Source organism: Burkholderia sp. Ac-20365 (genome assembly GCF_017104715.1).
Classification (GTDB): Bacteria; Pseudomonadota; Gammaproteobacteria; order Burkholderiales; family Burkholderiaceae; genus Paraburkholderia.
Map to the genome: position 1 here is coordinate 57,672 of NZ_JAAGPI010000032.1, position 45,742 is coordinate 103,413.

Consider the following 45,742-nt stretch of genomic DNA (forward strand, 5'->3'; position numbering starts at 1 on the left):
CCATCCGACGCGAGAAAGGCAACCCCGTCCGTATTACCGGTGACGACGGCTGCACATTCCCCGACTGCTTCGCCCGCGGCTCATTGTTCTCCCGTCCACATCGCCGGGAATCCATTGCCCGGCGCGGTCGCGACCTTTGATTATATGTTCTTTTTCAGGATCGCTCCGGTGGCGCAAAAACGGCTGGTCGAGCCCTTCCCGACGGAAATCCTGGCGGGCAACCGGACGCGCTGACTTACAAATGGCTTGGTACGGAAACGCACAATCCGACCCCAACTAATTCGCATATTTTGCAAGCTCATTTTGCGAACTGGAGGTACACTCGGCAACATGCATCGAGCGCGCCGGATTCTCATCCGAACGCGCTCAAATCTGAAGAAAAAGTCGTCGATGCTTCTATGCGTCAGACTTTTCGCACCGTCTCTCAGGTTCTGGACGGCCCTCGGAATGCCAGAACCTATTCACGCCAGCGGAAGCTGGCGTCTTTTTGTGCGAAGAAAGAAGCGACACGTTCTGTCGCGCGACCTGCGCACCTTGCACGCCCTGCACACTTTGCGTTCCCTGCCCCGCGCCTGACGTCGCGACGGCGAGCGTCAGCGGACGGCGCCGGATCGACGCGTAAGTTGCGAGCGCGAGACCGCACCAGATCAGCCCGTATCCCGCCAGATCGACCCCTGTCAGCCGTTCGTGGAACACCGTGAGCGCCAGAATGAACGTGACGGTCGGCGTCACGTACTGCATCACGGCCGATTCCGTCAGCGACACGAGCGGCATCGCGTACGCATAGAGCGCGAGCGGCACCACCGTCAGCGGGCCGGCGAGCATCATCAGCACTGCCGCATCGACACCGAACGACGTGAACGCGAGCGTATGGTTCGACGCCAGAAAGCCAAAATAGCCCAGCGCGAACGGCATCATCACGACCGTTTCGCGCCATGTGCTGACGATCGCGTTTCGCGTCGGCCACACCTTGCGCGCGAGACCGAGCAGCGAGAACGTCACGGTGAGCAGCACGGCGAACACCGGCACGCCACCGTGCGCGTAACACTGCACGAAGGTGCCCGCCAGTCCGAGCGCGAGCGCCGCCGCTTTCAGACCGTTTAGCCGCTCGTTCAGAAAAACGATGCCAAGCGCCGCTGACAGCAGCGGATTCAGGAAGTATCCAAGACTTGCCTGCAGTGCATTCCCCGTCACCGATGCGAGGATATAAACGACCCAGTTCGCCGACAGAAGAATTGCGGGCAACAGCGCGATCGCAAACGAGCGCCAGTCGCCAATCTGTTTGCGCAACCCGGGCTTGAACGCAATGACGGCCGACAACACCGCAAACGACCAGAACACCCGGTGCGCGAGCATTTCCGCCGCACTCACTTCTTTCAGATGCCAGTAATACAACGGCATCAGGCCCCACCAGCACAGCGCCACGAGCAGCGCAGCGTAGCCGGCGCTCTCCTTCGGTTTCTGATTGTCTGAGTTCATGGCTGTAGCGCCTCGTCGAGTCGGTCGATCAGAACTTCTACTTCGTCCACACCGAAAATCAGCGGTGGCGACAGGCGCAGCGAATCCGGCGCAGCGGAATTCGGCATGGCCAGCACGCCGCCGTCGATCAGATCCAGCCAGACATCCGTCATGCTCCTGTCGAAGCGCGGGTCGAGCTTGAGGCTGAGCGCTAGGCCGCGGCCGTGCACGCTCACGCGCTGATCGAAACGCGCGGCGATGCGCGCGGCGATCAACGCACCCATTGCGGCTGCGTTCTCGACGAGCCGTCCGCTTTCGACAAGGTCGAGCACGATCAGCCCGCACTGCATCGCGAGCCGGTTGCCGCCGAACGTCGATCCCTGCACTTTCGCCTTGCCGGGTGCGCCGAACACGGCGTCGAAATCGCCGTCGTTCATCAGTACGGCCGACAGCGGCACCAGCCCGCCCGTCAGTCCTTTCGATACGACGATCATGTCGGGTGCGTCCACAGCACCATTCACGCCGCCCACGCCGCCCATGCCGATCGCGTCGATGCCGAACCAAGTGCCCGTGCGGCCCAGGCCGCAATACACTTCGTCGGCGATCAGCTTCGTGCCCGTCGCGCGGCACAGCGCCGCGAGACGCGCCGCGGTATCGGCGCTCCAGTGTTGCGCCGCCGACGAGCCCGCCACCGGCTCGAACACGACGGCGGCGACCTTGCGGCTCGACAGGATGTCTTCGAGCGCGGCGAAACTGCGCGCGTCGACGTGATGAATGTTGCCCGGCTTCCAGCGCAGCGCTTCCGTCCAGAACGGATTGCCCGTCAGGAACGACGAGAACATCGACAGCCCGTGAAAGGCATCGCGGAATGCAACCACGTCGGTGCGGCCCGTGCTGGACATCGCGAACTTCACCGCGCTTTCGACGCCCTCGGCGCCCGTCGTCGCGAAGAACACTTTCTCGTAGCGCCCGCCGCTGAGCGACAACAGTTTTTGGGCCAGCGCGAGTTGCACGTCCGCGCATTCGAACGGAAACACGTTCACGGTCGTGCGCTGCAACGCATCGGCAAAACGCGTGAGCAGCGCCGCGTGTGCGTGCCCCAGATTCGCCGTGCCGAAGCCCGCGAGACAGTCGAGCAACGCGCGGCCATCTGCCGTTTCCAGATAGCAGCCGTCGCCGCGCGCGCCCGTCATGTCGAGGCCCGCTTCGTCGAGGAATCGCTCCCAATACGGATTGACGGAATCGAAGCGCATCGCGCCCGCGCCCTGACCGCCTTCGCCGGAACCGTCGTCAGACTTCAAGCGGCCTCCCGCCTTCGTGAAGCCCATGAAACTGGAGTTGCGTCTGGTCGCCGTAAAAGAACGCAACCGATTCCAGTTGCCGCATGTTCACTTCGAGCATGAACAGCGCCGCTTCGAGGCTGTAGCGCTGCTGCGCCGCGCTCACGTGCGGGACGTCGGCGAGAAACAGGCGCGACAGGCTCGGATGATTCAGTTCATCGTTGGTTTCGCCATGCTTCGCGACGATGTCGCCCGCGTGCAGCGCGTTTTCGACGAGCGCCGCAATGTGCTCGTGAACGGGACTGTGCTGGTCGCGCAGCCCCTCCGTCACCATGATCGACGTGAAGAAGGCCGTGGGCAGCCGATGCGCGAGCACCGTATACGCGTCGATATAGAGCGCAGTAAGCGGCAGCGGCACCGACGCGCGCACCTGCGCTTCATCCATGCCGAGTGCGACGCAGGTGGCGAGTTCGAACGCTTCGTGGCCGTACTCTTCCTGGAAGTACTGGAACAGCCGCGCGCGCAGATTGCGTTTGAGACGGCGCGACAGCAACGGTCCGAGAATTTCGACGAAGCGGTCGGTGACGTGGTACTGCTCGATATACAGCCCCTTCACGAGCGGCGTGATGGCATCGCTTTCGAGCGCGGCCGCTGCATAGGCGTTGCTGCCCAAGTGATCGAGCGCATTGAGCAGCAGACGTTCGGCGCGCGCAGCGAGCGCGAGACCGCTGCATGGCTCGTTGAAGTGTTCCGTCTCCACCGACGTCATGCGTCTGCCGACGCGCAACGGCGCGATCTCGACGAAATGTGCGAACGACAGCAGATACGTTTGCAGATCGACGGGATCGAGCGATGCGAGTTCGCTGAACTGTTCGGGCGATGCACGTTCAGGCTCGGCCTTCGACGGATGCCAGCGCAGATGCAGGAATACTTCACCCAGCACGCGCCGCCACGCGATCAGAAGTTCCGGCGCGTTCTGGCGCGCATACGCGAACTGGAAATGTAGCGACTGCAACGCGAAGTTATCGGCGAAGTGGCCGCCCTGCTCGCGCGAAAACGGAAACGCGTCTGGCGTCGTGTCACGCGCTTGCGTTTCCTGCGTCAGCATCTGATGAACGACGCGCAGCACGTCCTCGTAGATCGCAAGCCGGCGTCCGATCACATCGGCAAGCCGTTGCGCGACTTCATCGCATAACGCCAATGCGCGCTGTGCATCGGACTTGATACTGTCGATACCGCTATCCGTCTCTTCGATCAGCGACAGCGCATCGAGCTGCACCGTCAGCGTGCGAACCCACGCGGGACACGCGCCTTTGTTCAACCGCAGCCAGATGTCGGACGCAGGCCGCATCAACTGCGTGACTACGTCGGCCACTTCGTCGCGCGCAACGCCTTCGAACGACAGATCGAGCGCATCGTCGCCGAAGCCGATCGTCAAACCGTCGTCGCCCATGGCCGACACCTCGCAAGGCACGAGCGCCGGCCGCCTGTATCGATCGATATCCCAGCGTTCCATGACAGTTCTCAGGCGAAGATGCGCGGTTTGGCAACAGGCTGACGGCCGTAGTAATCGAGAATCTGGTTCTCCTGCAGCACCATCGTTTCGATCGCGAGCATCACGTGCTTCTTCACGGTCATCTGCTCTTCGGGCGAGACGGCCTCGATTTCCGACAGCAGACTGAGCGAAATGTCTTCGTGATCGAACTCGTCGTTGATCGTCGCGTGACGGGCGATCGGACGCCAGAAGCCTTCCGGGATGCCCGTCTCGCGGCAATAGTTCGCCAGTTCGATGTGGAAGCTCACGCTCGGCTGCTCGAACAGGAACAGGAGCGACTTGAAGCTCAACGGATGCTGGCGCGCATACACGCCGAGCGACGCGCACAACGCGAACGTCGCGGGCAGCGGCACAACATGGTCGAGAACATCGGTGCGAATGGAGACAGCCTGCAGCGACTGGCGCAGCATGTCGTCGTGATTGAGTTCCGAGGCGAGAAAGCCTTGCAGCATCTTCTGCACCTTGACGGGCTCGGCATGCGTGAGCGCCGGCGCAATCAGACTGGGTGCTTCGCGCACGATGTAGAAGTATTCGAGCGCATAGCCGATCAGCGCGCTCTTCGGCAACGTGCGGTCGCACAGCCCCTGATAGAGACGCGACTTCGAGTTCGCCTCGATCGTTTCAGCCGCGAATTTTCTCAGGCGGTGATAAAACTCTTCACCCGACAGACACCCGCGCGGCGCGGGAAACGCGCTTTCCGTCAGCAGGCCGAGCCGGTCGAACTCTTCCAGCAAGCTATCGACTTCATCGGCGAGTTCGGGATGACGGCGCTTCAGTTCGGGAATCGACGTGTCGCCACGGCTCAGCGAATCGACGAATGACCTGAGCGGGCCCTGCCTGTCGGCGACGACGGAACACGACTGCTCGCGATAATCGAGCGTGAGTCCGTTGTCTTCTTCGATCAGCTGCACGCCCGGACGAAAACGCGGCGCGGCGAAAAGATCTGCTGCGGTCGTGACCTGCATCATGCCTCCCCGTTGACGTCGAGCTGGCGCAACAGCCTGGGAGACGTCGAATAGTGTTCCCAGATGCCCGTATAAAACTGGTCATACAGTTCGATGAACAGATGCGTTTGCGCGCGCATGCGCCGCACGTCGGCATCCGCGATAGCCGGAATGCGCGAAAAGATCTTGCGCGTGAGGCTGCCATGCCCGCCGTTCAGGTTGATATCCGAATGCGCCTTCACGGGCTTGAGCAACGCGGGATCGACACCGATCCGGTATGCGGCATCGAGGAAGGAATCCTGCTTGATGTCCTTGCCTTCGAGAATGCCGAGCGTCGAGAAGAAGAACAGCGGATCGCTGTGCGCCCAGTACGCGAGCGCGTTGCACAGCGCCATGGTTTGCGGCAGCGGCACCGTGCGCGCGAGATCCTCGCGCGTCACGCCGAGCGTGGTCAGCGCCTTGAGCAGCAGTTCGTCGTGCCCGTACTCTTCTGCGTAGAACTCGTTCATCGCGAGCCGCACACCCGTATTGGCGACATACGACAGCACGGGCGCGTCGAAATAGCTTTCGCGGAACAGGAAATGGTAGTTCTCCACGATCATGCCGTGGATCACGTTGAGGGGAATGTCGTCGCGCCCGCTTGCGGACGCACACTTCTCCCAGAACACGTTCGTATAGAGCGTGCGATACAGGAGCTCGTTAGCGAGATCTTCGAGTTCGAGCAGCACGTCGAGGCCGCTGCGGGCCAGTGCGGGCTTCACCGCGCGCACCAGTTGCAGTTCCTTCAGACGGTCGAACACTTTCTGTTCGTACGGCGAGTAGCGGGACAGCACCTCTTCCGCCTTGACGCCGGAGCGCAGCGCGCTGATCAGGGACGCCGCGTCATCACCTTCGACGGACGCCGGAAATTCGTATTGATGCTCGTCGTCTTCGATGACGAGCGAAGGCGACGTGCTGAGACACTTCCCCGCCAGCACAAACGCTTGTGGTTCAAAGATGTCGTCCATCACGACAGCCTCCGTTCGTGGCCGGCACGCAAAGGTGCCGGCGCGTTCTTTACAGGTGAACCGGGATCAGTACAGGACGGGCCTTGCGAGGCTTGACCACGACCGTGATCTTCTTGTCGTCTTGCCTGTCCGATTGCGACTGCGCCTGCGATTGCTGTTGCGGCTGCACTTGCTGAACCTGCATTTGGGTCGTCATTTCAATCTCCTTGGGGTTGGCGTTAACTCTGTACTGCTTAACAAGCTGCCCACTACAGTGGTCAGTTCTTTCACACCCGGAGCCAGAAACCCAAAGCCGTGTGGCGTGCTGCATCGACTCGCCAATGACGGCGGACCAATGTGCGCGACAGGCTTGACCGTGTAGCCCCGTTTCTTCGTCGTGGATCCTGCTTTCCGTCGCGGCTTCTTTGTCCGTTCCGGTTCCTTTTATGGCGCAGTCAGACGGTGTGTTGTTTATCAGCCCGACGCCGCCGATCGCGGTCATGCGTGCTGTTGGCGAATGCGCACCCGAGTGTCGGACCCACGCAGCAACCAGACATCCCGACGAGCAAAACGGGCGCTCCCACGAAGGGGAGCGCACATAAAGGTCGATCTTGGTCTGGGCGGTCGGGTCGGATTCTCGTCAATAGCCGCCGTTCGTTGTTTCTCTCAGGTTCTGCTCTCTCAGGTTCTGCTGGGCCGTATGTTTTTTGGCACGGCCTCGGAAATTCAGGCAATACAATTCGATTTTTGAGGAATCGGTTAAAGTGTTCGCTCGTTTTCGCCAGTGTTCGAGGTATTCATCGAATTCAACATAAGTCACTGATTTAACGGGTTTTTCACTCTAAATTTCATGCAAACAAACTAACTCGTTGGGGCTATTGTTCCGGTAAACTGCGATAACTGGAATGAACACTTTCCATCAATTTGCGCGAAGTGTTCGGCGAACTTGCCTGAACACTTTCAGAGCAGTCATCTTGCACGGGACCAGCGGCAGGTGCTAGCGCGCCCAGTCTGGTCGACAGGGAGGCGAATGAAGATCACGCTCGACGTCGCAACGGCTACCCCGCTGACCGAACAGATCGTCGGTCAGGTGGAAGCGCTCATCCTGTCGCGCGAACTGCGCGTGGGCACGCGCCTGCCGTCTATCCGAAAGTTCGCGGCCGAACACAACATCAGCCGTTTTCCCGTCATCGAGGCCTACGACCGGCTCGCCACGCGCGGCCTGCTGCAACCCAAGCACGGCTCCGGCTACTACGTCGCCGAACAGTTCGAAAAGGCGCCGCGCGCCACGCGCGGGCTCGACGCGATTCGCGCGACGCCCGAATCCGACCAGATCCTGCGGCAGTTCGAGCGGCCCGACGAGGTGCTGAACCTGTCGATCGGCTTTATCCCCGAGGCGTGGCGCGACGTCGAAGGCATTGCGCAGGCAATCCGTCAGGCGTCGCGCACGGACGCGCGCAGCCTGATCGACTACGCGATTCCGCAAGGCGACCCGGTGCTTCGGTTGCAGATCGAGCAGCGCCTCGCGTTCGTCGGCGTGGCGACGGAGCCGCAGAACATCATGGTGACCAACAGCGCGAGCGAGGCGCTCGACCTGGTGGTGCGGATGCTGCTCAAGCCGGGCGACACCGTGTTCGTCGAAGATCCCGGCTACTTCAACCTGTTCGGGCTGCTCAAGCTGCAGGGTATCGAACTGGTCGGCGTGCCGCGCCTGTCCACAGGGCCGGATATCGAAGCCGTCGAGACGCTGTTGAGGGAACACCGGCCGAAGCTCTTTTTCATCAACACGGTCTTTCACAACCCGACGGGCACCAACGTCGCGCCGCACGTGGGCTTCCGGCTGCTGCAACTCGCGCAGGAGCACGACTTCATGATCGTCGAGGACGATGTCTACGCGGATTTCCAGGCCATTCCCACGCAACGGCTCGCGTCGCTCGACCGGCTGACGCGCGTGGTGTATATCGGCGGGTTTTCGAAGAGCCTGTCGTCGTCGCTACGGCTGGGATATATCGCTGCCGCGGCGGAGCTGATCAAGCATTTTGTCGAAGTAAAGGCGCTCACCAGTCTGGGCGGCACGCGTTTCAGCGAACGCGTCGTGGCCGCACTGCTCGAGCGCGGCACGTATCGCAAGCATCTGGAGCGGCTGCGGCGGCGCGTGAACGGCGCCATTTCGACGGCAGTGGAACTGCTCACCGATATCGGCTGGCAGGTGTTCGACGAGCCGTGCGGCGGCACGCTCGTGTGGGCGCGCGTGCCGGGCGTGCCGAGTTCGGATGTGTTCGTCCCCGAGGCCGCGCGTGCGGGCATCACCGTGCAGCCGGGCAGCTACTACCGGCCGCACGGCGAGCCGACGCCGTGGGTCCGCTTCAATACCGCGTATCTGGACAACGAACGGGCGATGGGATTCCTGCGGCGCGCCGTGGAGATGGGCGACTGAACATCGCCGTCGCTCGGCACTCCGCGCCTAGCTGCCCTGCTCCTTCTGGATCCGCGTGCGCGCTTCGCCGAGACTTTCGAAGCGATCGTCGTCTTCGTTGAACACCGAAATGCGGCCGTGCCCGATGTCGTACACCCAGCCCGACACTTCAAGACGCTTTTGCGCGAGCCGCCCGGCGACAGACGGATGCGTGCGCAAATGCATCAACTGCAGCCGGATATTTTCTTCGACGAGCGCCTGCACGAGATGGTCGTGGCCCACATTGCGCGCCTGCACCACGCTGCGCGCCGTCTCGGCGTTGCGCAGCCACGCGTTGACGGTCGGCATGTCTTCGGCCGTCATCGGCGCCGTACCGGCGAGTCCGCGCATCGCGCCGCAGTCGCTGTGTCCGCACACCACGATTTGCCGCACGTTCAGCGCAAGCACCGCGTACTCGACCACAGCCGACACGCCGCCCAGCATTTCGCCATAAGCCGGGACGATATTACCGATATTGCGGCACACGAACAGTTCGCCCGGATGCGTTTGCGTAATCATTTCCGGCGACACGCGCGAATCGGCGCAGGTGATGAACAGCGTGTGCGGCGCCTGACCTTGCGCGAGACTTTCAAACAGCGCCTGGGTGGCGGGAAACACCTCGTCGCTGAACTGCTCGACGCCGTCCAGCAGGTGCAGCAGGTCTGACTTCGCGGGATCGCGAAGCCGTCTGGTGTTGAGCATATCGTCCGACATGAGGCTGTCTCCCTTCGCAGCGCAGTGGATCATGAGTTGAGGGAGTGTACGACGGGATTGCGTCAGCGGGCAGAATGAGGCGCAGACCGGGGCGTTGGGAAGCCGGCAGCGAAGCCATAAAAGAAGCCCCGGCCGGACGTGATCGGAGCGGCGCGGGGCTTGACAAAAAGCTCGCCTGTTCTCAAGAGGCAAGCCCACATTACGCGCGTCAAAAAAGCAGAGCAATCAAAAAAAACCCCGGGCGCCGGGTGCGGCGACCGGGGGAAGCTCTCTCGCGCGCGTTGGGAACCACCGCGCACATGAGTCACTTTAGCGGCAAGCACCGCGTGGATTAAGCGCTCGCGCGGAAACACTCCTTTCCAGCGCGCACAAATGGACCGCAGAGAAACCACGCGGCCCGCAACGCGTTCACTTCGCGCGCGGCCGCGGAGGATGCGCGCGCGCCGCGCACTCGGCGCACACGCCATGCAACGCCAGCGTCTTGCCGACGATGCGCAACCCGAACTTCTTCCCGATCGCGACACGGCGCCGGTTGATGGTCGGATCGGAGAACTCTTCGACGCGCCCGCACACGATGCACACGAGATGATCGTGCACGTCGCCCCGGTTCAGTTCGTAGAGGCTGTGATGCTTGCCGAGCGGCACGTTGGCGACGAAGCCAGCGTCGACCAGCTGACTGAGCACGCGGTACGTGGTCGACAGATTCATCCGCTCGCCGCCCGCAGCGATACGTCGATGAATCTCTTCCGCGCTGAAATGGCCGTGCTCCGTGCGCTGCAGATAGTCGAGCACGGCGACCTGCGCGGGCGTGCCTAACAGGCCGGCGCGCTTGAGCACTTCGAGCGTATGGATCGGGGACGGTGACGGGGGCGGCATGCGCAGCCGTGATGTATCGAATGGAAGGAACCGCCTTCAGCCTATGACATCGGCACGGATATTTCCGGAACCTAGTTGATTGCGATTCGCATTCGATAAACACTGCACAGCACGCCCGGAACCGCGAGCCTCAACGCGAACGTTGCCGCGTGGACGCATCGGCGCGCGACTCGACAGGACTCAGCGCGGGGTTCTTTGTCCACAACCCGCGGCGGCTTCGCACAATCTCCGCTGCCTGCCACGACAGGAGCGCGATGCAGCCGAACACGACTTCGCGCATCCGCTTGACGAGCGCCAGCGACAGCGCCGTCTGTTCATCGACGCCGAACATCCGCGCGAGCAGCACGACTACGGCCTCCTGCACGCCGAGTCCCGACGGCACGAAGAACGCTGCATGGCGTGCCGCCTGCGTGAGCGCTTCGACGGCGATCGCGCCGCCGATCGAAACGGGATGCCCGAGCAGCCACAGCGCGAGATACACCTCCGACGCACCGAGCAGATAGCCCGCGAACTGCCAGACGAACGCACTTAGCAGCAGGCGCGGGTTGCGTAGCAATACATCGATGGCAGCGTCGAGCTGTGCGCCGCCAATGCGCTCGACGCCCCAATGCGCGCTCATCGGCAGACGTGCGGACCATCGCTCGATGGCATGAAAGAGCCCGCCGCGCCGGAGCAGCACGAACACGGCAACAGGCAGCGGCAAGGACAGCAGCAACGCGACGCCGATCGTCACCAGCACATCGTCGTGCCCGGTCTGCGCAACGATCATCACGAGCCCGAGCGCCGCGAACACGTACTGGACGGCCATCGTCACGATCACTTCGACGATCACCGACGCGGCAACGCCGCCCGCCGCTCCACCCGTATCGCTCACCTTCCAGCGCGCGAGCCGCACGCCGACGATTTCACCGCCAATGCTCGCCACCGGCAACAGCCGGCTCACCGCCTCGCGCACGGTCGCGACCCACCACAGATACGCGAGCGACGCCCGCCGGCCGAGCAGCAGCCGCCACGCGTGCGCATCGAGCAGCAGCGGCAGCGCGTGCAGCGGTACCAGCCACAGCAACGCAAAGCCCGCCGCACCGATCGCCCGCAGCACATCGCCCATCCCGCCATGCAGCGCAAGCGCGATCAGCACCGCGATGCCCGCGGGCAATCCCAGCCAGGTGAGCCACTTCATCATAGGTAAGCGCGTTGCGTGAACACATCGGCAAAGCCGCCCGTGATCGCTCCGCTCGCGGCAATCGCCGCCGCGACGCGTTCGGACAGCAACGCATCGAACTCGTCGCTATGCCGGTAGTCTTGCATGGTCGGCGTAATCGCTCCTTCTCCGGCTACAGCGGGATGACAGTAAATCTCGCCGACACCTTGCGGCAGCCGCGCAAGCGCGGCAAGCAGCGCTGCTTCGTCGAGATGTCCCGTCTGCGACATGCCGATCACGTAGTCATTGTGCGCGATTCCGGCCTGATCGAGTTGTTTGCGCACGCGCGCCATCCACGGCCTGATCCAAGCAGGCGCGCCCGGCTCGTACGGCAGGCGCATCGCCTTCAGCCCGTATTCGCTGCCCACTTCGATAATCAGCGCAAGCACGGTCGGATGCAGATGAAAGTGCTTGTGCGTGTTCACGTGATCGAGCGCGAGCCCCGTGCGCGCGAACGCCTGAAACTGCGCGCGGATTTCCGCCTTCAACTGACGCCGCACTTCGGGCACGAGAAAAAAACGGAAGCCGTCGCGCACCATCCGGTCGCCGAGCCGTCCATGCCGGTTGACGAGCGCGGGCACCAGATGCGTGGCCAGCATCGGCACGCCGTCGGCCAGCACGATATGCAGGCCGACCCGCAAGCCCGGATTGCGATGCGCGCGCTTCACGGCATCGACCGACGCGGGCGCGGATACCATCAGGCTCGCCGACGTCAGCACGCCATGCAGATACGCGCGCTCGACGGCCTCGTTGATGCGCACATGCAGGCCGAAGTCGTCGGCGGTAACGATCAGCGCGCGTCGCGGCGTGGTCGTCGAACGCGGTATCGCCGCTCGCGTCATGCCTCGTGCGCCCGCAGGAAGCGGAAGAACTCGACGCCTTCGCGCAGGCGCCGCTTCATCATGTCCCAGCTCAGCAGCATCTCGCGCACGATTTCCCAGATCTTCGACGGACGGAAATAGAACTGCCGGTAGAACTGTTCCAGATGGTGATAGATATCTTCGCGCGACAGATGCGGATAGCCGATCGCGGCCAGTTGCACGCCTTCCTTGCTCACCAGATTGATCACCTTGTTCTCTTCGAGCCAGCCGTTTTCGACAGCCTGCTTATAGAGCGTGGTGCCCGGATACGGCGCGGCGAGCGACACCTGAATGGTATGCGGGTTGATGTCCTTCGCGTAGGCGATGGTCTTCTGGATCGTCTCCTTCGTTTCACCCGGCAGGCCGAGAATGAAGGTGCCGTGAATCTTGATGCCGAGCTTGCGGCAGTCTTCCGAAAAACGCCGCGCGATATCGGTGCGCAGGCCCTTCTTGATGTTCAGCAGAATCTGGTCGTCGCCCGATTCGTAGCCGACCAGCAGCAGGCGCAAGCCGTTCTCTTTCATGATCTTGAGCGTCGCATACGGCACGTTCGCCTTCGCGTTGCACGACCACGTGACGCCGAGCTTGCCGAGTCCACGCGCAATTTCTTCGACGCGCGGCTTGAAGTCGGTGAACGTGTCGTCGTCGAACATGATCTCCTTCACTTCGGGCATGTTGTCGCGAATCCACTTCACTTCTTCCAGCACGTTCTCGACGGAGCGCGTGCGATAGCGATGTCCGCCCACCGTCTGCGGCCACAGGCAGAACGTGCAGCGCGAACGGCAGCCGCGTCCCGTGTAGATCGACACATACGGATGCTTCAGATAGCCGATGAAGTAGTTGTCGATCTTCAGATCGCGCTTGTAGACAGGCGCGACGAACGGCAACGCGTCCATGTCTTCGAGAATCGGGCGCGCTTCGTTATGTTCGATCGAACCGTCCGCTGCGCGATAGCTGAGTCCCTTGATCTGCGCAAGCGGCAGTCCTTCGGCGATCTCCTTGCACGTGAAGTCGAATTCTTCGCGACAGACGAAGTCGATCGCGTCGCTTGCCGTCAGCGAGTTGTGCGGGTCGACGGCGACCTTTGCGCCAACCATGCCGATCATCACCTGCGGCGCGCGCGCTTTCAGCTGCTCGGCGAACATCGCGTCAGTCGGAAACGACGGCGTGCTCGTGTGGATCACCACCACCTCGTATTCCTGCGCAATCGCCAGCGATGCTTCGACGGAAAGACCATCGGCGGGCGCATCGAGCACACGGCTGCCCGGCACCAACGCAGCCGGTTGCGCGAGCCACGTCGGATACCAGAACGAGCGTATCTCGCGCTTTGCCTGATAGCGCGACCCCGCGCCGCCGTCGAAGCCGTCATACGACGGTGCCTGCAAGAATAGTGTTTTCTTCATGTTCGCTTTCCACCAGTTGTCATTGAGCCGAGTGTGTTCTGAAAACGCGAACCACTCAGCGGCCATCGGATACTTCGAGTGCATTGGCGGGCTCGGGCCGGAACACCGTCGCCGCGCCGTCCGTGTCTGCGACGGGCACGCGCACGCCGCGCCACACCACCGTCGAACCAAACGATCCCGCCATCCATTGCGCAAACAGCAACGCATCGCGCACGGGCATCGACGCGAGATCGCGCCAGAACGTGCCACGCGCGCTGCGCTCGCCGCTCGCGAGCACATGCAGGATGCAACGCGCCGACACGCCCGTTGCGGCCGCCACACCGAGCGCAATCGACGCAGCGTGATGCGCGCCCGCGCCATGCAGCGCGAATGCGAGCCACGCGCCGCAGAGCATCCACGGCAGCGTGAAGGTCACGAACAGGAACGCGAAACCCATGCGGTTCACCGAGCGGATCGTGCGCAGCCAGCGCGTTTCGCGATCCCACAGCGCCGTGAGCGTGCATTCCGTCACATCCGTTTCGACCACGACGGGCGACAGCACCGTCTGCAAGCCCAGTTCGCGCACATGGCCGGCGAGCCAATAGTCGTCAGCGAGCGTATTGCGCAGCCGCTCGAATCCGCCGATACGCTCGAGCGTGCTACGCCGCAACGCCAGCGTCGCGCCGAAGCCAAAGCGCGACGAGCCGAACGCATGCGCGATGCGCACCGACGGCACGAACCACTCGTTGATGAATTGTGCGCCGACGCGCGACCAGAATCCCGCAATGCCCTTGGCCCGATACAGACAGGTAACGACGCCAACCTGCGGATCGGTGAGCGGCGCGCAGACGCGTTCCAGATAATCCTCCGCGACCGCAATATCGCTGTCGGCGAGCACGAACACGTCATGACGCGCCGATTGCGCGAGATTGATCAGATTGCTCACCTTGAGATTCGTGCCGTGCACGCGCGCATCGACGACCAGCGAAATCCGGCATTGCGGATAGGCAGCCTGCAAGCGATGCACGATCGAGACGGCGGGATCGTCCGCGCGCGATACGCCACAGATCAGTTCGAAGCACGGATGCGTCTGCACGCAGAACGACGCGAGATTCTCAAAGAGGCGCGGTTCGGCGCCGCACAACGGCTTGAGCACGCTCACGGGCATCAGCGGACGCGCAGCCATGCCGCGCCGTTCGCGAGCGGCGGCACGCGACATCGACACGAGCGTGGCCGCCACGGCCACGACGGCATACAGCGCGGCGCCGATCACCAGCACCATCGGCAAGCCATAGATATGCAGCAGCGCGTCCTGCATGGCGTCGATTGCTCCCACTGGGAAAAACGGAGGCTGACGCGCCGTGTCGACGCGCAGCCGTGAATACACAACGGGCGACGCCCGCTACCATCCCGTCGCATGGACGGGAACGTAAGGCACGCCAGTGAAATGCAGATGAAGGATCACGAGACTGCGCGCGGGACAGATAGCCGACACGCACACGGCATCGCGCCGTGGTCCGATGAAATGCGCATGACGCCGTCGCAAGGCCGCGCGAAACGCGATGCGTGCCGCGCGACGTGTAATGAGAACGGCAGCCAGCAACAGGCCGAATGTCAGCACGCGGAACGTGGTCGTCTCGAACAGCGTCTCTGGGAACTTGCAGAAAAAAAGCAGGCTTACGACGCAGACATCGATCGCCGTCGCGGCAACCGAGGCCGTGACGAGATGCGCGCGGATCATCTGAACAGTGGTGTGCTTCATGGCGGAGCCAGCCCTACATGGCGCGCACCGTCCGCTATGCCTGCTTCGATAACGTGAAGCCCGCGTGACGATGCGACAGATTCGAGCGTGTCCAGACTTGCTGGACACGACGCACCGATCTTAGCGAGCGCATTCTGAAGGGAATATTAAGCACCTTGACCCGATATGCGTTTCAGGCGCCTTGCATCACATTGCTTGCGGCTTACGGCAGCATCCGCTGCAACACGTTGTCCTTCAGCACGATGCGATGGAACAACGCGCCGCCGATATGCAATACGATCAGCGCGAGCAGCACCCACGCCAGCACGCTATGCACGTCGCCGAGCGCATGGCCCGTCGGCGAACCCGTCGCGCTCAGATCAGGATAGCGAACGATGCCGAACAGCTTCACCGCCCAGCCGCGCGACGATGCATTCGCCCAGCCTGCAAGCGGCACCCCTACTAATAGTGCATAGAGCAGCGTATGCGTCGCGCCTGAAATGAAGCTGAGCGCGCGGGACAGCTCGGCCGGCTGCGGCGCATGTGTCGCGCGCCAGACGACGCGGCACGCCACCGCCGCGACGATCGCCGCGCCCACGCCGAGATGCCACGCAATCAAGCCATTGGGCAAGGTGTCGCGATGCACGTCGGGCATCGTCCAGCCGATCACGAACTGCGCGGCGATGAGCAGCGCGACCAGCCAGTGCAACAGGCGCGCGATGCCGTCGTAGGCGGGACGTTGGGCAAGGGCGTTCAGGTTCATTGTGGTTCTCGTTCGAAATGACGCGGCGTGCGGAAGCCGGCGTGACGCACGCACGCCGCATGCGCCACGCGGCGATGCTAACGGCGCAATCCTGAAGAAAAGCTTAACGCCCTCAAATGACGGCCCGCGCACGTACACACGCGAAAACGGCGCTAGACTCGTAGCAAACACAATACGCCGTACCCACCATGCGCATACTTCTCGTAGAAGACGACGACCTGATCGGCAGCGGGCTCGAAGTCGCGTTGCGTAACGCGGGCTTCACCGTAGACTGGGCGCGCGACGGCCAGCATGCCGATATCGTCCTCGCGACCACGCACTACATGCTCGTGGTGCTCGACCTCGGCTTGCCGAAGCTCTCTGGTATGGAGTTGCTGAAATCGCTGCGCCAGCGCGGCAACGCCGTGCCCGTTCTCGTGCTGACCGCGAAGGACACGTCCGCCGACAAGGTGCGCGGCCTCGACGCCGGCGCCGACGACTATCTGGGCAAGCCGTTCGATCTCGCGGAACTGATCTCGCGCTGCCGCGCGCTGATCCGCCGCTCGCAGGGACGCGGCAGCGAACTGATCGTATGGCGCGACCTGAGCGTCGACCCCGTCGCGCAGACGGTATCGAAGAGCGGCGTGCGCGTGCCGCTCACCGCGCGCGAATGGGCCGTGCTGATCCACCTGCTCACGCACGCGGGCGTGCCGCAGCCGCGTGCGCGTATCGAGGAGAGCCTGTACGGCTGGCACGAGGAAGTCGAGAGCAATGCGATCGAAGTTCACGTGTCGAACCTGCGCAAGAAGCTCGGCGGCGATGCCATCCGCACGGTGCGCGGCTTCGGCTACGTCGTGGACAAGACATGACGGTCGCGCACTCGACGTCGATCCGGCGGCGTCTGATGTGGCTGATTCTCGTCAGCGTCGGCGCCGTGTGGGCGGTGATGTTCGCATGGAGCTTCAGCAACGCGACGCGCGAAGTCGACGAATGGGACAAGGCGCGCCTCATTCAGCTCGCGCATCTGCTGATCCAGCTCGACGCGCCGAACCTCACGCGGCTCGCCACTGCCGGAATCGACGTGCGCAACGAATACACGCGCGCGTCGCCTGCCGTCGATGACGACTCCGACGCCCAGCCGCGTTATGCGCTGTTCGAAGTCCGCGATGCAGCGGGCAACGTGATCGCCGCCAGCACAGGGATCAAGCCCGCGCATCGGCCGACCGATCCCGGCGACGCCGCGCAGGATGTGCACACAATGAGCGTGGATGGGCGGCCGTGGCTCGCCTACGCGTTGACCGACAGCGCGTCGGGCCGCACCGTGCGCGTGTTCGAACCCGCCAACATGCGCAGCGACCTGACCACGGGCGTCGCGAGCCGCATTGCGCGTCCCATCGTCTTCGCCCTGCCCGTGCTCGCGCTGCTGGTCTGGTTCAGCGTGGGCCACAGCTTCCGGCCGCTGTCGACGATCTCCAAGGCTGTGCGCACGCGCGACAGCCGCAACCTCGAGCCGATTCACGTCAATCCGTCGCCTGCGGAAGTGCGGCCGCTCGTCGACGCGATCAACCAGCTGCTCGCAAGGCTGCAACAGTCGATCCTGCGCGAACGCGCCTTCACGGCCGACGCCGCGCACGAACTGAAAACGCCGCTTGCCGCGATCAAGGTCCAGGCGCAGGTCGCGCTTGCCGCGCACGACGCCGCGCAGCAGCAACAGGCGATGCGCCGCGTGGTTCAGGGCGTCGACCGCAGCGCGCATCTGGCCGAGCAGTTGCTGCTGCTCGCGCGGCTCGACGAGCGCGACATGGTGGCGACGGCACGCGTGCCGCTTTACGAGGTCGCCGGCGAGGCGATCGCTTTTCGTGCGCAACAGGCCGAAGACAAGGCGATGATCGTCGTACTGTCGGGCGAGCGCGACGCCGAAGTCGAAGCGGACCGCACGCTGGCCCGCACGCTGATCGACAACCTGCTCGACAACGCGATCAAGTACGGCGAGACGGCTGGACGCGTGCACATCAGCGTGCTGGCCGATGCGCAGACCGTCACGATCACCGTCTCCGACAACGGCCCCGGCGTCACCGACGAAGAGCGGCTGCGCCTCACCGACCGCTTTTTTCGCGGCGCGTCGGCATCGGCGAGCGGTAATGGCAGCGGCCTGGGGCTATCGATCGTTGCGCGCATCGCTGCGCATTTCAATGCACAGGTGCATATCGGCTCGGGTGTCGGACGGCGCGGGCTCGCCGTGCAGATCGCGTTTCCGCGCGCGCCCGGCGTGGGAGTGGACAGCGCGACGCCAACCGCCTGACGCGACCGGGAATGATATCGATGCGCGCTGCAGGCGCATGTTCGGCTCTCGTGTCAACCATGACGGACGTGTGACAACGTTGCGTCGTCCGTCTTCCGCTGGGAACGCGGCATGAGACCCGTGGCATGCTCCACCGCATGATAGGCGACGGCTTCTATCGCACGCGATGAGCCGTGCGCCAGGCGAGGCGCATTCAGGCGTCTGGCGCCGCCAGGGTGCGGGTGAAGAAAAGAGGGAAAGTTGAAATGAATGGCTCGCCGCGATGCGGGCGGCGCTCATTCGTGCATCAGGGAAACAGTGGCAGCGACATCGGCATATCGACGCGCGCGGTTTTCGCGCGGGCGGGACGCGCTGCGCGCGGCTTGCGCTGGCGCATCGGCTTGCTGGCACGATCGAGGCATCGGCACACACGCGCGAGCGCGTTCGAGAACGAAGCGGGCTGTGCCATCATCGACGGCAGCGATGCCTCCAGTTCTATCAGCAACATCGGCAAGGTCGGTGCCGGGGATTGCAGGGTCTTCCGTGGTCGGTTTGTCATGGACGCCTCTCTGGAACGCTGCGGGCACTGTATCACAGGCAGGCATCCGTCCTCGCCGGGCGCCGCCGGTCATGCGTCAGACATGCGCTTCCTCGTTGCCGGCGAGCATCGTGCCGCGGCAAGCCGGTGATCCGCAACGGCATGCGTACTGCCGGCGTGTTTCTTCGTCCTGCGGGTCGTCGACGGCGAGTCCATACGTGATGAACAGTTCTTCGCCGCGCTGGATATCGACGGCGGCTTCGATGAACACGCGTCCGTCGATCTCGACCGCCTCGCAGTTGGCCTTGCATGCATGGTTCAGCCAGCGCGCGCTATTGCCGCCGATGCTGCCGTCGATCACGCGCCCGTCCGAAAGCCCGAACACGAACGTGTGTCCATAGTCGCCCGTCCGTTCGATACGCCGCGCGGCGCGCCGCCACGACGTCACTTCGCCCTTGTATTCGATGATGCGTTCCCCCGCTGCGAGCGCGCAGAGTGCGAACACACCTTTGCCGTGAATCGGCGACCGCTTGACTGATAAACGACGCATGGCCCGCTTTGAAAGAGGTTGGATCGATCAAGTATAGGGCGCGAAAAAAATGTGCTGTTATCGAAGTGCGTATGTTCGTTGTGTTGTTTGCATCGGGAGCTTGAGGATGGGTCGACGGGTTGCGTTCATTAGCTCATCAGAAGCGCGTGCCCGTGCGCTTCACGACCGCAACGCTCACCGCCACCGCGCCGCGCGCGCCTGCGCTGCGCGGCTCGAAAACCGGCGCATCGGGATCCGCTTCACGAGCGAGCCGCGCATACAGATCCGGGCGGCGTGCCTCGAACCAGCCGTGCGCCGGGCTCGCGCCGAGCGCGGCGGGATCGAGGTCCGCCGCAATCATGTCGTCGCCGCCCGCGCGTTGCGCGATCAGCTTGCCGCACGGATCGACGATCGCGCCATCGCCCGTTTCGCTGTAGACGACGAACATGCCGTTGTCGAGCGCGCGCGCCGGCAGCGTGCGGTGCATCCATGCGCGTGCCTGATCGGCGGCCGCCGTTTCATCTGCCTGCGCATGCGGCGCAACCAGCAACGCGGCGCCGAGCAAAGCCGCCATCCGCGCGTTCTCCACCAGATAGTTGTCGCCGCCGATCAGCACGGCAATCCGCCAGCCCGCCTGCGCATCGAACACGGTAAAGCCGTCGCCGCGTGCGATATGCCGCTCGCCATCGCGTTGCAGCTTGCGGTGCACGTGCCGCTCGCCGCCCGGCAGGCATACGACATAACTGCTATACAGATCGCCGCTCGACGCGCGTTCGATCAAGCCGACGCCCGCTGCCACACCCGTTCGGTCGACCGCATCGGCGACGGCCCGTACGCCTTCGCTATCGACGCTCGCCGCAAGCGACTTCATCTGCGATCGATGCGTTCTGAGCCTGTCCGCCGACGCGCCCGCGTCCATGCCGCCTGTCAGGCAGGCTTCGGGAAACACCGCAAGACCGACGCGTTCGCGCGCCGCCTGCTCGATACGCGCGACGACGTGGTCGGTGTTGTGATCGATCTCGCCGCGACGGGCTTCGAACGGAATCGACGCGACTCGCAGCGCTGCTGAAGGCAAAGTGAACATGGCGGAGATCCGATGACAGTAAGAAACACCTCCATTGGACCGCTGGCCGTTCGATCCGTAAAATGAATAATTCGATCGATATGATAACCATCAAGAATGGAAATCCGTCTGCTGCGCGCGTTCCTGACCGTCACGGATCTGCGCCATTTCGGCCGCGCCGCCGAGGCGCTGCATCTGAGCCAACCCGCGTTGAGCAAGCAGATCGTCGCGCTCGAAACGAGCCTCGGCGGGCGGCTGTTCGAGCGCGGCCGTCACGGTGCCGAGCTGACGGCCTTCGGCGAGGTGTTCCTGGCCGACGCGCAAGCGCTCGTGCGCGATGCCGACGACGTGCTCACCCGCGCGCGCGAGGCGAGCAGCGGACGACGCGGTCATCTGCGCATCGGCCTGTGTCTGTCGACGCTGACGCTCGCGCCACCCTTGATCGCCGCGTATCGCGCGCAGCATCCGCAGATCGGCGTGAGCCTGAACGATCTGTCGTCGGCGGAGCAGACGCGGCGCCTGTTCGCGGGCAAACTCGACGTCGGCTTCCTGCGCCTGCCCGCAAGCGCGGGTCTGTCGGCGTTCGCCGTGATCGACGAAACGCTCGCGATCGCGGTGCCGCAGCAGGCGAAATGGAAACGCCTGCCCGCGAGACTGGAAGAACTGAACGAGCTGGGTTTTATTTCACTGGCGCGCAACAAGGGGCCGGGAACGGCCGCGATGATCGACGCATGGTGCGCCGAACGTGGCTTCGCGCCGCGCGTGATCCAGCAGGCGGACGATTTTCAGTCGGTGCTGGCAGGCGTCGCCGCGGGTGTCGGGGTGGCGTTCGTGCCGTCGCGCGCGGAACATCTGCTGCGCGACGCGAAAGTGCTGCGTCTGAAGGACGCGTCAGCGCAATGGCGCGTCGGGCTTGCGTGGCAGACGCAACGGGAAGACCCAGTCGTGATGCGCTTCGTCGACTACGTGCGCGCCGCGACGAAGCATGGCGCGCAGGCGTGAGCATGTATCTATAGCGTGAGGCGCGCTTCCAGGCCGCCGCCTTCGCGGTTGCGCAAGGTGAGCGTCGCGCACATCGACTGCGCGAGCTGCTTTGCGATTGCGAGCCCCAGCCCCGTGCCGCCCGTCTCGCGGTTGCGCGAGCTTTCGATCCGGTAGAACGGCTGGAACACGGCATCGAGCAGTTCCTGCGGAATGCCGGGGCCGCGATCGAGCACGGCGATAGACAACTGATGTCCGCGCGCTGTATCGACGCTCACTTCCACCGACACCGCTTCATGCCCCGAGTACTTGAGCGCGTTGTCGATCAGATTGCCGAGAATACGCCGCAGCGCCTGCGGACGCATCGTCACTGGCTTGCCGACATGACCCGTCAGCGAGACAGGGTCGCCCGCATCCGCATAGTCGCTGACCATGCTTTCGATCAGCGCATCGGGATCGACGCGGACCGGCTTTTCATCGGCGCCGTGCAGCGTGCGCGCGTAGGCGACGCCCTCGCGCACCAGCAGCTCCATTTCCTTCAGATCTTTTTGCAGGCGGGCCCGCTCGGTTTCGTCGTCGAGCAGATCGGCGCGCAGCCGCATGCGCGTGATGGGCGTTTGCAGATCGTGCGAAATCGCCGCGAGAATCTGCAGCCGCTCGCGCATATAGATACCGATGCGCGCCTGCATCGCATTGAAGGCCTTCGACGCGCGCGCCACTTCCTCCGGCCCGTCTTCGGGCAGCGCAGCGGGCGCGAGATCGGGGCCGAGCGTATCGGCGGCACGCGCGAGACGCTCGAGCGGCCGGGTCGCGAGACGCACGGCGAGCCACGCGCACCCGGCGAGCAGCGCCAGTTGCGCGATCAGCACCAGCGGGAGCCACGGCGACAGCGGGATGCCGTGCATCGGATGCATGTCGATGGTGAGCGGCGTGCCGTCGCTCAGCGTGAGGTGCACTTCGAGATGCTCGCGCTCGCCGGGCACGGCGTTGGCGGTCACCTTGTAGCGCGAGCCGATGTCCTTGGCGATCGATTCACCGATTTCCTGCGACAGCTTCGCGTCCGGCGGCATGCCGCGCGTGCCCGGACCGAGCACGAAGCGATAGGTGCGCCGCCCGAGCTTGGGCAGCCATTCCTCGCGCTCGGCGGGCGTCAGCCGGTCCAGCAGCGCGACGGAACTGGTCACTTCCTGGCCGATGTAGCCGACCATCACGTGCATGGTCGCCTCGTTGCGCTCGGTCATCGTGAGCCAGAACGACAGCGTCTGCGCGGCGAGCAACCCCGCAACGAAGATCAGCGACAGCCGCACGAACAGCGTGCGCGGCGGCCACAGCCCATGCAGCCGGTTCATAACTGCGTTCATCCGCCGTTGTCCTCGGGTGTGACGAGCGACGAGAACACATAGCCTTCGTTACGCAGGGTCTTGATGTAGCGCGGTTCGCGCGCGTCGTCGCCCAGACGCTGGCGCACGCGGCTCACGAGCAGGTCGATCGAGCGGTCGAACGGCTCGGTCTGCCGCCCTTGCGTGAGCGTGAGCAGCTGGTCGCGCGTCAGCACGCGCTGCGGATGATCGACGAACACGCGCAGCAGCCGGTATTCGGCGCCGCTCAGTGCGACCATCGTGCCGTCGCTGTCGATCAGATTGCGGCCGATGGTATCGAGCCGCCAGTCGCCGAAGCGCAGGAAATGCGCGCCGCCCGCCGGTTCAGGATCGCCGCCCGACGGCATCATGCGCGCCCGCCGCAAAATGGCGCGGATGCGCGCCAGCAGTTCACGCACCGCGAACGGCTTGGCGAGGTAGTCGTCGGCGCCCATTTCGAGGCCGACCACGCGGTCGGTTTCTTCGCTGAGCGCCGTCAGCATCAGGATCGGGATGGTCTGAAACTCGCCCGCGCGCAGTTCGCGGCACAGGTCGAGGCCGCTTTCGCCGGGCAGCATCAGATCGAGCACGATCAGGTCGGGCCGCTCGTCGGCGAGCGCGGCGCGCATCTGCCGGCCGCCCGACGCGAGCGTCACGCGCACGCCATTCCGGGTGAGATACGTGCCGACCAGCTCGCGAATATCGCGGTCGTCGTCGACGATCAGAACATGATCCGTTTTGTCCACACGAGGCTCCTTCGCCTGCCAGAGTTCGCTTATCTTACGCGTGCTTGATGCGTGCTTGATGCGTGCTGTAAGCGTCGTTCAGGCGTCCTCGACCACGGACAGGCTCTTGCCATCCGCCACCGATGACTCCAGCGCATACGGATCGACGTCGTCCAGACAGCCGAGATTCACGCGCCACAGGTTCGGATCCTTGCGTGTCTGATGAAACGGATAGATGCCGCACTGCTTGCAGAAGTAGTGCTTCGCGACCTGCGTGTTGAACTGGTACAGCGTCAGGCTGTCTTCGCCCGACGTGATGCGCAGCGCGTTGGCCGGGAAGAACGGCGACATCAGCGCGCCCTTGCGGCGGCACAGACTGCAATTACAGCGCACGGCGGGCGTGACGGGCGTGTCGACTTCGAACTGGACGGCGCCGCAATGGCATGAGCCGTGATGAGTTGGCATGGCGAGGGTCCTCGTTTGCTGGCTGATTGCGATGACGCAGTTATACGCTGCCGCGTATCCGGGTTTGTGTCGTAATGTATCTGGAGGGTATGGGGATACAAAAAATGGGGGTTTTTTGGTTTGTCTGCGCGACGCTGGGTCGGTTTGCTTGTGCTTTTGCTGGCATCCGCGTTTTGTTATTGGTTCTTCACGCGTTGCCCCTGTGCGGGGCGGCACTTACTTTCTTTGCCGCGGCAAAGAAAGTAAGCAAAGAAAGCCGCTGAACACCGCAAGCTCCTGTTTTTGCCCACGGGCCCCCAACGGCCCCGTCCTGTTCGCGGCGTCGCTCTTCTCGATGCCCGCTGCCAGCCATCTTATTGAGCGCCTCACCCGCTTCACGCACCCGCGTCGCCCCATGCGCGATCAAATTGCGCACGTTCTATAGCGGCAAACTGTGTGTCGGCTTTCGCGGCTTATGTACTCCACTCCGGACTGAAAAACACGATCGGTGTCGTAAGAGCGCTGACGTGTGGAGCACTACGACCTACACACAGTTTGCCACCTGGGCGGCGCAAACCATTCGCTGCCGCTGGCAGCGCTACGGGTGATTGAAGCGGGTGAGGCGACTAGCCGAAGCGTTGGCAACGGGCATTGAATGGCAGGTTGCCGTTTGAAGTGGAAGAACCGTTGGGGGCCCTCAGGCAGTGGTCAAGAACGGGCGGTGTTAGCCCGCTTTCTTTGCTTACTTTCTTTGCGGCGGCAAAGAAAGTAAGTGCCGCCCCGCACAGGGGCAACGCGTGAAGCACCAGTAACAAAACGCGGATGCCAGCAAAAACACAAGCAAACCAAACCAAACCAAACCAAACCAAACCCAACCCCTACCGACACAAATCCCTCCTCCCTGGCGCCGTCGCAACATCCAGATCAAAATCCGCCTCCTGCAACCCTTTGGGACTCGTCCCAACCCAATGCAACTGCGTCGACGAACGCACCAGCCCGACACTACCCGTATAGGTCCACGCAATCGGCGAAGGCTGCGTACCTGCCAGCTCGATCGACGTCGGCGTCAACTTCAGATGCAGCAACCGCCCGTCCTGCGCGGGCACAAACGCCCGTTCGCCAATCACGGCAATGCCCGCCTCCCGCACTGACGCCGGCATGCAATCGAGCGTCGCCGTGGTCTGCCCGTTCGCGTCGATCAACTGCGCGAAACCCTGCCCCTTGTCGGTCGTCGCGACCACGACGAAGCGGTCGACGGACGGCACATACGCCGCCGAATAGGTGTAATACAACAGCCTGTCGGCGATCACACGCGGCTCGCTAAGCGCGCCAGTCGCGGGATCCAGCGTCGCCACCTTCAGCCGTGCATAGGTCTCGCCGCTCACGTATTGTTGCCACACGAGCAGCGCGCGCGTCGGCGAGCCGGCGATCATCGGCCACCATTCGCGCGTGCGCGGCGCGACATCGACGGCTTGCAGCAGCGCACCGTCGGTGTCGTAGGTTTTCACATAGACGCCGTTGCCCGTGCCGAGATTGTCGACGCCGCCGCCGTTCACCCAGTCGTTCGAATAAAACACGACGAAGCGCGAGCCGACAGCGGCGACATGGCCCGAATGCCCGCCCGACAGCACATCGTTCGGATACGGCTTCACGTCCTTCAGATCGGATGTATAGACGCCATAACGCTGACTGACTTCATTCGGCGTATTCCAGCCATCCTCGAACGACACCATCACGCGTCCCGTGTCGTTCTGCGCGACGGAAACAGGCTCCTGCGCCTCCGGCCGGCTGATGAACACGCGCGGACGATCGAGCAACGCCCGCTGCGGCGTCCAGCGCGCGATATAGACATCGTGCGTCCAGTTGCGATCGCGGCCCGCACCGCGTGGTGGCAGGCCCGAGCTGCTGAAGAACACAGTGGTCACGCCCTGCGCATCCGTGATCGCGCCGATACCGTGCATATAGGCACGCAAGTCGCCCGTCGGCACGCTCGCCGCTTTGGCGGGTTTGGCGTTCTTCGTCGCGCCCGCATGCGCGGGCGCGACAGCGCAGATCGGGCCCACCGTGGCGGCCGCCACGGCGAGTACTGCAAACAGAGTCCGCATGAGCGCCCTTCACTCCACCGTGACCGATTTCGCGAGATTGCGCGGCTTGTCGACGTCGGTGCCGCGCGCACAGGCCGTGTGATACGCGAGCAATTGCAGCGGCACCACATGCAGGATCGGCGACAGCGGCCCGTAGTGCTCGGGCAACTGGATCACGCGCAAGCCGTCGGCACTGGCGATCTTCGTGCCGGCATCGGCGAGCACGAACAGCTGGCCGCCGCGCGCGCGCACTTCCTGCATGTTCGACTTGAGCTTTTCGAGCAGCGCGTCGTTCGGCGCGATCGTGATGACAGGCATCTCGTTCGTGACGATCGCCAGCGGCCCGTGCTTCAGCTCGCCCGCCGGATACGCTTCCGCGTGCACATACGAGATTTCCTTGAGCTTGAGCGCGCCTTCCAGTGCGATCGGATAGTGCACGCCACGGCCGAGGAACAGCGCGTGATCCTTGCGCGCGAGCGCTTCCGCCCACGCGACGAGCTGCGGCTCCAGCGCCAGCACGCTATTGAGCGCGGCAGGCAGATGATGCAACTGGCGCAGTGCCTGCACTTCGTCGTCGGCGCTCACGCGGCCGCGTTCCTTGCCAAGCGTGAGGGCGAGCAGGAACAGCGCGACCAGTTGCGTCGTGAAAGCCTTGGTCGACGCAACACCGATCTCGGGGCCCGCGCCCGTCAGGTACTGCAACCCGGTGAGCCGCATCATCGAGCTATGCGGCACGTTGCAGATCGCCAGCGTGTGGTGATGACCGAGTGCCTGCGCATGCTTCAACGCGGCGAGCGTATCGGCTGTTTCGCCCGATTGCGACACGACCACCACCATCGCGCACGGATTAACCACACTCTCGCGATACCGGTATTCGCTCGCGATTTCGACCTGCGTCGGAATGCCCGCGATCGATTCGAACCAGTACTTCGCCGTCAACGCGGAGTAATAGCTCGTGCCGCACGCGAGCAGCAACAGCGAATCGATCTCGCTGAACGCGCGCTGCGCATTCGCGCCGAACAGCGCGGGCGTGATCGCGCGCACGCGCTCCGTCGCGTCGGCGACCACGTCGGGTTGTTCGAAGATTTCCTTCTGCATGTAATGCCGGTACGGACCGAGTTCGGCCGCGTAGTGGCTCGTGTGCTGCGCCTGCACTTCGCGGCGCACGGTCGCGCCATCGCGATCGACGATATGCACGCCGTCGCACGACAGCACCGCGATATCGCCTTCTTCGAGGAAGATGAAATGTTCCGCCGTGCCTGACAGCGCCATCGCATCCGACGCCAGATAGTTGCCGCGCTCGCCCACGCCGATCACGAGCGGCGAACCGGCGCGCGCGCCGATCACCCGGTCCGGCTCGTTCTTCGCGAACACGGCGATCGCATACGCGCCGCGCAGACGCAGCAACGCGCGCTGCACAGCCGTGAGCAGATCGCGCGATGCGTCCTGTTCCCGCACGTGATGAATCAGATGCGCGATCACTTCCGTGTCGGTATCCGATTCGAACACGTAGCCGAGCGCTTTCAGTTCATCGCGCAGCGACTCGTGATTTTCGATGATGCCGTTGTGCACGAGCGCGATCTCGTCGCGAGAAAAGATCGGGTGCGCGTTGTCGGTGACGGGCGCGCCGTGCGTCGCCCAGCGCGTGTGCGCGACGCCGATCGTGCCTGTCAGCCGTGCTTCCTGAACCTGCTCGGCGAGATTCGCCACGCGCTCGACGCTGCGCACGCGGCGCGGCGCGCCGTGCTGCAGGACGGCGACGCCGCACGAGTCATAGCCGCGATATTCGAGCCGGCGCAACCCTTCCGTCAGCACGCCGACGACGTCGCGCTGTGCCACTGCTCCTACGATTCCGCACATGGTGGTCTCCGTGGTGCGTGTATTTTTACGGTGGCGAAGCGCGCTTACGCGGCTTCGCGCTCGAACTGGTGCACGCTCATCACGTGCGAGATCATGCCGTCGTCGTCGTGATACGCGACGAGGCAGCGGCCCGCATCGCCTTCGGGAATTTCATGCGACGTTTGCGGCGCCGGTGTGTCGGCCGTCTGCGGCATGCGGCGCACGCGGCCCGTGTTCATCGCATCCATCTGGCGGCCGAAGGTCCACACGATCATCGACAGCGCGACGATCGCAATCCCCGTGATACCGGGCATGAACGCATTGAGCGACAGCTCTTCTTCGCTCGCATTCGCGAGACACCAGCGGATATACAGCGCGGCCAGCACCCACGTGCCGAGCACGAGCGCCGGCCGCACGAAGCGATACCACGCGACGGCGCGCATGGCTTTCGCCTTGCTGCTTTCGGTAGCGAACTGGGCGACGGACTGCTTCGAAACATCGATGATCGGGTATTCCATGTTGTTCCCCTGATTCTGTTGACTTGCGTTGTCAATTCGAGTGCGTCAATTCAACTGCTTCGGTACGTCATTCCGTGCGTTGCGCGAGCAGCGCCGCCGATGCATCGGCCGAGACTGCGCCCGCCGAGCGGATGCCGCGGTCCGGGCTGACCCAGCGCGCACGCTTTCTGCGGCGCTGGCTGATCACGCCCGGCAGCGCGATCACGGACGCGATCATGCTGATCGCCCAGAATGCGGCGGGATACCAGACGGTGTCGACGAAATAGCGCAGCAGGTTCTTGTCGTAGCGGCGATCGATCAGGCAGCCGATCAGGATCTGCACACAGCAGGTGGCAAACAGCAGCACACCCGTGCCGCGCGGCACGAATGCGAAGCGCCAGCTTTCGGGCAGCGTGAAGAGCGCGGTGGCCGCCATCATCACCAGCGTGAACAGCATGCAATACGCCCACACGATGCTGGTCGCGTACTCGACGAAGATCGGCCACATCATCATGTTGCGGCGGGACAGCACGGCACCCGCATACTTGAAGAGCACCTGGATGCCGCCCTTCGCCCAGCGCAGACGTTGTTTGTAGAGGCCGCGGAACGTCTCGGGCATCAGGATCCAGCTCAGTGCGCGCGATTCGAAGTCAACGCCCCAGCCCCGAACCTGCAGCTTCCAGCTGATGTCGATGTCTTCCGTCAGCATGTCGGAACTCCAGTAGCCCACTTCCTCGAGTGCGCGCTTCCTGAACATCGACACCACGCCCGACACCGTGAGCAGGCGCCCGTACATATGCTGCGTGCGCTTGATGAGACCGACGATCGACGAGAACTCGCCCACCTGCATGCGCCCGAGCAGCGACGAGCGCGTGCGGATGCGCGGATTGCCCGTCACTGCGCCGACGGACGCGTCGTCGAGGAAGTGACGCAGCATCCAGCCGATCGCTTCCTTATCGAGCAGCGAGTCGCCGTCGATGCACATCAGGTACTCGGCATCCGAGAGCATCGCGGCCGTCGTCAGGCCGATCGCCTTGCCTTCGTTCTGATGCTGATGCACGACGACGAGCTTCGGATACACGTTCACCAGCTGGTTCAGGATCGCGCCCGTTTCGTCGCGGCTGCCGTCGTTGATCGCGATGATGTTGTAGTTCGGATAGTTCAGCTGGTCGAGACACGCGATCACTTCGCGCACGTTGTCGGCCTCGTTGTAGCAAGGCACGACGACGGACACCTTCGGATACGACGCGAGCGGCGGCGCCGTCTTGCGCCCGGCATCGCGGCGCTCGATCAGCAGATAGTGCAGCAGTCCTCCGACCATCCACAGATACGCCATCAGCAGCGGATAGTAGAAGACGAAGTTGGAGATAACGCTCATTACGTTTTTCATTGTGGTCCCCTGGTCCGGGTTGGCATCGCGTGGATCGGCATACGTCGCGCGGTGCTCAACCCAACATCCCCTGATTCGTTCTCAGCGTGCTCTGCACCGACATCACGTCGCGCAGTACCGTCGTGTCCGGCCGGTTCTTCAGGAAGTCGTCCGGCCCGTAGCCCATATGCACGACGCCCGCCGCGTTGAGCCGCTTCATCTGCGCGCGCAGCACGGCTGCTTCGACAGGCTGCTGCGTCTGGCGGTTGATAGCGGGCAGCTCGAACACCGTCTTGGCCACCGCGCCCTGCTGCTTCAGCACGGTCTGCCGCAGGCTGTCGAGCCATGCGTCGCTGATGCGCTCGCCCGTGCTGCCTGGCGCCGCCGTCAGCGCGACGAAGTCGTAGTTCCCGAGCGCCGATGCGAGGCTCAGCGAGAAATTGCGCTCGGCGTTCGCATCGAACACGGCCTCGGCGGGCACCGTGCGCGCCGTCAGTACGTTGCCGCCGCCCTGATAGGCGCGCACGCGGTCCGCAAGCTGGTTCGTGAAGGTGTTCAGATAGCCGGTGCGGGCATTGGCCCAGCGCTGCATCAGATCGTCGGATGCATGAATCTGCGCGATGTCGCCCGGCAAGCCCCACGAGCGATACACAGCCAAGGCCGCTGCGCTCGAATCTTCATACGCGTTCAATGTTGCATCCGCGCCGAACACCACGCCGTTGAAGCTCGAATAGCGTGTGAGATCGTCGTAGATGTCCTGGATGGTCTGGCGCGCGACGGGATCGAACGGGCTCAGGCGTGGCGTGCGGCCATGCTTTGCGTCGGCGGGTGCGTTGGCGGCGACTTCGACGAAGCGGCCTGCTGCGGCATGACCCGTCGGCAGATCGAAGGCGAGCAGCGGCATGCGAGCGTACACCTGCACGCCGGCGCGTGTGATCAGCTGCCACGCGACGCGGTTGAACAGGTCCGCGCGCATCGGCAGATGGCGGCTCGGGTAGTACATCGCGCGCGCGACGCCCGTGTTGTCGGGATCCCAGTACGCCTTCAGGTACACGGACTTCGGCTCGAGATCCTTGATGCGGTCGAGCAGCCGGCCAAGCTTTTCTTCGCTCTTGTTCGGGTCGATGTCGTACATCTCATCGAGCGACACATTCACCACGCGCTCGACGGGATTGTGCTCGCCGCGGTAGTAGCGCGACGAACGCATTTGCGCGATCAGCGTGCCGACGTCCCAGTCATACGACACGAGCAGGCGGCGAATCTGCGTGAGCGGTACGTCGGGCGTATTCGGGCCGTCGTCGAGCGTGAAGTGGACGGACATGCCGAGCGCCTGCGATGCCTTGATGAGCGCCGCGTTGTACATGCCGTACGGCCACACCGCGGAGCGCACCGCGACGCCTGTGCGGTCCTGGATCATGTCGACGCTCTTCTTCAGATCGTCGTGCACGCGCGCCTGGTACTCTTCATCCGTTTCGTAGCGTTCCAGTTGCGGGTAGTACAGATGCGCGCTGGCGGCGGGCAGCTCGTTGCCCTGCGGATTGGCGAGCGCGCCGTGGTGCATGTCGTGCGTGTGCGACGCGACTTCGACGAGGCCGGAGTTCGCCATCTCCCGCAGATCGTCCCAGCTCATGAAGTAGCCCGGCGGCATCACCGACTTGTGGCTGATGCGCACGGGGTCGCCCGCGGGCGTATCCGTCCACCGCGTGACGACGCCGATCAGCGCGGGATAGCCGTACTGCTGCAGCAGCGGGAACGCATGCGTGAACTGGCTCTTGTACGCGTCGTCGAAGGTGAGCAGCACGGCGCGCGGCGGCAGGCGCGGCCCGCCGTTGCGCGATGCGACGATCTGGTCGACGCTCACCGGGCGGAAGTCCTTCGCCTTCAGCCACGCGAAGATCGTGTTGAGCGTGGCCGTGCTGATCGCGCAGGTATCGGCGACCGTCGACACATCCGCGCGCAGATCGTCGCGGATGTCGTGAATGGCGAGCACGCGGAAGGTCAGGCCATCGTCCGCGTCGGGCGGCGGCATGCGGTCGAGCGCGATACGGGCCTGCGCAGCGGGCACGGCGGCGAGGCCGGCGGCGAATGCGAGAAAACGTCTGCGATTGAGCTTGTCCATGATGACCTACAGGGGAATGTTCAGGTTCAGGTAAATGAGCTTGCTGGTCTCGCGCGTGTGGTCGAGACGCTGGCTGGAAAGGCCGAGGCCGTACGCGAGCGATGCATGCGCGCTGAACTGCCATTGCTGTTCGAGCCGCACTTCCCACAGCATGCTGTTGCCGATATCCGTCTGACGGTAGCCGCCAACCGTTGCGTACGCGCGGTTCGCGAGCGACTGGTCCGCGTTGCGCCACGAGGTCCACTGGTACATCGCCGTGAGCTGTGCCGTCATATCGCGATGCGGCGCGAAGTACGAGGTGTTCGCGAGCGTGTTGCTGGTCGTGTTGAGCTCGACCCACGTTGCGACGAGATGGCTCGGCGTGTTGATCAGACGCTCGTACCACGTGGCGACCCACGCCTGATTCAGGTTGGTGTCGCTGTAGCGCGTGGCGCCATAGGTGAGGTCGAGGTAGCGGTAATCGTCGACGCTGTAGCGCACGCCGCCCGTTGCCGCGCGGCCCGTGACGCCTGCCTGGTACGCTTTCCACGGCAGTGTGTTGACGTTGCTGTCCACGCCAGCCGAAAAACGCCAGCGGTCGTCGGGTGCGTACGCGAGACTGCCTGCGCCGCCCGTCTTCGCCTGCGGTCCCGTCGAGCGGTCGACTTCCGCCGCTGCGTCGATGCCATGAAAGCGGAAGTCCGCGCCGATGCCGTTACGGATGCGGCTCACGCTGTCGCCGTCGCCCGTGTTCGCGCGACCGCTGAACTGATGCGCAAACACGCGCCAGTAGTTCGCAAGCGGCATCGAGTAGAGCTGCGTATCGATGCCCCAGTTTTCGTCGGCGAGCACCGAATTACCCTTCTGCCCGTTGCCCGCGATGATCAGCTGCGGGCTCTTGTACGCCGCGTAATCCTCCTGAAACGTCTTCACCGTGTTGTTGTCGGGGAAGCGGTCGCTGAAGGTCGCGTTGACGTCCGCGGCACGATCGTACTGGCCGAGTTCGAGCGCCGTGCGGCCGAGACCCGCGAGCGTTTCGATGTCGCCGGGGTGATCGACGAGCGTACCTTCATAGACCTTCTGCGCTTCATGCGGACGCTGCTGCACGAGCGATGCATCCGAGCGCGCGCTGATCAGCGCGGGATCGAACGGTGCTTCGTGACGCAGTTCGTCGAGCGCGGCGACGCCTTCGCGCGTGCGGTCGGTGTAGAGCAGGTACTGCGCCTGCAGCTTCTTCACACGGCCGTAGTCTTCGTTGACGTCTTCCGGGTGCTCGGACAGATCGGCGCGAATCGGCGTGCTGGCGGAAATCTCCTTGAGCAGTTGCTGCGCATTGTCGTAGCGGCCCGAATCGAGGTACGCGAAAAAGAGCCCTTCCTGTACGTCGATGCGCTTTAACGCATGCGGCTCGACGGACGGCACGAGCGGTTCGACAGGCGTCTGCAACGCGCGCTCATACGCGGGCGCGGCCTTGCGCGGCTGGTCGATGTAGGTGTACGCGTCGCCGGCTGCAGCATACGTGCGCGCGGGCATCGGCTGGTTCGAGCGCGACAGGTCCTCGTAGAGCGCCGTCGCCTCCTTCATGCGACCCACACCCTGCAGGGCCGCGACCTTTTCCACGAGCACCGAACGACGCACGTCCGCGTAGTCGTCGGTTGACGGCATGCGCGCGAGCATATCGTCGATATGCGCAAGCGCCGTCTTCGTCTGTGCGAGACGGTCGGGCTCGTCGGAAGCCAGCGATTGCTGCCGGCCCCAATGCACTTCCGTTTCGACGACAAGCGCTTCGATCTGGAACAGGTCGTGATCGGAAAATGCGTCGCGGCTCGCGCGCGCTTCCTGGAGCGCAAGCTGCGCGGCGCCCGCGCCCGCTTCCGCGAAGATGCGTTTGCGGAGCTGGTCGCGCTCCGTCTCTACCTTGCCTTGTGCAACATGTCCTTCTGCGACTTTCCCCGTGGTTTCGGACGCAGTGGTCGGCTGCGCGGCGCAGTAGTCGCGCGCAAGCAGCACCAGCACCAAGGCGGTCGCCTTGACTGCGGCGTGCTTGCGTCGGCTAGAGCGTTTCGTTTTCATGGTTCCTCGCTTGTCGATGCCAACCTCCAGACAAAGCGAGTCCCCGCACCATGCAAATGGTGCATGGAGAGCAACAACGTCGCGTAGCCTGTGGAGAGGCGTGAAGTTCAGCGTCTTGTTTCGATGGCCGGTTGTTGCATTGCGCACCGGCCTCGTCATTTGCGCGGCGAGGCTATAGCGAAGTCCGTACCAGCACCCCGCTCAACCTTTTGCGTTAAGGGTTTTCTTCATAAACACCGCCGCAAGGAAACCGTAATTCGTCAAAAACGTTTCATTACTGAACTCGACAAGCATTGCCAATCAATTTCAAAGACAGGCAACGAGGGTCGAAATCATCACACTTTTCCGCGTTAAACCCATGCGCAGCAAAGAGCGTGCTTGTGCAATGCAATAGCTGCCCGCTTTGATTCAAAGCTGAAACGGCGTGCACAGCGAGAGGAATTCGTCTGACGCGCTCCGTTCGCGAAAGGTTGCGCGTGCACGCAGGCGTAGCGTTGGCGATGTGCGATGAAATCGATTGAGACGTGCAGAGAGATTCAACACGTGTGGCGAAGTGCGCAAGAAAACACGCATGGCACACGTTCTGCCCGCATGCCGCAAGTGTCGCAACATGCACACGACAATGTGCGCTGGCGCACACAACGCGTGTCCGCATCCGATGTGCGCTACCGCACAGAGCACGCGTTGCGGCGTCGGTTATCGTCTCGCTGCACAATCAAAGACGAAGACAGCGCGGCCCGAGAATGGAGCCGCGAAGACGCATCGAAAAGTGATTAGCGATGCGAAAGATCAGATGAAAACGGGGTGATCGAGAATTCTTCATACCGCCCGGGAAGCGGACGTCGCGCGCATGCGCAGACGCCGCCCGCCCTCATGCCGCGTCGCGCCGCTTCATAACGTCAGTTCGAAGGAACGTACGAGGAGACCGGGCAGTTTCATGCCGCCCGTCGCGCGCTCGCCCCACGTCCAGTCGTTCAGCAGCAGTTCGGGTTGCGCACCGATGCGCTCCAGTTCGCTGCCGAGCAGCCGGTACAGGCTGTCGTCGAAGCGCATCGCGTCGACGGGCGCGACGATGCGGCCCTGTTCGACCCAGAAGGTCGCAAAGCGCGTCATGCCCGTCATCCGGCAGTTCATCCGGTCCGAGAAGTTCACGTACCAGAGATTGCCGATATAAAGACCCGTGTCGAGCGTGCGCAGCACATCGTCGTAAGCGAGATCGCCGGCTTGCATCGACAGCGCAGACGGCGTTTCGCTCGCTGTTGCACCATTCGGCGTGAGACCGTATTCGCGGGCCGTACGTGCGTTGGTCAACCGGGCCGCTGCACGCCCTGCTTCGATGAGCGGAACGCTCTGCCGCTGATAACCGTCGTCGTTGAAACGCGGTGTGATGCCGAGCGTGAGATCTTCCGTCAGCGTGACGCGTGGATCGAGCGATGCTTCACCGATATTCAACCGGTAGAACTCGTTGCGCGCGGTTGCCTGCGTGCGTGCAGAAAACGCGCTGAACGAAGCGGTCCCCAGCAGCTCCTGCAACGCAGCGGGTGCAAAGTACGTGCGATAGCGGCCTGGCGGCAGCGTGCGCGGCGCGCGCGACAGCACGGGCAAACGCGCGGCGGCCTCCTCGACTTTCTGTGCGAAAACGTCGTCGCTCCATGCATCGCCCGCGTAGTGGCTTTTGATAGCGCGATGGCTCGCGTCGAACAGCGACCAGCTGAAATTGAAGTTCTCGACTTCGTACCAGCCGCGACTGCCCGACGACGATGCAAAGCCGCGTGCAATCGTGCCGCCCGCATAAAAGCCAACGAAGTCGAGACCCTGTGCGCATTGCGCGACAACCAGCGGCAGCGCATCCGGTGAAGGCAACCTACCCGTGCGTTGGGTCGTCTCCGACCACACGGTCGTGTCGAAGAGCAGATGGGGGTCGTCAGTTGCATCGCGCAGGCCTTCGCGCAATGCCGCGAGCGTCTCGCCGATCGCACGCGTATCCGCGCCGATGTCGCCGCACAGCGTAAAGGTCGAATAAGCCTGACGCTGTCCGTCGATCAGTCGCAGCGTGACGTTCGCTTGCGAGACGTGGCCCGACTGGCGCACCTTGCCTTCATTGAAGCGGATGAAATCGGAGTGCTCGGCAGCGTACGACGTCAGCGCGATTTCGCCCGTCTTCAGCTGACGCTCGATCTCGTTCGCGAGCGTCATGCAGTGCGAATGTGCAGCGGAGGTTCGGGTGCCTTGCATCATGCGCCTCCGAACACGTCGACGTTGCTGAACACGCAGGCGGGTGATGCATGCCCGACGCGGATGATCTGCATCGGCTCGCCCTTGCCGCACATCGACGTACCGTACACGCCGCGCGTCGCGTCGTTGCCGACCGCGACGAGACTGCGCCAGAAGCTTGCCGATATGCCGCGATAGTTCGGCTGACGCACGACCTGCGTGAGCTTGCCGTTCTCGACCAGCTGGCCATACTCGCAGCCGAACTGAAACTTGTTGCGCTGATCGTCGATCGACCATGACGTATTGGTGCGCATCAGAATGCCGTTCTCGATGTTGGCGATCATGTCGTCCAGCGTGCTGTTTCCCGGCTCGATATTCAGGTTGGCCATGCGGTCGATGGGCGGACGGTTCCAGCTCGATGCGCGCGAGTTCGCCACACCCGCGAGCCGCGCGCGCTGCTGTGAAAGCGCACCGCCGAGCGGTCGCAGCAGCACGCCGTCACGGATCAGGTATTCGCGTTTCGCAGGCGTGCCGTCGTCGTCGAATGCATAGCTGGCGGCTTCGTCGCGCTGCTCCGGGTCGAACGTGACGTTCAGCAGTTCCGAACCGTAGCGATACGAACCGAAATGCTCGCGCTTCACGAAGCTCCAGCCCGCGAAGTTGCGCTCGTCGCCGAGAATACGGTCGAGCTCGAGCGGATGACCAATCGATTCGTGAATCTGCAGCATCATCTGATCGGGCATCAGCAACAGGTCGCGCGGGCCCGACGGACAGTTCGGCGCGGCCACCAGTTGCAAGGCTTCGTCTGCGATGCGCGCGCCCGCGCCGTCGAAACCGAAGTGCGCGAGCACGTCGACGCCGCCTTGCGCGAGCGTGCCGTAATCGCCGCCTAGCGTGCGCGTCTGCGTCACGCCGCCGGCGTGCGCCGTCACCGACATCTGCGGCAGCATGAAGCGAAAACGCTGATCGATGCGAATCCCATCGCTCGTCAGATACGTCTGCTCGCTGTGCGTGATCTGCATGGCCGCCGTCCGCTCGACGATACGGCTGCCGAGGTTCGCTGCCGCACATTCCTGCTGCAGACGCTCGAGCCACTCGCGCCGGTTCGGCAAAGCCTGCGCGACAGCAGGCGATTCATACGCACCGCTTTGCGCGGGCCGCGCAATCTGCGTGTGATCGATCAGCGACACCGGCGCACACGCCTTCGCGCGTTGCGTCGCGATGTCGAGCGCGGCCTGCAGGCCGCTTTCCGACAGATCGGCCGTTGCGGCATAGCCCGCGCCCTTCCCATACCACGCCACCAGCATCGCGCCGCGATCGCTCGCGATGCGCAGCGGCTGCGCGACGTCGTTGCGGATCGTGTGATCGTCGGTGCGTTCATTCACGATGCGCACCGACCAGAACGCCGCGTCGCTGCGCAGCGCGCGCGGCAGGCCCGACCATGATTCGACCATATGAATGCCTCACGAATGTCATGCGCTCATGCGACCATCGACGCGCCGGTGAGGCGCATACGCTCGCACGCGAATGCCATATCGTACGCGATGGCCAGGATGCAGGCCGCCGACGTGCTGCTTCGCTGGCAGAGTCATCTGCTTCGCGCGCTGTGTTCTCGCGCACATTCAACGCATTCGATTGTCTGCCAGTGCACATTCATGAGCGCTGCTGCATGCGAGCGCACGCGTGTTTTTCGCTTGCTGCGCGTGCCTTTCGCGGCCTTTCTTCATTCGAAACACCGCGCAAAATGATGCATTTCTGAACGCTGCTCACAGCATCGTGATCCGCGTCGCGTCTCAAGAACATGCGGTGCCGTGCCGTTATCGCAGACAGGCCGCTTCTTCAATCAACCGAGTCTCCGTCCATGCAAATCCAGAACGATCTTTCAGGCAGCATCGCGACTGCCGGCACACGCACAGCGGGTACGTCGACTGACACGTCGTCGGGCACGAGCGCGACGAATAGCGCGAGTTCATCCTCTGCGTCTTCTTCCGGTTCTACCCGCTCTTCAGCAGCTGCTGGCGCGCAAGGCGCTGCGGCAGCGGGATCGTCCGGTGGCGACAGCATTCAGCAAGCGGCCATCAAGCAACTGAAGGCGCTGATCGAGTCGTTGCAGAAACAGCTGTCGGCCTTGCAGCAGCAGATGGCCCGCGCGCAGCAGCAGGCAGACAAGGACAGTACGGGTGCGGCCGCCACGATGGTGGCGTCATTGAGCGCGCAGGCGGCGTCGATTTCAGCCGCACTGCAGACAGCGACGGCCGAGTTGGCTCAACTGCTTGTCTCGTCGTCAGGCACGTCGACGGGCGGTATCGTCGATACGCAGGCCTGAAGCATAACGGCGTAACGCGCCGGGCTTCAGGCGATGCATCGTTCCTGAACGGGGACATTGGCGTAATCGAAGGTGGGGCGTGCGTAGAAAAAGCCCTGTGCGAGGACCTTCGGCCATTGCGCAAGCCAGCGTGCGAGCGCGCCTGTTTCGACGCCCTCCACCACCACCGCGACATTCAGCCTCTCGAGCATCGACAGCACGCCCGATGCAACGGCCGACGCGCGCGGGCAATCGGGCACCCCGTCGAGCATTTCGCGGGCGACCTTCACTGTATCGACGTCGATCGTGCTCAGCAGCGCGAGCGACGAATAGCCCGTGCCGAAGTCGTCGATTGCCAGACGCATGCCGGCCTCGCGCAGCGGCTTCGTCAAAGGTGGCGCGGCCAGCAGGCGGGTCGAGTCTTCCGTTTCGACGAGTTCGAGTTCGAGCAACTCCGGCTCGACCCCGTGCAGCCGCGCGATCTTCATCACGGTGGCGGGAAAATGTTCGTCGGCGACGACGCGCGGCGGCACGTTGACGGCAATGGGCCACACGCGTTGGCCCTCGCGCTGCGCATGCGCGAGCGCCCGGCATGCGCCGTCGATCACGTGATATGTCAATTGCAACGCGACAAGGGGATGATCGAGCGCGACGAGAAATGCGTCGGGCAACAGCATCCCGTAGTTGGGATGCATCCAGCGGATCAGCGCTTCGACGCGCTCGAGCTTGCCTGTCTTGACGTCGTAAATACCTTGAAACGCGAGCGGAAATTCACCGGCGAGCAGCCCTTCGCTTACGCGTCGTTCGAGCTTGTTCATCAGGCGTGATGCGTGCTTCGTGTCGTGCGTGTCCGTCGTCGCACAGGCATCGTCCTCGCGTTTGGCAGCGGTGGCTTGGCGAGCATCCATCGTGGGAAGACCGTAGTTATAGATGTGTGGATGGGATTGGCTTTTCCCTTACCGATGCACGTTTCATACCATGTATTCATCGTTTCCTGACAACCACGCTGGAACCCGCATGCAGCCTTATTCTACGGGCGATCGTCCGAAATGCCCGGCTGGAAAGAAAGCGTAACAACGTTTCGTGCGCGAAACATGAGGCGCACGCACGTGCGGGACATCGCGCAGGTTGCGGCGTGCTGCACGGCCATTGCCCGCGTGGGCTGGCGACTGTCAAAAGTGCTTCATGCGCGCATCGCTTTTGCGGGTGGCGTTACCTCAGAGGTAATCGATTCGCTGTACGCGCGCCGCTATGCTGGGCTCATTCGTCAACGGTGGGGAGAACAGCATGTCAACGTTTGCCATTGCGCATCTGCGTGAAGTGAAGATGGGTGTGGAGATTGTCGAGTATCTGAAGCGTATCGACGCGACGCTTGCGCCGTATGCGGGCCATTTCGTGCTGCATGGCGGGCGTTGTGAAAGGCTCGAAGGGAACTGGCGCGGTGATCTGATCGCAATCGAGTTTCCTAATCGCGATCTTGCGCGTGCGTGGTATAGGTCTGATGCTTATCAGGCGATTTTGCCACTGCGGACGGGGAACTCCGTTGGTGATGTGATTTTGATTGATGCGGTGCCGGTGTCGCATGTTGCGACGGATGTTTTGTGTTGTTAGGTTTTTTTTGGTTTTTGGGGTGGCATCCGCGATTTGTTGTCGGTGCTTCAGGCGTTGCCCCTGTGCGGGGCGGCACTTACTTTCTTTGCCGCCGCAAAGAAAGTAAGCAAAGAAAGCGGGCTAACACCGCCCGCTCTTGACCACCGCCTGAGGGCCCCCAACGGGTCCTCTCCTTCACACGGCAATCTGCCATTCAATGCCCGTTGCCAGCGCTTCGGCTAAGCGCCTCACCCACTTCATGCTCCCGCGTCACTGCGCGCGTTGTCGAATTGGGCGCGTTCTATAGCGGCAAACTGTGTGTAGGCTGTCGCGCCGTATATGCGTCACTCCGGACTGAAAAGCACGATCGGTGTCGTCAGAGCGCCGACGTGTGAAGCACTACGACCTACACATAGTTTGCCACCTGGGCGGCCGTGACCATTCGCTGCCGCTGGCTGCGCTACGCGTGATTGAAGTGGGTGAGGCGTCCGTTCGGAGCGTTGGCAACGGGCGGTGACTGAGAGGTTGCCGTGTGAAGGAGAGGAACCGTTGGGGGCCCTCAGGCGGTGGGCAAGAACGGGCGGTGTTAGCCCGCTTTCTTTGCTTACTTTCTTTGCGGCGGCAAAGAAAGTAAGTGCCGCCCCGCACAGGGGCAACGCCTGAAGAACCAGTAACAAAACGCGGATGCCAGCAAAAACAAAACCAAAACCAAAACCAAAAACCGGGACGCACTCCCTACGCAAGAAAACGCCCCCGGATCGAGCCCCACAATCAACTCCCAAAATACACAGAACAATAACTAACAGGCCCAACACACGACGACATACCCGCATTCGTGCCCATAGCAGGCATCCGCGCCCCCGCTGCATGCGTGCCGCTCATCCCCGCCCCTTCACTCTGCTGCGCAGCCTGCTGACGCGCAACCTGTTGCTGATAGATAGGCGAAACTTCGGGATACGACGTATCCGTCACGAATTGCGAGCCGTTCTGCTCGGCCTGGATCAGTTCCTGACGCACTTCAGCGCGCGTCTTTTCCTGCGCGAATGCGCTCGATGCAAAAGCCGTCGATGCGATTGCGGCGATCGAAACAGTCAACAGTGCAAGCTTCTTCATTTCCAGCTCCTTCAGGGTAGAGGTGACGTCGATGCGTCACAGGATGTGTGGCGCTTCACTGTGATGAACAAAGCGATATCCCGATCTATTCCCGAATTTTTTTCGTTTCGGCGCTCGTCATTGCACGCAAAGAATTTCTGCATCCGATCGGAATAAACACCGCTCTGCTCTGTTGACGCGCTATGCACGCCACAAACAGAAACGAAAGGAGCATTCGTGATGCATTCAAAGTCCCGGGCGTCGGCAGCTCGCTGCATGCCTTGCCGATTCGCTGCGATCGGCGCAGCCGTCGTTGCGCTCGCTGGCTCTTTCGCATATGCGGCGGGTTGGCTCACTCCCGCACGCCTCACGACGTATCGCATCGTCAACCAGTTCCAGGCGAACGCAGGCTCGCATCCGGGCTATCGGCGCAATCACGCTAAAGGACTGTGCGTCGAAGGCTATTTCGATAGCAATGGCAACGCAGCATCGATTTCGCGCGCACAGGTTTTCGCACAGGGCCGCACGCCGATCATCGGCCGCTTTGCGATTCCGGGCGGCAATCCCTCCGCGCCCGATGCAAGCGTGCCGATTCGCAGTTTCGCGCTGCTCTTCAAGCAAAGCGATGGCGAGCAATGGCGCACGGGAATGAATTCAACACCTGTGTTCGCGGTGCATACGCCAGAGCAGTTCTATCAGCAGCTCGTCGCCTCGCAACCCGATCCGAAAACGGGCAAGCCCGATCCGGCGAAGCTCAAGGACTTTTATGCGTCGAACCCTGAAACGCAGCCATTTCAGCAGTGGGTGAAATCACATCCTGCGTCGTCCGGACTCGCGAATGCTGCGTACTACAGCATCAATGCATTCCGCTTCGTCGACACGGATGGACATGAGCATGCGGTGCGTTGGTCCGTCGAACCGGAAGCGCCATACGCGCCCGTCGATCCGCAAGAGAGGAAGGATCCCGACTTCCTGTCGAAGCAGTTAGACGAACAGATCAAACATGGCAACGTGCGCTGGCATCTGATCGTGACCGTAGCGAGTGCCGGCGACCCCACCAGCGATGCGACGCTGCAATGGCCGGCCGACCGGCAGCGCATCGACGCAGGTACCGTCGTGCTCGAACGCAGCGCGCCGCAAGCCGATGGCGTGTGTCGCGACGTCAACTTCGATCCGACTGTCTTGCCCGACGGCATCAAGCCTTCGGACGACCCGCTGCTCGCGGCTCGCTCGGCGGCGTATGCCGTGTCGTATCAGCGGCGCACGCGCGAAGAAGCGCTGCACGGCGCGCCTGCAACCTCGCCATCCCGCCAACAACCTTGAACGGAACGCATCATGACGAAAACTTCTCGCCATTTCTCTCCGCTCGCGCGCGTGTTGCACTGGATGATGGCCGTGCTGATTCTCGCGATGCTGTTTATCGGCGTTGCGATGGTCGCGACTGTCTCTCACGTGCATGCAACGCTGATCGCGCTGCATCGGCCACTTGGCGCTGCATTGCTCGTGCTCGCGATCATTCGCGTCGTCGTGCGATTGAAGAACGGCAGCCCGGCACTGCCCGACGATATGCCTATCTTGCAGCGCTTCGCCGCCAAGGCGTCGCATCTCGTGCTGTATGGACTATTCATCGCAATGCCGTTGATCGGCTGGGCGATGCTTTCTGCGGGCGGCTATCCCGTTACGTTGTTCGGCACCTGGCATTTGCCTGAGATCGTCCCCCAAAACGTCGATCTGTTCGCACTGTTGCGCGCGCTGCATACATGGCTCGCGTTCGCGCTGTTTGCGACGGTGCTCGCACATATCGCGGCGGCCCTGTTTCATGGCCTCATTCGACGCGATGGCGTGTTCTCCAGCATGGCGCGTGGAGAACGCTAGTGGCCTTCCTCGCATGATATGACGCGTGGCTCATGTTTATGTGGCACACCTCGTGGTGTGCCGCATTGGACGTACGTCATGCACTAGCCGTGAAGCTCGCTTTGACCGCTTGGTAAATGCTGTGATAGCGCGCGAGTTTTTACGCAAGCAGCGGCAACTGCGCGCGATCGGACTCGCGAGACTCGAGGGCGGCAGCGCACGACGGACTGCGTCGATCGCTTCGCCCGTCACGGCGATTCGTGCAATACGTGCCGCACAAGGTGCCCCGCCCACTCCGCTGCCCGCGTGGTGATGCATCGTGATGCTTATAGCCATCGCGCACAGATTCGCCCAGAGGCACTACGCGAGCGATCGCCGATAAACGATGCGCTCTTCAACGTCATCCCTACGCTTTGTGGCGCTGCGTAGCCTTGGACCATTGAGGACGCCAGCCCCCCACCACGCTGTACGCGAGATCGCCCGTCGTGTGCGCGTCCGTCATACCCCAGAACACGCCGAGTGTTCGCATCGTTGTGCGCGGGCTTGCAGCTCGCATCAGGTAGAGAGATTGCGCGGTCGCGGGCTCGATGTGCTCGCGAGTTCGTGCAAGCTAACCCTCCAAGCCGAGACTGCGCAGCGCAACGAACGCGCCAAGGCTCGCCCCGTGCACAGCCGCGACGGTGTCAAGCGTGGTTTGCCATCAGGCTTGTGGTTCCTGTGTTAGCTGGTGTGGAAACACGAAGTTGCCACGGCGCACATCAGTCGAACAATTGCTCATCGTAGGTCCTCACATTTGCGAGGCTGATGGCGCCTCCCCTTTTCGATGAATTTGACCGATTGAAATCCGCGGCCGACACTCAGCGTCAATCCCCACCAGATTTATGCGAACCAATATGGCTTCCATCGAAACCCCACACGCTGCTGGCCGCGTCGACGCGGTCCGGCCTCTCGAAGACCGGACTTTGCGCAAGATCGTCGTTGCGTCCGTCGCAGGCAACGCGATGGAATGGTACGACTTCTTCGTCTACGGCACGGCGGCCGCGCTCGTGTTCGGGCAACTGTTCTTTCCCGCGGGCGCCGATCCATTGATCGGCACGCTCGGTGCTTTCGCCGCGTTCGCAATGGGTTTCGTAGCGCGGCCATTGGGCGGCATCGTGTTCGGGCATATCGGCGATCGCTACGGACGCAAGGCATCCCTTGTGTGGACGCTGCTCATCATGGGTATCGCAACATTCGCGATCGGATTGCTGCCGACGTATGCGCAGATCGGTATCTGGTCGCCTGTCGCGCTCGTCGTGCTGCGTCTGCTGCAAGGCGTTGCGTCAGGCGGTGAATGGGGCGGCGGTGTATTGATGATCAGCGAGAGCGCACCGCCCGAAAAGCGAGGCTATTACGCCGCGTGGAGTCAATTGGGCGTGGGCGGCGGATTCGTGTTGTCGTCGGGCGCTTTTCTCGCAGCGCAATCGCTGCCGCATGATGCGTTCATCAGTTGGGGCTGGCGGTTGCCGTTTCTCGCAAGCATCGTGATCTTCGCGATCGGCGTATATATCCGGCACAGCCTGCCTGAAAGCCGCGATTTCGAACAGACTGAAAAGCGCGGTGAAAAAACGCATATGCCAGTCGTCGAAGTCATCAAGCGGCATCCGAAAGAGATCTTGATGGCAATGGGTCTGCGCGTCGCAGAGAACGGCGGAGCCTATATCTTTCTCGCCTTTTCGCTCGTCTATGGGAAGTTCGTGGGCATCGCCAGTTCCGTAATGCTGACAGGCGTGATGCTGGCGATGGTTATCGAAATGGGCGCGATGCTAGCGTGGGGACGTCTGTCCGACCGCATTGGCCGAAAGCCCGTGTATATGATCGGCGCGGCCGGGTTGATCGTGATGGCCTTTCCGTTCTTCTGGCTGCTCGACACGCATCAGGCGCCGTGGATCTACCTTGCGCTCATTCTCGGCACGGCCGTCTGTCACGGTGCGATGATCGGCACGTTGCCTGCTCTTGTAGGCGAGCTGTTCAGCACCGAAGTGCGCTATTCAGGCGTGGCGCTCGGGCATGAGGTGGCGTCGATCTTCGCTGGCGGGCTGTCGCCGCTGATCGCAACGGCCTTGCTCGCCAGCTATCACGCTTACTGGCCCGTATCGATCTTTTTGATGGTGCTTGGCGCGATCACTGTCGTGACGCTGAGGTTTACGCATGAAACACGCGACGTGAGATGAGCAGGCGCTGCTCGTTGTCGTAGAGAAGTGACTTTTTGCGGTTTGTGTGGTTTGCGATTGCGGCGAGATCCGATGTCACGCGTTTTCAGTGACGGCGATCTCGCCGTTTTTTTGCTTTGCGCGGATCGAATGATGCACGCGCATCGGATCTGGATCGCACCTGCGGGGCGGACTTCAGATGGAGTTGGAGGGATGTCCACTGTCCATTCGCGATCGGCGTTGATGAAATGCACATAACGCGATAGTTGGTGGAAATGGCGTGGAATTCAGATACCAGATACGCCGGCCATTGCAGCCAGCCGTATGTTCTGGGCACGGCCGTTAATTTCCGGCCGTAGAAACGCCAAGACCCCGCTTTTGAGGGCGGGGTCTTGTCTGGGTAAGGAGCCTGACGATTACCT

Annotated in this window: 40 protein-coding genes; 9 read left to right on the forward strand and 31 right to left on the reverse strand. The window is 63.1% G+C overall.

Features of this window, described 5'->3' with window-relative positions:
- Positions 1-396 precede the first annotated feature (396 nt).
- Genes rarD through G3O01_RS34975 form a run of 6 tightly spaced genes read right to left on the reverse strand, consistent with a single transcriptional unit; the run spans position 397 to position 6,725 of the window.
- Positions 397-1,479, reverse strand: a complete 1,083-nt coding sequence (gene rarD, locus G3O01_RS34950; protein WP_205811559.1) for an EamA family transporter RarD — start codon at positions 1,477-1,479, stop codon at positions 397-399.
- A complete protein-coding gene (locus tag G3O01_RS34955) occupies positions 1,476-2,759 on the reverse strand; it encodes an aminotransferase class III-fold pyridoxal phosphate-dependent enzyme (protein ID WP_241024533.1) in 1,284 nt (427 codons plus the stop codon). The genes rarD and G3O01_RS34955 overlap by 4 nt, the downstream gene beginning before the upstream one ends.
- The gene (locus G3O01_RS34960; RefSeq protein WP_205811561.1) at positions 2,749-4,254 is read right to left on the reverse strand and encodes an iron-containing redox enzyme family protein; all 1,506 of its coding nucleotides are present in this window, start codon (positions 4,252-4,254) and stop codon (positions 2,749-2,751) included. The genes G3O01_RS34955 and G3O01_RS34960 overlap by 11 nt, the downstream gene beginning before the upstream one ends.
- Before the next feature lie 8 nt (positions 4,255-4,262).
- On the reverse strand, positions 4,263-5,261 hold the full coding sequence (locus G3O01_RS34965) for an iron-containing redox enzyme family protein (RefSeq protein ID WP_241024534.1): 999 nt from the start codon (positions 5,259-5,261) through the stop codon (positions 4,263-4,265).
- A complete protein-coding gene (locus G3O01_RS34970; protein ID WP_205811562.1) occupies positions 5,258-6,244 on the reverse strand; it encodes an iron-containing redox enzyme family protein in 987 nt (328 codons plus the stop codon). Before G3O01_RS34970 ends, G3O01_RS34965 begins: the two co-directional genes overlap by 4 nt.
- A gap of 49 nt (positions 6,245-6,293) precedes the next feature.
- Positions 6,294-6,725 carry a hypothetical protein gene (locus G3O01_RS34975; RefSeq protein WP_205811563.1) on the reverse strand — a complete coding sequence of 144 codons (432 nt, stop codon included), beginning with the start codon at positions 6,723-6,725 and terminating at the stop codon, positions 6,294-6,296.
- A 528-nt stretch (positions 6,726-7,253) separates the two neighbouring features.
- Here G3O01_RS34975 and G3O01_RS34980 point away from each other — a divergent pair.
- Positions 7,254-8,660, forward strand: coding sequence for a PLP-dependent aminotransferase family protein (locus G3O01_RS34980; protein ID WP_205811564.1), 1,407 nt, complete (start codon positions 7,254-7,256; stop codon positions 8,658-8,660).
- Positions 8,661-8,687: 27 nt separating this feature from the next.
- Here G3O01_RS34980 and G3O01_RS34985 read toward each other — a convergent pair whose 3' ends face one another.
- The 8 genes from G3O01_RS34985 to G3O01_RS35020 form a co-directional block, all read right to left on the reverse strand.
- On the reverse strand, positions 8,688-9,392 hold the full coding sequence (locus G3O01_RS34985) for a carbonic anhydrase (RefSeq protein ID WP_205811565.1): 705 nt from the start codon (positions 9,390-9,392) through the stop codon (positions 8,688-8,690).
- Positions 9,393-9,800: 408 nt separating this feature from the next.
- Entirely contained in the window at positions 9,801-10,268 is a 468-nt protein-coding gene (locus G3O01_RS34990; RefSeq protein WP_205811566.1) for a Fur family transcriptional regulator, read from the reverse strand.
- Positions 10,269-10,398: 130 nt separating this feature from the next.
- Complete coding sequence (locus G3O01_RS34995) at positions 10,399-11,451, reverse strand: lysylphosphatidylglycerol synthase domain-containing protein (RefSeq protein ID WP_205811567.1); 1,053 nt, start codon at positions 11,449-11,451, stop codon at positions 10,399-10,401.
- Complete coding sequence (hpnK, locus tag G3O01_RS35000; RefSeq protein ID WP_205811568.1) at positions 11,448-12,311, reverse strand: hopanoid biosynthesis-associated protein HpnK; 864 nt, start codon at positions 12,309-12,311, stop codon at positions 11,448-11,450. Before hpnK ends, G3O01_RS34995 begins: the two co-directional genes overlap by 4 nt.
- On the reverse strand, positions 12,308-13,732 hold the full coding sequence (gene hpnJ, locus G3O01_RS35005; protein WP_205811569.1) for a hopanoid biosynthesis associated radical SAM protein HpnJ: 1,425 nt from the start codon (positions 13,730-13,732) through the stop codon (positions 12,308-12,310). Before hpnJ ends, hpnK begins: the two co-directional genes overlap by 4 nt.
- Positions 13,733-13,787: 55 nt before the next feature.
- The gene (gene hpnI, locus G3O01_RS35010) at positions 13,788-15,029 is read right to left on the reverse strand and encodes a bacteriohopanetetrol glucosamine biosynthesis glycosyltransferase HpnI (protein WP_205811570.1); all 1,242 of its coding nucleotides are present in this window, start codon (positions 15,027-15,029) and stop codon (positions 13,788-13,790) included.
- Positions 15,030-15,113: 84 nt separating this feature from the next.
- A complete protein-coding gene (locus G3O01_RS35015) occupies positions 15,114-15,473 on the reverse strand; it encodes a hypothetical protein (protein WP_205811571.1) in 360 nt (119 codons plus the stop codon).
- A gap of 202 nt (positions 15,474-15,675) precedes the next feature.
- Entirely contained in the window at positions 15,676-16,215 is a 540-nt protein-coding gene (locus tag G3O01_RS35020) for a cytochrome b/b6 domain-containing protein (RefSeq protein ID WP_205811572.1), read from the reverse strand.
- Between the two features lie 188 nt (positions 16,216-16,403).
- On the opposite strand from G3O01_RS35020, the gene G3O01_RS35025 reads away from it, so the two are divergent.
- Together G3O01_RS35025 and G3O01_RS35030 are read left to right on the forward strand one after the other, a co-directional pair.
- Positions 16,404-17,063: a response regulator gene (locus G3O01_RS35025; protein WP_205811573.1), complete on the forward strand. Its 660-nt coding sequence runs from the start codon at positions 16,404-16,406 to the stop codon at positions 17,061-17,063.
- Positions 17,060-18,496 (forward strand): ATP-binding protein, encoded by a 1,437-nt coding sequence (locus tag G3O01_RS35030; RefSeq protein ID WP_205811574.1) that lies wholly within the window; start codon positions 17,060-17,062, stop codon positions 18,494-18,496. The genes G3O01_RS35025 and G3O01_RS35030 overlap by 4 nt, the downstream gene beginning before the upstream one ends.
- Before the next feature lie 286 nt (positions 18,497-18,782).
- Here G3O01_RS35030 and G3O01_RS35035 read toward each other — a convergent pair whose 3' ends face one another.
- From G3O01_RS35035 to G3O01_RS35045, 3 genes are all read right to left on the reverse strand, one after another.
- Complete coding sequence (locus tag G3O01_RS35035; protein WP_205811575.1) at positions 18,783-19,034, reverse strand: hypothetical protein; 252 nt, start codon at positions 19,032-19,034, stop codon at positions 18,783-18,785.
- 76 nt (positions 19,035-19,110) lie between these two features.
- A complete protein-coding gene (locus G3O01_RS35040; RefSeq protein ID WP_205811576.1) occupies positions 19,111-19,563 on the reverse strand; it encodes an SET domain-containing protein-lysine N-methyltransferase in 453 nt (150 codons plus the stop codon).
- Positions 19,564-19,699: 136 nt separating this feature from the next.
- The gene (locus G3O01_RS35045) at positions 19,700-20,626 is read right to left on the reverse strand and encodes a nitrilase-related carbon-nitrogen hydrolase (RefSeq protein ID WP_205811577.1); all 927 of its coding nucleotides are present in this window, start codon (positions 20,624-20,626) and stop codon (positions 19,700-19,702) included.
- A 96-nt stretch (positions 20,627-20,722) separates the two neighbouring features.
- Between G3O01_RS35045 and G3O01_RS35050 the strand changes: the two genes are divergently transcribed.
- Complete coding sequence (locus G3O01_RS35050; RefSeq protein ID WP_205811578.1) at positions 20,723-21,607, forward strand: LysR substrate-binding domain-containing protein; 885 nt, start codon at positions 20,723-20,725, stop codon at positions 21,605-21,607.
- A gap of 8 nt (positions 21,608-21,615) precedes the next feature.
- Here the strand turns inward: G3O01_RS35050 and G3O01_RS35055 are convergent, their stop codons facing one another.
- From G3O01_RS35055 to G3O01_RS35105, 11 genes are all read right to left on the reverse strand, one after another.
- Positions 21,616-22,947: an ATP-binding protein gene (locus G3O01_RS35055; protein WP_205811579.1), complete on the reverse strand. Its 1,332-nt coding sequence runs from the start codon at positions 22,945-22,947 to the stop codon at positions 21,616-21,618.
- Complete coding sequence (locus G3O01_RS35060) at positions 22,944-23,690, reverse strand: response regulator (protein WP_205811580.1); 747 nt, start codon at positions 23,688-23,690, stop codon at positions 22,944-22,946. Before G3O01_RS35060 ends, G3O01_RS35055 begins: the two co-directional genes overlap by 4 nt.
- A 78-nt stretch (positions 23,691-23,768) precedes the next feature.
- Positions 23,769-24,134 carry a GFA family protein gene (locus G3O01_RS35065; protein WP_205811581.1) on the reverse strand — a complete coding sequence of 122 codons (366 nt, stop codon included), beginning with the start codon at positions 24,132-24,134 and terminating at the stop codon, positions 23,769-23,771.
- A gap of 857 nt (positions 24,135-24,991) precedes the next feature.
- Entirely contained in the window at positions 24,992-26,218 is a 1,227-nt protein-coding gene (locus G3O01_RS35070; protein ID WP_205811582.1) for a hypothetical protein, read from the reverse strand.
- 9 nt (positions 26,219-26,227) lie between these two features.
- Positions 26,228-28,057: a glutamine--fructose-6-phosphate transaminase (isomerizing) gene (gene glmS / locus G3O01_RS35075; RefSeq protein ID WP_205811583.1), complete on the reverse strand. Its 1,830-nt coding sequence runs from the start codon at positions 28,055-28,057 to the stop codon at positions 26,228-26,230.
- A 44-nt stretch (positions 28,058-28,101) separates the two neighbouring features.
- Entirely contained in the window at positions 28,102-28,554 is a 453-nt protein-coding gene (locus G3O01_RS35080; protein WP_205811584.1) for a hypothetical protein, read from the reverse strand.
- Positions 28,555-28,621: 67 nt separating this feature from the next.
- Positions 28,622-29,911: a poly-beta-1,6-N-acetyl-D-glucosamine synthase gene (gene pgaC / locus G3O01_RS35085; RefSeq protein ID WP_241024535.1), complete on the reverse strand. Its 1,290-nt coding sequence runs from the start codon at positions 29,909-29,911 to the stop codon at positions 28,622-28,624.
- A 67-nt stretch (positions 29,912-29,978) separates the two neighbouring features.
- Positions 29,979-32,021 (reverse strand): poly-beta-1,6-N-acetyl-D-glucosamine N-deacetylase PgaB, encoded by a 2,043-nt coding sequence (gene pgaB, locus G3O01_RS35090; protein ID WP_205811586.1) that lies wholly within the window; start codon positions 32,019-32,021, stop codon positions 29,979-29,981.
- 6 nt (positions 32,022-32,027) lie between these two features.
- Positions 32,028-34,073, reverse strand: coding sequence for a poly-beta-1,6 N-acetyl-D-glucosamine export porin PgaA (gene pgaA, locus G3O01_RS35095; protein WP_205811587.1), 2,046 nt, complete (start codon positions 34,071-34,073; stop codon positions 32,028-32,030).
- Between the two features lie 891 nt (positions 34,074-34,964).
- A complete protein-coding gene (locus tag G3O01_RS35100; RefSeq protein ID WP_205811588.1) occupies positions 34,965-36,311 on the reverse strand; it encodes a TldD/PmbA family protein in 1,347 nt (448 codons plus the stop codon).
- The gene (locus G3O01_RS35105; RefSeq protein ID WP_205811589.1) at positions 36,308-37,741 is read right to left on the reverse strand and encodes a TldD/PmbA family protein; all 1,434 of its coding nucleotides are present in this window, start codon (positions 37,739-37,741) and stop codon (positions 36,308-36,310) included. Before G3O01_RS35105 ends, G3O01_RS35100 begins: the two co-directional genes overlap by 4 nt.
- Positions 37,742-38,148: 407 nt before the next feature.
- Between G3O01_RS35105 and G3O01_RS35110 the strand changes: the two genes are divergently transcribed.
- Positions 38,149-38,613 carry a hypothetical protein gene (locus G3O01_RS35110; protein ID WP_205811590.1) on the forward strand — a complete coding sequence of 155 codons (465 nt, stop codon included), beginning with the start codon at positions 38,149-38,151 and terminating at the stop codon, positions 38,611-38,613.
- Between the two features lie 26 nt (positions 38,614-38,639).
- Here the strand turns inward: G3O01_RS35110 and G3O01_RS35115 are convergent, their stop codons facing one another.
- The gene (locus tag G3O01_RS35115) at positions 38,640-39,500 is read right to left on the reverse strand and encodes an EAL domain-containing protein (protein WP_205811591.1); all 861 of its coding nucleotides are present in this window, start codon (positions 39,498-39,500) and stop codon (positions 38,640-38,642) included.
- Between the two features lie 379 nt (positions 39,501-39,879).
- On the opposite strand from G3O01_RS35115, the gene G3O01_RS35120 reads away from it, so the two are divergent.
- The gene (locus tag G3O01_RS35120) at positions 39,880-40,203 is read left to right on the forward strand and encodes a DUF1330 domain-containing protein (protein ID WP_205811592.1); all 324 of its coding nucleotides are present in this window, start codon (positions 39,880-39,882) and stop codon (positions 40,201-40,203) included.
- Between the two features lie 750 nt (positions 40,204-40,953).
- Here G3O01_RS35120 and G3O01_RS35125 read toward each other — a convergent pair.
- Entirely contained in the window at positions 40,954-41,295 is a 342-nt protein-coding gene (locus G3O01_RS35125) for a DUF4148 domain-containing protein (RefSeq protein WP_205811593.1), read from the reverse strand.
- 219 nt (positions 41,296-41,514) lie between these two features.
- Here G3O01_RS35125 and G3O01_RS35130 point away from each other — a divergent pair, with 219 nt between their 5' ends.
- The 3 genes from G3O01_RS35130 (at position 41,515) to G3O01_RS35140 (ending at position 45,341) form a co-directional block, all read left to right on the forward strand.
- Positions 41,515-42,597 carry a catalase family peroxidase gene (locus G3O01_RS35130; RefSeq protein ID WP_205811594.1) on the forward strand — a complete coding sequence of 361 codons (1,083 nt, stop codon included), beginning with the start codon at positions 41,515-41,517 and terminating at the stop codon, positions 42,595-42,597.
- 12 nt (positions 42,598-42,609) lie between these two features.
- Positions 42,610-43,149, forward strand: a complete 540-nt coding sequence (locus tag G3O01_RS35135; RefSeq protein ID WP_205811595.1) for a cytochrome b — start codon at positions 42,610-42,612, stop codon at positions 43,147-43,149.
- Positions 43,150-44,021: 872 nt separating this feature from the next.
- Positions 44,022-45,341 (forward strand): MFS transporter, encoded by a 1,320-nt coding sequence (locus G3O01_RS35140; RefSeq protein WP_205811596.1) that lies wholly within the window; start codon positions 44,022-44,024, stop codon positions 45,339-45,341.
- Between the two features lie 85 nt (positions 45,342-45,426).
- On the opposite strand, the gene G3O01_RS35145 is transcribed toward G3O01_RS35140, so the two are convergent.
- Positions 45,427-45,742: hypothetical protein (locus G3O01_RS35145; RefSeq protein ID WP_205811597.1), on the reverse strand; the 316-nt coding region annotated here is incomplete at its 5' end.

Coding starts and splice junctions, on each gene's coding strand:
- rarD (WP_205811559.1), bottom strand. CDS start 1,479: ATGAACTCAGACAATCAGAAACCGAAGGAGAGCGCCGGCTACGCTGCG.
- G3O01_RS34960 (WP_205811561.1), bottom strand. CDS start 4,254: ATGGAACGCTGGGATATCGATCGATACAGGCGGCCGGCGCTCGTGCCT.
- G3O01_RS34965 (WP_241024534.1), bottom strand. CDS start 5,261: ATGATGCAGGTCACGACCGCAGCAGATCTTTTCGCCGCGCCGCGTTTT.
- G3O01_RS34970 (WP_205811562.1), bottom strand. CDS start 6,244: ATGGACGACATCTTTGAACCACAAGCGTTTGTGCTGGCGGGGAAGTGT.
- G3O01_RS34975 (WP_205811563.1), bottom strand. CDS start 6,725: ATGACCGCGATCGGCGGCGTCGGGCTGATAAACAACACACCGTCTGAC.
- G3O01_RS34980 (WP_205811564.1), top strand. CDS start 7,254: ATGAAGATCACGCTCGACGTCGCAACGGCTACCCCGCTGACCGAACAG.
- G3O01_RS34985 (WP_205811565.1), bottom strand. CDS start 9,392: ATGTCGGACGATATGCTCAACACCAGACGGCTTCGCGATCCCGCGAAG.
- G3O01_RS34990 (WP_205811566.1), bottom strand. CDS start 10,268: ATGCCGCCCCCGTCACCGTCCCCGATCCATACGCTCGAAGTGCTCAAG.
- G3O01_RS34995 (WP_205811567.1), bottom strand. CDS start 11,451: ATGATGAAGTGGCTCACCTGGCTGGGATTGCCCGCGGGCATCGCGGTG.
- hpnK (WP_205811568.1), bottom strand. CDS start 12,311: ATGACGCGAGCGGCGATACCGCGTTCGACGACCACGCCGCGACGCGCG.
- hpnJ (WP_205811569.1), bottom strand. CDS start 13,732: ATGAAGAAAACACTATTCTTGCAGGCACCGTCGTATGACGGCTTCGAC.
- hpnI (WP_205811570.1), bottom strand. CDS start 15,029: ATGCAGGACGCGCTGCTGCATATCTATGGCTTGCCGATGGTGCTGGTG.
- G3O01_RS35015 (WP_205811571.1), bottom strand. CDS start 15,473: ATGAAGCACACCACTGTTCAGATGATCCGCGCGCATCTCGTCACGGCC.
- G3O01_RS35020 (WP_205811572.1), bottom strand. CDS start 16,215: ATGAACCTGAACGCCCTTGCCCAACGTCCCGCCTACGACGGCATCGCG.
- G3O01_RS35025 (WP_205811573.1), top strand. CDS start 16,404: ATGCGCATACTTCTCGTAGAAGACGACGACCTGATCGGCAGCGGGCTC.
- G3O01_RS35030 (WP_205811574.1), top strand. CDS start 17,060: ATGACGGTCGCGCACTCGACGTCGATCCGGCGGCGTCTGATGTGGCTG.
- G3O01_RS35035 (WP_205811575.1), bottom strand. CDS start 19,034: ATGACAAACCGACCACGGAAGACCCTGCAATCCCCGGCACCGACCTTG.
- G3O01_RS35040 (WP_205811576.1), bottom strand. CDS start 19,563: ATGCGTCGTTTATCAGTCAAGCGGTCGCCGATTCACGGCAAAGGTGTG.
- G3O01_RS35045 (WP_205811577.1), bottom strand. CDS start 20,626: ATGTTCACTTTGCCTTCAGCAGCGCTGCGAGTCGCGTCGATTCCGTTC.
- G3O01_RS35050 (WP_205811578.1), top strand. CDS start 20,723: ATGGAAATCCGTCTGCTGCGCGCGTTCCTGACCGTCACGGATCTGCGC.
- G3O01_RS35055 (WP_205811579.1), bottom strand. CDS start 22,947: ATGAACGCAGTTATGAACCGGCTGCATGGGCTGTGGCCGCCGCGCACG.
- G3O01_RS35065 (WP_205811581.1), bottom strand. CDS start 24,134: ATGCCAACTCATCACGGCTCATGCCATTGCGGCGCCGTCCAGTTCGAA.
- G3O01_RS35070 (WP_205811582.1), bottom strand. CDS start 26,218: ATGCGGACTCTGTTTGCAGTACTCGCCGTGGCGGCCGCCACGGTGGGC.
- glmS (WP_205811583.1), bottom strand. CDS start 28,057: ATGTGCGGAATCGTAGGAGCAGTGGCACAGCGCGACGTCGTCGGCGTG.
- G3O01_RS35080 (WP_205811584.1), bottom strand. CDS start 28,554: ATGGAATACCCGATCATCGATGTTTCGAAGCAGTCCGTCGCCCAGTTC.
- pgaC (WP_241024535.1), bottom strand. CDS start 29,911: ATGAGCGTTATCTCCAACTTCGTCTTCTACTATCCGCTGCTGATGGCG.
- pgaB (WP_205811586.1), bottom strand. CDS start 32,021: ATGGACAAGCTCAATCGCAGACGTTTTCTCGCATTCGCCGCCGGCCTC.
- pgaA (WP_205811587.1), bottom strand. CDS start 34,073: ATGAAAACGAAACGCTCTAGCCGACGCAAGCACGCCGCAGTCAAGGCG.
- G3O01_RS35100 (WP_205811588.1), bottom strand. CDS start 36,311: ATGATGCAAGGCACCCGAACCTCCGCTGCACATTCGCACTGCATGACG.
- G3O01_RS35105 (WP_205811589.1), bottom strand. CDS start 37,741: ATGGTCGAATCATGGTCGGGCCTGCCGCGCGCGCTGCGCAGCGACGCG.
- G3O01_RS35110 (WP_205811590.1), top strand. CDS start 38,149: ATGCAAATCCAGAACGATCTTTCAGGCAGCATCGCGACTGCCGGCACA.
- G3O01_RS35115 (WP_205811591.1), bottom strand. CDS start 39,500: ATGGATGCTCGCCAAGCCACCGCTGCCAAACGCGAGGACGATGCCTGT.
- G3O01_RS35120 (WP_205811592.1), top strand. CDS start 39,880: ATGTCAACGTTTGCCATTGCGCATCTGCGTGAAGTGAAGATGGGTGTG.
- G3O01_RS35125 (WP_205811593.1), bottom strand. CDS start 41,295: ATGAAGAAGCTTGCACTGTTGACTGTTTCGATCGCCGCAATCGCATCG.
- G3O01_RS35130 (WP_205811594.1), top strand. CDS start 41,515: ATGCATTCAAAGTCCCGGGCGTCGGCAGCTCGCTGCATGCCTTGCCGA.
- G3O01_RS35135 (WP_205811595.1), top strand. CDS start 42,610: ATGACGAAAACTTCTCGCCATTTCTCTCCGCTCGCGCGCGTGTTGCAC.
- G3O01_RS35140 (WP_205811596.1), top strand. CDS start 44,022: ATGGCTTCCATCGAAACCCCACACGCTGCTGGCCGCGTCGACGCGGTC.